A 54,978-nucleotide genomic window follows, 5' to 3' on the forward strand; every position below is an offset into this window, starting at 1 on the left:
CGGTAATGACCGACATTTCCGCCGTCGTCGCCGGTCCCGACGCCGAGAACCTGGCCGAGGAACTCGAATCCCACGACGTTGCCGTCTCGCGCATCGACGGCGCCGTCACCGGCGGCACCCTCGAGGACGCCGGCATCGACGACGCGGCGCTGTTCGTCCTCACCGACCTCTCGGAGGCGACGGGCATCGCCGTCGCGAAGGAGCGCAACCCCGACGTGCGCGCGGTCGTCTACGCGACCGACTCGCTGCCGGAGTTCGTGCGGGGGCAAACCGATCTGGCGGTCGACCCGGACCTGCTCTCGGCGTCGGTCGTCGCCGACGAACTCGTCGCCGGCGCGTGAGCCGCGCCCCCGGTCGCGCGTGTCCCAGCCGCGGTCGATCCGCGCGTGAGCCGTCGCACCCCAAAGCGTTCGCTCCGTCCCGCGCCGCCGCGGCCGGCCGTCGGTGGTCCGACGGTTAATCGGGCTTAATTCGGGTTCACAGCGCTTCAAAACCCGGAACTCGAGTTCGTCGTTTACCCCCTTCTTTAGGTCGGGACGACAGGCGACGGTCGTGATGAACGCGACGAAGCTGCTCGCGGTCGCCCTGGCGACGCTCCTCGTGAGCGCCGGCGTGGGCGCGGCCGCGACGAGTACCGGAACAGGGGCGACGACCGCCGCGACCGACGCGTCCGTCGACGAGTACGAGGCCGACGCCTCCTACGAGAACGGGACGGCCACGCTCACCGTGAGCGCCAACGGAAGCGGCGTCGAGGGGCTGTCCGTCGTCCGTGACGACGAGTCGCTCGGCACCACCGACGACGACGGCTCGGTCGCGTTCGACGTGAACGCCTCCGAGACCGAGGAGGTCGAGCTCGACGTGACCGGCGAGAACGTCTCCGGCGAGGTCGAGCTCACCTTCGAGAACGGCTCGGTGACCGTCGAGGAGGCCGAGTTCGAGTCCGAGATCGACGAGGAGGAGGCGAACGAAACCGACGAGAACGTGACCGACCGTCGCGGTCCCGCGATCGGCCTGCCCGAGGACGCCTCGGACAACGCGAAGGCCGTGCTCTCGGCCATCAACGCGTACCTGAACGGCGAGTCGAACGCCAGCACGCTCGGCGAGGCCGTCAGCTCGGTCGCCGGGAACGGCCCCGACGGCGAGCGCGGCCCGCCCGCCGACGTGGGTCCCGACAGTGACGACGGGAACGAGAGCGACGACGGTGACGACCGCCGTGGTCCGCCCGAGGACGTCGGTCCCGACAGCGACGACGAGAACGAGACCGACGACGACGACCGCCGCGGTCCCCCCGAGGACGTCGGTCCCAACGGCGACGACGACGAGGACGACGACGAGGACGACGACGACGCCCGCGGTAACAACGGCACCGGGAACGGCAACGGTCGATAACCGGTAACGACCGGTCACGCCGGACGCACGCACCGACCGCGCGGACACGTTCCTTCGGGGACCAACCGCCGCGCGGTCGCGACCGAACGCCGGCCCATGTGCCGGCACACCACACTGACACACGCGACTGGGGGTCCCCGTACCCCCGGACCAGGGGTGAGAGAGGCACGACGGGACGGCCGACGACCGGGTCGACTCCACCGGGTCGACCGCGGTCGGATTGCCGATGGACGGCGGCGCCGCGCCACCACCGAACGGGACGGTTCTCTCGAGCGCGGCGTCGCCTGCGGAAGCGATCTCCCGGCAGCACACGCCGGGTCGCTTTTACTCCTCGACGGCGAGGGCCTCCCATGGCACTCGAACTCCTCGCGGACGCGCTGGAGGACCTCGATCCCGACGAGGGCGAGGTCGACACCGCCGAACTCGTCGTCACCGACGACGTGCTCGTGAAGCTGTTCGCGCTCGGGCCCGACGCCGAACTCGACACCCACGAACACGCCGACAGCACGAACGTCTTCCACGTGCTCGACGGCGAGGTGACCGTCCTCTGCGACGACGAGACGGAGGCGGTGGCGGCGCCTGGCGTGGTTCTCCACGAGCGGGGCGACGTGCACGGCGCGCGAAACGAGACGGACGAGGTGGTCGCCTTCACCGCGAGCCTCTGTCCGCTGCCGGGGAGCGGCTGAGACGACCGCGCCGGGCTGACGGCGCCGTCGCTACGCCGACGGAGCGACCGGCGAGAACGGAGAAGTCGCGAGCGACGTTACTCGATGAGGACGGCGTTGACCTGGCCCGTCTGGCCGGGTCGGGAGGTGACGCGTGCCTCGCCCTCGCTGGTGGCGATGACGGCGCCCTTCGTGATGATGTTCCGGCGGACGTAGTTCACGTTCGAGGGGTTCTCCTCGACGCCCTCGATCTCGGCCTCGACGGTCTCCTCGCCGGTGGCGACCTGCGCGACGTTCGTCGAGAGCGCGCGGGTCTTCTCCTCGGTGCCGCGCGAGTCGATGACGCGGAACCGGGGCTCGCCGACGGTCGTCTCGGCGGGCTCGCGGCCGAGCTCGTGTCGCTTCTTGTTGCTGGAGGGTCGTCGGAGGCCGCCGGTCCGCTTGCGCTTCCTGCGTCCGCTCTGGTCTTTCATAGCGGGTAAAACCCCGTGCGGCTACTTGAATCGCTCGAATCGGATCTCGCCGTCCTACCGCTCGTCGGCGTCCTCGACGCCGGCGTCGGTGATCCGGAACCGGGCGGACTCGCCGGCGGCCTGCGAACGGTGTTTCTCCAGCGTCGCCCGTCGGTTGCCGCCGCGGAACCGCTCCAGCCGGAGGATCACGCCCGTCCAGTGCTCCAGCGTGTTGCCGCCGAGCGGCCGGTCGCGGTCGGCGTCGGGGTCGGTGAACACCTGGTTCGTCACGAGCGCCGCCAGGTCGTGTTTGCGCGACAGCGACAGCAGATGGGTGACGTGACGCGCGACCTCGCGGACGGACTCGCCGCCGCGTGAGTCCTCGGTGCGCTCCAGCCGGTAGAACCCCGTCGCGGAGTCGAGGACGATCAGGTCGACACCGTCGGCCAGCTCCGAGGCGTCTTTCACCGCCTCGCCCTGCTCGGCGAAGCTCATCGCCTCGCTCACGACGAGCCGGCCGGCGACCTGCTCGACCGGCTCGTCGGAGCGCGCCTCCGCGATGTCGCGAAAGCGGGTCATCGAGAGGTCCTCGGTGTCGATATAGAGGACCGAGCCGCCGTCGGCGGCGACCTCGACGGCCGCCGTCAGCGCGAGGTTCGTCTTCCCCGACGCCGGCGGGCCGTACAGTTGGGTGACGACGCCGCGCTCGATGCCGCCCCCGAGGAGGTCGTCGACGGCGTCACTGCCGGTCGTGAGGAACTCGGACACGGGCGGTGGTGGGTCGGCACCACGCAAAAACCTCCCGAGTGCGGGGCGAGCGATGGCGGGCCCCCGCCCGGGCGAAGTGGCCGCGCTCAGTCGTCGCCGCTGGCGGGACCGCCGCGCTCGTCGACGTACTCGAAGCCGTCGCCGTCGGTCATCGCCACGCCGGAGTCGCCGGCGCCGCCCCCGCCGACGGTTCCGTCGTCGGCGACGTTCGCGTCGCTGCCACTGGGATCGGTGCCGACCGCCGCATCGTCGTCGACTCCGACATCGTTGTCAACTCCGGCATCGTCGCCGACCGCGGCATCGTCGCCGTCGACAGCGCCGCCGCCCGCATCGCCGGACACGTCGAACCGGGCGACGAGTTCGCGCAGTTCCTCGACCCGCGCCGAGAGCGTCTCGGCGGACGCGCTCACCTCCGTGACTGCGGCGGTCTGCTCCTGGGCGGACGCGGCGGCGCTGTCGACGTCGGCGCTGGTGCGCTCACCGATCTCGGCCACCTCCTCGGCCATCGTCACGACCTCCTCGGTGGTCGCCGCCTGGTCGTCGGTGGCCGCGTCGATCGACGCGACGCCGTCGTTGGCGTCGTCGATCCGCTCGCCCACCGTCTCCACGGCGTCGAGCGCCTCCTCGACCACCTCGACGCCGTCGTCGACGACCTCCTCGGTCGCGGCCATGTCGTCGGCCGCCGTCGTCGACGCCTCCCGCAGCGCCTCGATCCGGGCGGCGATCTCGTCGGTCGCGTCGCTCGTCTCCTCGGCGAGGTTCTTCACCTCGTCGGCGACGACGGCGAACCCGTCGCCCTCCTCGCCGGCGCGGGCGGCCTCGATCGAGGCGTTGAGCGCGAGCAGGTTCGTCTGCTCGGCGATCCCGTCGATCATGTCGACGACCTCGGTGATCTCGGCCATCTCGTCGGCGACCCGGTCCACCTCGTCGGCGGTCCGGTCCGTTCGGTCCGCGACGGCGGTGAACGCCTCCAGCGCGTCCTCGGCGGCGTCGCCGGCGTCGTCGGCGCTGTCGGCGGCCTCCGCCGAGAGGGTGGACACGTCCGCGGCGGTCGCGGCGATCTCCTCGACGGTGGCCGAGAGGCCGCTCATCTCGCCGCTGACCTCGCTCAGTCGCTCGGCCTGCTCGTCGCTCGCGCCGGCGACGTCGGACATCGCGCGGCTGACCGAGGCGCTGGCGTCCTCGATCTGGTCGGCGCCGGCGGCGACGGCCGCGGCGCGCTCGTCGGCCTCGTCGGCGAACGTGCGGACGGTGCCGACGGTGTCCTCGAGGTCGTCGACCATCCGGTTGAACGAGGCGGCGATCTCCTCGAGCGCCTCGATGTCGGCGTTCTCGTCGAGCCTGACGGTGAGGTCGCCGTCGGCGGCCCGCTCCATCGCGTCGCCGTACTCGGTCGCGCGGCGCTCCAGCGAGTCGGCCAGCGCCTCGGCCTCCGCTTTCGCGTCCGCGGCCCGCTCGCGTTCCGTCTGCGCCTGCTCGATCCGGTCGGACAGATCGTCGCGCATGTTCCCGAAGGAGCCGTACAGCGTGCCGATCTCGTCGATCCGGTCCGTCGACACGGACACGTCGAGGTCGCCCGAGCCGAGCGCCCGGGCGCGGTCGCTGAGGTCGTCGAGCGCGTCGCCGGTCGGCTTGGCGATGACCACACCCGCGAACAGGAACCCCGCGAGGGCGGTGGCGACGAGCAGGAGGATGTTCTGTCGGACGCCGGCGGCGACCGCGTACGCGCCCTCCGCCGGGACGTGCACCGACATCACCCACGTGGTCCCCGGAACGCGGGCGTACGAGACGACGAGATCGCGGTTCAGCGAGTCCTCGATCGCGGCGTCCTCGGTGACCACCTCGTTTCCGTCGAGCGCTCGCTGGAACTCGGTGCCGGTGGCGCCGAGGTACGACCGGCTGATCGCGTCGGGATCGTCGGCCATCACCACGATGCCGTTGTCGTCGACGACGCGAACGAACCCGCCGTCGACGGGCGTGGAGAAGCCCTCACCGACCGCTCGCGTGTCGGCGACCAGCACCACCGCGCGGTCGGGCGCGGAGGGGACCGCGCTGACGAAGCCGATCAACGGTCCGTCGTTCGTCCGGTACACCGACGACGTGGCCGTTCGGTCGGCGGAGGCGGGGACCACCGCCGGCGCCCACGCGAGCGATCCCTCCGCGAGGGACGCGCCCTCGAGGTCCGAGTCGCTGGACGCGAGCACGGTCTCCTCGTCGGTGTCGATGTAGTGGATCGCGTGTACGTCGTTCGGAAGGGCCCGAAGCTCCGTGGTGAACACCGGCCGGAGCTTCGCGGTGTTGCCCTCGCGAACGTCCTGATACTCGGAGATCATCCGCACCGCCGTGCTCCGCTGGCTCATCCACTCGGAGAGCCCGTCGGCCTCGGATGTCGTCACCGTCGTCAGGTCGTTCCTGACGTTCTCCTGGAGGTCCGCGGTCGTCGACGAGACGGCGTACGCGCCGACGCCCCCCGTCGCGAGGATCAACACCAACAGCACCGTCGCGAACTTGCGAACGATCCCGCGACGTATCACGTCCGGGACCAGTCGGGCACCTACCGAACGCTCGGAACGATCCGTCATCTTATTTCGACCTTCTCCATCCCACGCTTAACAGTAGCCCCGCAGGTATCACACCGGAGAATCAGTGGCGGCGGCCGGCGTCACCGTCAAGCCGACGAGCGCCGTACGTGCGGGCGAGTGATCGTAGTCGTCACCGACGATTTCGCCCTGTATCACGCCGCGGTCGCCGAGCTACGCGAGCGCGGCGCGACGTTCACCACCCGCGAGCCCGGCGGGGATCTGCCCGAGCGCGCGGCGGTCGTCATCTCCGCACCCCACGACGACCTCGGCCTCCGCGACGACTCGATCGAGCACGTCACCACGACCCCCGACCGCGTCCGCGACGGCGTCGAGGAGGCGCTCGGCGGGCTCCGCGAGACCGACGGCCGGACCGTCGTCGGCGTCGACCCGGGCGAGCAGCCGGGGATCGCCGTCCTCTCGGGCGACACGGTGGTCGCCGCGTACCACGTCCCGTTGGGCGAGGCCGTCGACACCGTGCTCGCGGCGGTCGACGAGGAGCCGGACGCGCTGGTGCGCGTGGGCGACGGGGACCGCCTCCGGAGCGCACGGGTCGTGAACGGACTGGAGGACGTGTCCGTCGAACTCGTCGACGAGTCGGGGACGACGCCGACGCTCGGCCGCGGCGCCGGCGGGAAGGGGATGGCCGACGTGCTCGCGGCCGTCAACATCGCCCGGATGGAGGGAGACCCGGTCGAGACGCGCGCGGTCGAGCCGACCGCCGGCGAGATCCAACGGATCAAAAACGAGTCGCGCGACCGGTCGAGCGGCGATCTCACCGTGAGCGAGGAGCTGGCCCGCGAGGTCGCCCTCGGCGAGCTGACGCTCGCGGAGGCCATCGCCGAACAGCGCGACGGCTGACCGTCGTCGGACGGCGTGTCGGCCGACCCTCGCCGACGGACGGAGAGCGGACGCGGCTCAGTCCCGACCGACGAACACCGTCTTCACCCGCGCGCCACACGTCGGACAGCACAGCGTCTGCCACGCGTCGGCATCGAGGCCGCCCATCGTCTCGGTTCGGGTCGCCTCGGCCGATGTGAACTCGGCCCCGCAGTTGTCGCAGGTGTAGTCCGCCCCCTCGGTCATCGATCGTCGGCAGTCGGATCCGCCAGTCGCTCGCGGGCGAGCGCCTCCGCGCGGCGGAGCACCTCCCGAACGGGGACGCCCGCCTCGCGCGCGGCCGCCGCGGCGTCGTCGTACTCGGCGCTCACGTCGTACACGTCGCCGTCGGCGTCGCTGGCGACCTTGACCGGGATCTCGTGGGGGGCGCCGTCCTCCGCAAGCGCGAGTTCGACGGTCTCGAAGCGACGCTCGGCGATCCAGCGGTGGCTCGCGCCGCCCTCGCGAACGCCGAGCGTGCCGGTCTCCTCGGCGAGCCGGCGGGCGACGCGGTCGGCGTCCTCGGGCCGGCAGATCACCTTCACGAGATGGCCCGGACGCGACTTCTTCATCGTCGCCGGGAGGATCGACACGTCGCGGGCGCCCGCGTCGGCGAGGGTGTCCTGGAGGCCGCCGAGCACCTCCGGGGCCGCGTCGTCGAGGTTCGTCTCCAGCACGGCCACGTCGTCGCGGACGAGCCCCGAGCGCTCGGCCTCGCCGACGACCGCCCGGAGCACGTTCGGGCGGTCGGGGAACGTCCAGCCGCCGGCGCCGTACCCCGACTCCTCGACCCGAAGCGAGGGGAGCCGCTCGACGCCCTCGGCGTACTGGGCGAGGATCGCCGCGCCCGTCGGCGTGAGCAGCTCGGCGTCGACGGGACCGCCGCGCAGCGACCAGTCGGCGCGCTCGGCGATCTCGACGACCGCGGGCACCGGGACCGGGTAGACGCCGTGGCTGAAGTCGACCTCGCCGTCGCCCGTCGCGAGCGGCGTCGTCACCACGCGGTCGGGGTCGAGGTCGTCGAACAGCAGGCACGCGCCGACCACGTCCGCGATCGCGTCGTCGGCGCCGACCTCGTGGAAGTGCGTTCCCTCCAGATCGGTTCCGTGAACCGACGACTCCGCCTCGCCGAGGATCTCGAACGTCGCGAGCGCGTCCGCCCGGACCGACGCCTGGAGGTCCATCCCCTCGACGACCTCGACGACCTCGGCGTACGTGCGCTGGGGGCCCTGGCCCTCCGCGTTGTGGTCGTGATCATGGTCGTGGCTGTGGTCGTGGCTGTGGTCGTGGTTGTGATCGTGGTCGTGACTGTGATCGTGGCTGTGGTCGGAATCGTCGCCGTGGGTGTGATCGTGAACCGGTTCGTCGCCGTGGGCGGGATCGTCGTCGGCACCGAGGTGTCGCACCCGAGCGCGGGTGCTCGCGATGCCGTTCCGCTCGGTCGGTTCGAACTCGTAGCGCACCGGGAGCGCGTCCCCCACGGGCGCGAGCACGTCGGGCTCGGCGCCGGCGGCGACGAGCGCGCCGAGGATCATGTCGCCGGCGGCGCCCATCCGGCCGTCGAAGGCGATCGTTCGCATGGTCGTCCGATCGCCCCGGGTCGTGAAGTCGCTACCGCCACGGCGCCGCGGTCGTCGGGCCGACCGGATCCCGACGCGGTCGCCGTCGGCGGTGGTGTTTTCAGTCCGGGCCCCGTATCGTGCGAGTGATTAGCACGTCTTGCGTCCCCGCCGCCGACCCGGGATTTCCACGTTCCGGCCCCACGGTGCGCAACGGAGGGCTTAACAGCCGTCCGGACGGACGTATTTCGAACGAACACCAGTCAACCCCATCATGAATGAAGTCCAACTCGAAGTCGCGAAGGCGTACCCGAACGACTCCGGCCGGGGGATCGCCCGCCTCGACCCGGACACCCTGCTGCACCTGAAGCTCTCTCCGGGCGACATCATCGAGATCGAGGGGGCGGAAACCACCGCCGCGAAGGTGTGGCGCGCCGACCGGCAGGACTGGAACACGGACACCGTCCGCATCGACGGGTTCACGCGCCAGAACGCCGACGTCGGCATCGGCGAACGCGTCACGATCCGCAAGGCCGAGGCCAAGAAGGCGGAGAAGCTGACGCTCGCGCCGCCCGAAGAGGCGTCGGTACAGTTCGGCTCCGACGCCGCCGGGATGGTGAAACGGCAGATCCTCAAGCGCCCGGTCGTCGAGCGCGACATCGTCCCCGTGATGTCGAGCACGAACCACCCGTTCATGCGCTCGCCGGGGCAGGCGATCCCGCTCATCGCCGTCGACACCGAGCCCGAGGGCGTCTGTCTCATCACCGAGGACACCGAGGTCGAACTGCGCGAGGAGCCCATCTCCGGGTTCGAGAAGACCGGCGGCGGCATCACCTACGAGGACATCGGGGGCCTCCAACAGGAGATCCAGCGCGTCCGCGAGATGGTCGAGCTGCCGATGAAACACCCCCAGATCTTCAAGAAGCTGGGGATCGAGCCGCCACAGGGCGTCCTCCTGCACGGCCCGCCCGGCACCGGGAAGACGCTGCTGGCGAAGGCCGTCGCCAACGAGACGAGCGCGTCGTTCTTCTCCATCGCCGGTCCCGAGATCATCTCGAAGTACTACGGCGAGTCCGAGCAACAGCTCCGCGAGATCTTCGAGGACGCGAAAGACGAGTCGCCCTCGATCATCTTTATCGACGAACTGGACTCGATCGCGCCCAAGCGCGAGGACGTGACCGGCGAGGTCGAGCGCCGCGTCGTCGCCCAGCTCCTGACGATGATGGACGGGCTGGAGACGCGCGGGCAGGTGATCGTCATCGCGGCGACCAACCGCGTCGACTCCGTCGACCCCGCGCTCCGCCGCCCCGGCCGCTTCGACCGCGAGATCGAGATCGGCGTCCCCGACGAGGTCGGCCGCAAGGAGATCCTCCAGATCCACACCCGCGGCATGCCGCTGTCGGACGACGTCGGCCTCGACCGCCTGGCCGACGAGACCCACGGCTTCGTCGGCGCCGACATCGAGAGCCTCACGAAGGAGGCGGCGATGAAGGCGCTCCGGCGGTACCTCCCGGAGATCGACCTCGACGAGGAGGACATCCCGCCGAGCCTCATCGACCGGATGATCGTCAAGCGTGAGGACTTCCAGGGCGCGCTCGCGGAGGTCGAGCCCTCGGCGATGCGGGAGGTGCTCGTCGAGCTCCCGAAGGTCACCTGGGAGGATGTGGGCGGCCTGGACGACGCCCAACAGCAGGTGAAGGAGGCCGTCGAGTGGCCGCTCCGGACGCCCGAGAAGTTCGAGCGGATGGGCATCCAGGCGCCCAAGGGCGTGCTGCTGTACGGCCCGCCCGGCACCGGCAAGACGCTGATGGCGAAGGCCGTCGCCAACGAGACGAACGCGAACTTCATCTCCGTGCGCGGCCCGCAGCTGCTCTCGAAGTGGGTCGGCGAGTCCGAGAAGGCGATCCGGCAGACGTTCCGGAAGGCCCGGCAGGTGTCGCCGACGGTCATCTTCTTCGACGAGCTCGACAGCCTCGCGCCCAGCCGCGGGCAGGAGATGGGGAACAACGTCTCCGAGCGCGTCGTCAACCAGCTCCTGACCGAGCTCGACGGGCTGGAGGAGATGGAGAACGTGATGGTCATCGGCGCGACGAACCGCCCGGACATGATCGACCCCGCGCTCATCCGCTCGGGTCGGTTCGACCGGCTCGTGATGATCGGCCAGCCCGACGAGGAGGGGCGCGAGCAGATCTTCAAGATCCATACCGGCGACACGCCCCTCGCGACGGACGTGAGCCTCCGGGAGCTCGCCGAGCGCACCGACGGCTACGTCGGTTCGGACCTCGAATCGATCGCCCGCGAGGCCGCCATCCAGGCGCTTCGCGAGGACGACGACGCCGAGGACGTGCACATGCGCCACTTCGAGCAGGCGATGGAGGCGGTCCGGCCGACCATCTCCGAGGAGATCATGAGCTACTACGCGGACATCGAGGAGCAATTCAAGGGCGGCGGCACCGACAGCCTCCGCGCCGACCGCGGCGGGCGGATCGGCTTTCAGTAAACACGACCTCTTTTCGCCTCGGGTTTCCTCGGCCGCCTCCGGCGGCCTGCGGGAACCGCTCGGCGAAAACCCGTCGATGCTGCAGGAACGCGAAGCGTTCCTGCTGCTAACCAGAATCGCTCCGCGATTCTGGTAATGCCAAAAGGCCGGACCCTCCCTTCGGTCGGGTCCGGTGAACCGCTCGCTCCGCTCGCGGATGCTACTCCCGCAGTCCCGACCTACGATTTGTTCTACTTGCGATCGCTCTGGAAGGAGGAGCGGTCAGCGATAAATACAGAGAATGTATTCAGCAATCAGTAACTACAGGGCATTTATCGACTGTCGCGTAGTGAGAGATGTGTTGCCACACACCGAAACATTCCTCTATACCTCTTGACTAGAAGAGTCCATGAGTACTCCCGAACTTGTCTGTTCTTCGTGTGGCCGGACATACACCAATCAGTGGCGGTGTGAGTGTGGCGGCGTCCTTGACTTCACTCACGAACCGCTTCCGGCATCCGACCGGCCAGACCCAAGTCAATTCGATACCCGAGACGGACTCTGGTCGTTCGATATGTTCATTCCAGTTGAGAAAAGGTCATCTCTCGGCGAAGGAATGACACCGCTGGTTTCGTCATCAATATGGGATGCTCAGTTTAAACTCGAATACGTCTCGCCAACGGGGAGCTTCAAGGATAGGGGTGCAACCACAACTATCAGCCATGCCATTGCGTGTGGCGCAGAACGAGTCGTCGAAGATTCATCAGGGAACGGCGGGGCTGCCATCGCAACGTACGCGGCTCGCGCTGGCCTCGACGCGGAGATTTACGTTCCGGCCTCCGTAAGAGACGGGAAGCTCCGCGGGATCGAACGGGTCGGTGCGACACCCGTTCGAATCGAAGGCGGACGCCAAGCCGCGACCGATGCATGCATCGAGGCCGTCGAGTCGGGCGACGGCTGGTACGCGAGTCACTCGTGGAGTCCGGCGTTCTCCGCTGGGACGGCGACGTTCGCGTACGAACTCGCGCTCCAACGCGACTGGAACGTCCCTGACGCGATCGTGATGCCCCTCGGCCACGGAACGCTGTTCCTGGGCGCGTACCGTGGATTCAAGGCGTTGTCCGAAGCAGGGTGGATCGAGACGGTGCCACGTCTGCTCGGCGCGCAAGCCGCAGGATATGCCCCGATTGCGAGCGAACTCAACGCAGTCCCCGAGAGCGAGAACGATGTCGCAGATGGCGTCCATATACGGGAGCCAACACGAAAACAACAACTCTTGAATGCGATTGCTGAGACCGATGGTGACGCGATTGCGATTACGGAAGATGCGGTGCAAACGGAGCTAGACCGGCTCCACTCACACGGGTTCTACGTGGAACCGACCTCAGCGATCGCGCCTGCGGCACTTGCGGCGTATCGAGAACGCGGGACGCTTGGGCCAGATGCAGACGTGGTGATGCCACTTACGGGACATGGATTAAAGACGTAACCAGACGGGACGCTCGCCGATACGTTCGCAGCCCTTATTGAGCAGTTATTTCATCCAGGACTACCCGAAATAGAGTTCTGATAACATTCTCGCGAGACACAATTAGTTGGCCGCCTGCGGTTGCGGTTCGCACTAGCGATTGTTCCGCGAGCGAGGGCTGTCAGGCCCGAGCGAGCGGCTTTTTGGCATGAACGGGTTTTGCGGGGGGTCTGGCCGCAGTCGTTCGAGAGGCGCGAAGCGCCTCTCGTGATGACGAGAGACGGCGGAGCCGTCTCTCGAACCACGGGCGGCGAAGCCGCCCGCGAGGACATGCCCCCCGCAAAAGAGGTTCAGTAGATAAGCTCGTCGTCGTTCTCGACCATGTACAGCGTCCGGGCGGCGATGTTGACCGCGTGGTCGCCGACGCGTTCGAGGTCGCGGACCGTGAGCAGGAGCCGCGAGACGTCCGTCATCAGCTCGTCGACGTCCTCGGCGTCGACCCCCTCGCGTTCGAGCAGCTCCCGCACGACGGCGCTGGAGGCGTCCTCACACAGCGCGTCGACGGCGTCGTCCGCCTCCGCGACCGCGTAGCAGGCGTCGGCGTCCTCCTCGGCGTAGGCGGTCATGGCGTCGTCGAGCATCTCCAGGGTCGCCTCGCCGATGCGCTGGACGTCCACGTCGGGGAACACGTCGCGCTCGGCCTGCAGGGTGTACCCCCCGAGGTTGGTTGCGAGGTCGCCGATCCGTTCGAGGTCGGTGATGATCTTGAACGACGCCGCGATGAACCGCAGGTCCCCGGCGACCGGCTGCTGGAGCGCGAGCAGGTCGACGCAGTCCTGCTCCAGATCGAGGTACAGCTGGTTCACCTCCGCGTCCTCGTCGATGACGCGCTGGGCGAGCTCCTCGTCTTTGGCCTCCAGGGCGTCCATCCCCATCCGGAGGCGCTCGGCGACGATCTCGCTCATGTAGAGCACGTCCTCGCGGAGTTCCTCGAGGCGTTCCTGATACTGTTTCCGTGGCATACTCACGACTCCCTCGGCGCGCGTCGTAAGGGTTTGTGTTCGCGCGCTCGTTCGTGTATGGAGCCCATCCCAACGCTCCCGAGCGGTCCCGAGCGACCACGAGCGACCACGAGCGCGGCTCGTGCCGTCCCGCCCGTCCCGTTCGGTCGCCGCCGACGTTATGTCGGCGTCGCCCCTACGATCGGCGTGTTTCGTCGGTCGTTCCTGCTCGCGGGGGTCGCGGCGCTGGCCGGCTGTTCGTCCACGGGGAGCGACGCCGGCGGCCGGACGGTCAACCCCGCCCTGCGGGCGACGCCGACGGCCTCGCCTACCCCGACGCCCGAGCCGACCGCCTACGGCGCCGGCGACGCGGACGCGCTCGACCGTCCGCGGTCGGTGATCCTCTCGAACCGGCTCGTCAGGTCCGAGTGGGTCACGCTCCGGATCGAGGCGAACGGGACGGGGGTGCGCTCCCGGACGGTCCGTGTTCCGCGGGCGGGCCGGACCACCCTCGCGGACGTGTTCGGGGCCGCGCGTCCGTACACCGTGTCCGTTCGGACCGCCGACAACCGCCGGCGGACGGTCAAGTGGGCGCCCGGTCCGGGCGGCGACGACCTGGGGATCGACCTCGACGGGGGCGTGAGCGTCCGGGACGTGTACCCGCCGTCGGCCGCCCCGGCGTTCGTCGAGGGCTCGACCGGCGGACTCCTCGCGTCGACGACGGCGGACGGGACGACCCTCGCCGTCGACGCCCCCGGCGCGGGCGGCCGCGTCAGGATCGCCGCCTCGGGCGGCGGGGGATCTGCGGCGGTCGACCTCCGGGTCCCGGCGGGCTCGCGCGTGCCCGTGCCGCTGTCGGTGTCACGGGGACGGATCTCCGTCCGTGTCGAAACCGACGAGGGGGAAGACCGCCACGGGTGGCGGCCGTTCGAGGACGGCACACTGTACTGCTTGTTGGGTCCGACGCCGCGGCTCGTCTGCGACCTCCTCGTTCGGGACCTCCTCGTGGAGAACGCGACCGACGACGAGGGGCCCGTCGACGTGCGCGTCCGGGCCGACGGGGAGCGGGTGCTCGACCGGACCGTCTACCCGGCCGCGGGCGCGACGGTTCGGCTGCCGACGGCCGTTCCCCCCGCGGGTTCGTTCTCCGTCTCGGCGACACGCGACGGCGAGGGGACGCGGCGGTCGTTCACACGGTGTCCGGCCCGCGGGCCGCTCGTGGTTCGGCTGACGGACGGAACGGTCGAGATCGAGTCGAGAGCCGTCGATAGCGGTCGCTGAAGGGGGAAAGGAACCGGGAGGGTGAGGAACCGGACAGCGCGAGGACCGAGACTGACGACGGCGCGCGGCGGGCGGGGCTGCAGAACGCGGGGCGTTACCCGAACTTGCCGGTGATGTAGTCCTCGACGCGCTGGGAGTCGGGGTTCTCGAACACCTTGTCGGTGTCGTCGAACTCGACGAGCTCGCCGCCGGTGAGGAACACCGCCGTCTTGTCGGAGATACGCGCGGCCTGCTGCATGTTGTGGGTGACGATGACGACCGTGTACTCCTCGGCGAGGTCGTCGATGAGGTCCTCGATCTTCGAGGTCGCCACGGGGTCCAGCGCCGAGGCGGGCTCGTCCATCAGGATGACCTCGGGGTCCGGCGCGATGGCCCGCGCGATGCAGAGGCGCTGCTGTTGGCCGCCCGAGAGGTCCAGCCCCGAGGTGTGGAGCTGGTCTTTGACCTCGTCCCACAGCGCCGCGCGCTTGAGCGACTCCTCGACGATCTGATCGTAGTCGCCCTCCTTCCCCTGGATCTCCAGGCCGTAGGCGACGTTGTCGTAGATCGACTTGGGGAACGGGTTCGGCTTCTGGAAGACCATCCCGACGCGCCGTCGAAGCGCGACCGGGTCCACGTCGGCGTCGTACACGTTCTTCCCGCGGAGGAACAGGTCGCCCTCGACGCGGGCGGCGTCGATCATGTCGTTCATCCGGTTGATACACCGGAGGAACGTCGACTTGCCGCAGCCCGAGGGGCCGATCATCGCGGTGACGCGTTTCTCGGGGATCTCCATCGAGATGTCGTTGAGCGCACGGTCGTCGTTGTAGTAGACGCTCACGTCGCGCGCCTCGACGAGCGTCTCCGCCTCGCCGTCGGTGTCGCTGGCGGTCACGCTCTCGCTGACGTCCGTCGTGATCGACATCTCGGTCGCCGGGTCGCTCGTGGTCGTTTCGCCGCCGTCGGGCTCGATTCCGTCGTCCGTCGGTCCGTGTCCGTCAGTCATGGTTGGTGATTACTGGTCGCTTTGATACCTGTTTCGCAGGACGATCGCGATCGAGTTCATCGCCAGCAGGACGCTCACGAGCACCACGACGCCCGCGGGGACTGCCTTCGTGTAGAAGTCCTCGCTGGCGAACAGGCTCGACCACGCGAACACCTGCAGCGGCATCGCGCTCACCTTCGAGGTGAAGCCGGTCGGCAGCGAGAACAGGACGCTCGGCGCCCCGATCATGATGAGCGGGGCGGTCTCGCCGATCGCCCTGCCGAGCGCGAGGATCGTCCCCGTGAGGATCCCCGGGAACGCCCGCGGGAGCACGACCCGCCGGACGGTCTGCCACTTCGTCGCGCCCATCCCGTAGGACGCCTGTCGCATCTCGTTGGGGACGCTTCGGATCGCCTCCCGCGAGGAGATGATCACGATCGGGAGGATGAGCAGCGCCAGCGTCGCGCCGCCGATGAGAACCGTCCCGGTCGGCCGTCCCAGATACGTGACGAACACGCCCAGCCCGAGCAGCCCGTAGACGACGGATGGGACGCCCGCGAGGTTGGAGATGTTCACGTCGATGAAGCGCGTGAAGCGGTTGTCCGGGGCGTACTCCTCGAGGTACACCGCGGCGCCGACGCCGAGCGGGAACGACAGGATCGCGACCGTGACCATCAGTAGGATGGAGCCGCCGATCGCGGGGTACAGCCCGGCGTTGACGGCGGTCCGGCTGTGTGCGTTCGTGAGGAACTGCCAGTCGACCCACGACTGCGGGCCCGCGAAGCCGAGGGCGCCGACGACGACCTCGCCGGCGAGCGCCCCGCCGATGACGACCGCCGGGACCAGCAGGCCGATCCGGCGCTCGGGCAGCGAGACCGCGGTGCCGGCCGCGTACGCCGCCGTCGGAACGACGGCCACCGACGCGAGCACCACCGCGGGCACCGAGGTGACGCCGAACGCGGGGCCGAGCGCGCCGCTCGCCCCGATCGCCGCCAGCGCGCCGGCTCCGGCGATCAGGCCGGCGCGTCGGTCGCGGATGCGGGCGGCGTACACGCCGACGAATGCCGCAACGCCGAGGCCGAGCGTCGCGGTGAGCGACATCCAGGGCAGCGGGATCGTCGGGACCGACTGTATCATCGCGGGGAGCCCCGGGACGATGGCGGGAATGCCGGCGACCGCGCCGACGGGTCCGGGGAGGCCGAACAGCGAGAGGTAAAACCCCAGCGTCGTCGCGCCCGCCCGCGTGAAGAACGGGATCCGTCGCGCCCGGCGTTGGAACGCGAGCACGACCACGAAGGGAACCGCCAGCGCGAGCACGTACGAGAGGAAGACGAACGGCGAGAGGATGTCGACGAAGACCATCCCGACGCCGCCGGAGAACATGAGCGTCACGACGGTCATGCCGACCGTCGTCGCGCCGAATCGGAGGGCGTCCTCGTCACGTCGGTAGAGGAACGCGCCGACGCCGAGCGTCGGGAGCACGAGCGTGAGGAGGAACGTGAGGTGCCAGCCGGGGTCGGCGGTGAGCGGCCGGATGGCGTCGTTGGCGACGTACACCAGCAGCGCGCCGAGCACGACGAGCCCGAACAGCGTCGCCGCCAGCAGGACGTACCGGAAGACGGTGCCGACGGTCTTGTTGACCGTTCCGAAGCTCTCGATGTCGCCGGTGGAGGTGTCGGTCGCCATCTCAGTACTCCTCGCGGTACCGCTGTGCGATCAGGTCGCTGATGACGTTCATGACGAGGGTGATGACGAAGAGGGTCAGCCCGATGGCGAAGAGGCTCCGGTAGGCGAGCCCCCCGCCGGTGATGTCCCCCAACAGGAGTTGGACCATCGCCGCGGTCATCGGAAGCGCGCCCTCCTGGTACGCCGTCGGGTCGATCGGGTTGAGGAACTGCGCCTGCGAGCCCGCGGCGACGGTGACGGCCATCGTCTCGCCGATGGCCCGCGAGAGCGCGAGAATGAACGACGAGAGGATCCCCGACAGCGCCGCCGGGACGACGATGCCGGTCGACACGTCGAACTTGGTCGCGCCCATCCCGTAGCCCGCCTGCCGGAGTTCGTCGGGCACCGCCGACATCGCGTCCTCGCTGATCGACGCGACCATCGGGATGATCATGATGCCGACGACGATGCTCGCCGACAGGAGGTTGAACGTCCCCGTCTCCGGGAGGACCGTCTGGATGGCCGGCGTGATGTAGATGAGCGCGAAGAAGCCGTAGACGACCGTCGGGATACCCGCGAGCACCTCGAGCGCCGGCTTCAGGAACGCGCGGTGGCGCGGGGCGGCGTACTCGCTGAGGTAGATGGCCGTCGCGACCCCGAGCGGGAGCGCGATGACCGCCGAGCCGATGGTGATCATCAGCGTGGCGGACACGAGCGTGAGCACGCCGAACTCCCCGTTGTTGATCTCCCAGGTGGTCCCGGTGAGGAAATCCACGAGGGAGGCGGTCGGTCCCTCCACGCCCATCAGGGGCGCCGTGAGCGTGAAGAACTTCGCCGCCTCGGTCACGAGGAGGACGACGATACTGATCGTCGTGACGATCGAGAGCACCGCGCACAGGAAGAAGAACGACCGCGTGAGCAGCTCCGCGGGCGAGTTCTGTGTGTCCCGGGTAAGGTCCTCCGTGATGTCGTCGGTGCTCATTCAGTTGGTGGTTGTGTGGGGTAGTGAAAAATTTCTCCGTTCGCCCGTTCGTGGCCTCGGTGACAGGTCTAGGCGTTCGCTTCCTCGATCGCGGCCTCCAGCGTCTCCACCTGCTCGGCCCGCTGCTCGTCGGTCAGCGGAACGTAGCCGACGTCCTCTGCGACGAGCTCCTCGTTGGTCGTGTTCTCGACGAAGTACCGGGCGAACTCGGCGATGTGGTCCTCCGCCAGCGCCGACCGCTTCGGGTAGGTGAACAGCGGACGCGACAGCGGGGTGTACTCGCCCGTCCGCGCGGTTTCGAGCGACGGCTCGACCGGGCCGTCGCCGTCGTCGATGGCGACCGCCTTCACCGCGTCGGTGTTCGCGCTGTAGTAGGCGAACCCGAGGTAGCCGACGGCGTACTGCGAGCCCTGCACGCCCTGAATGATCGTTCGGTCCTGCTCGGTCGCGGAGTAGTCCTGACGGTGGCCCGGCCCCTCTTCGCCGAGGACCGCCTCGATGAAGTAATCGTACGTCCCCGAGGCGTCGGAGGGGCCGAACAGCTCGATCTCCTCGTCGGGCCAGTCGGAGTTGACCTCGCTCCACGTCTCTGGCTGTGCCTCGGCGGACCACAGCGTCCGGAGCTCCTCGACGGTCATCGAGTCGATGAAGTCGGCCTCGTTGTTCACGATGACCGTCAGCGCGTCCGTCGCGACTGTCAGCTCGACGGGGACGATGTCGTTGTCGGCACACGCCTCCTCCTCCGCGGGCTGGATCGGCCGGGAGGCGTTGTTGAAGTCCGTCTCGCCGGCACAGAAGAAGTTCGCGAACCCGCCGCCCGAACCCGTCGACTGGACGTTGATGTCGACCTCGGAGTGGTCCTCCTGGAACGTCTCGGCGATCGCCGTCGCCAGGGGGAACACCGTCGAGGACCCCGCGATGTCGATGTCGCCCGAGAGCTGCCCGGACCCGCCGTCCGAACCGCCGGAGCCGCCGCCCGAACCGCCCGAGTTGGGGTTGCTCGTACAGCCAGCCAGCCCGAGGACGCCCGCCGTTCCCGCAGCAGTCATGAAGGCACGCCGCGTCGCGGAGTCGGGTTGATCCGTCATCACCCGATCGGAACCGAGTGAGACGTAAGTACCCTACTATGAGAAATATATAGATATACTGTGAGAACGTGTGATCCGGAGCGACTGTTCGGAAGTAGCTCGATACACGCCACGAAACCGACCGTATCACCGTACCCGAGGAGATAGACGAGAGAACTGGTCTATCGAGATCGGCGAAGTAGTATCAGTTGAGGAAGATAACTGTGGCATATCCGACGGACACAAAGTGGAATATATAGAACACCGGTGGATTTAATTCGCGGACGGCCGCACCCTACCACGATGGTCGAGACACGGAAGGTGCAGGTGACGGGCGGGTCGACGTACACCGTCTCCATTCCGAAGGAGTGGGCGACGGACAACGGCGTCAGCGCGGGCACCGAAGTCGAGTTCTACCCCGAGGGGGACTCCCTGTTTCTCACGCCGGTGAGCGACGAGGAGCGCACCGAGGGGACGCTCGACATCGGCGATCTGGCGGGCGACCAGCTCACACGCGCGGTAATGACGATGTACGTCTCCGGGTTCGACATCATCGCGCTGGAGGCCGCCCGGATCACCAACGACCAGCGGCGCACCATCCGCGACTCGGTGCAGAGCCTCGTCGGCCTGGAGGTGCTCGAGGAGACGCGCGACCGCGTCGTGATCCGCGATCTGCTCGACTCCTCGGAGCTGTCGATCCACAACGCCGTCACCCGGATGCGCCTCATCGCCGTCTCGATGCTGGAGGACGCGGTGGACGCGCTCACCACCGGCGACGAGGACATGGCGCTGGACGTGATCCAGCGCGACGACGACGTTGACCGGCTGTACATGGTCGTCTCGCGCATCTTCCGGGCGACGCTGCGCACGCCGAAGGCCGCCGAGGACATCGGCCTCTCGCGGGAGGTGTGCTTCGACTACCACTCCAGCGCGCGCCAGCTGGAGCGGGTCGCCGACCACGCGACGAAGATCGCCCATCTCACCCTGGAGCTACTGGGAAGCGAGGCGGCCGACGCCGTCGGCGGCGAGGTCCCGAGCCCGGAGGACGGCGTCGGCGAGGTGCTCCCGGCGGAGTTCAACGAGGCGCTCCAGGCGCTCGACGAGGACGCGCGCGAGGTCGTCGACCGCGCGATGGAGGCGCTGTTCGCCGACGACAGCACCGAGGCGACCGAGCTGGCGAACGAGGCCCGCGGCGCCGTGCTCGGCGTCGACCAGCGCGCCCGCGAGATCGACGAGCTCCTGCGCGAGTTGGACCCTGCACGCGCACAGCTGCTCGGGCTCATCGTCGACTCGGTTTCGCGGTCGGCCGACTACGGCGGCAACATCGCCGAGACCGCCCTCCAGAAGGCCGCGCCGACGCCGTAACGGGTCAACGGTCCCCGGTTCCCTCCGTCGACCGTGTCGGTTCTACCGCCGACGCGAGAGCGACACGCCGACGACGTGTTCGACCAGGAGCGACGCCCCGAGGACCGCGATCCCGACGATCGCCGGGTCGACGCCGCCGGCGCCGAGGTCCCGCAGGAGCGGGGCGGCCTCGTCGCCGTGGAGGACGAACGCGAGCCAGACGGTCGCGCCCGCCGACTCGATGACGCTGAACCCGATCGTCCGGGGGTCGAGCACCGAGGAGAACAGCCCCCGCCCTCGGAGCACGTTGTCCTCGACGGTGTGTTGCGGAACGAGCAGGACGGCGAGCACGACCGCGGCGACGAGGAGCCCTCGCGCCCCGGCGACGCGCTCGGCGATCCCGAGCCACAGGGCCCACAGGACGGCCTCGGAGGCGCTGAACAGCGCCGCCCGACCGAGCGGGAACGACGCACCCGCCCCGTTGACGGCCCGGTTGGTGAGGTAGTGTTCGAGGAGGAGGCCGACGCCGAGCACGCCGAGCCCGGCGGCCGCGGTCGTCGACATCGCGGGGACGTCCCGGACGAGCGCGAGCCAGACCACGAGCGCGACCGTCTCCACGCCGGTGAACGAGACGACGAGCGCCGACAGCCGGACCGCTCCCGACAGGCGCGAGATCGAACCCCCGACGCCGGACGTACGTGTTGCCACGGTCGCGATCCGGCCCGTCGAGGCATTGTTAGTCACCCCCCAACGGCGGCGTGGCGACCGACCGGTCGATGACCGGCGGTACCGCTGGATGACCGGTAGTCCGCTGGATGACCGGCAGTCCGCTGGACGACCGGCAGTCAGTGATCGTACCCCGCCAGCGACTCGAACACGTCGTCGCCGTCGGCGACCGCCTCGCGTAACTGCCGCACGCCCGCCTTGTCGACGCGGGCGGGGTTCGCGTGGACGCGAACCGGCTCGGTTCCAAGCGGAACGAACCCGGTGTCGAGCCGCTCGGCCGTCGCCCGTAGCCCGAGTCCCGCGTCCGCGTCGCCCGCGAGCACGCGCCGCGCGGGCGACTCGTGGGCCCTGACGGCGCGGTCGAAGCCGTCGACCGCCTCGGTCGCCTCCCGGCGGGTCGTTCCCCGGTCCGCCGCCAGGTCCGCGAGCGCGTTCGCCAGGGTGATCCGCAGCCCCGAGTTCGAGTCGCGGTTGACGAACCGGAGGTCGCGGTCGACCAGGTCCGCCAGTCCGGTCACGTCGTCGGGGTTGCCGGCGGGGACGATCAGCCCCCACTCGCGGGTCCACTCCCCGACGACCTCCGTCGGGACCGGCTCGTCGTCGGCGGTCGGATCCGGCGCGGCGACCGGATCGCGTCCGGGCTCGCCGGCGACGACGGCGGCGTCGGGGACGCCGTCGCGGAGGCGGCGCAGTCCCTCACGGGAACCGACCGCGAGGTGCCGCGGGCGGTCGACCCGGTCGAGCAGCCGGGAGAGGGCGGGGTCGTCCTCGCCGACGACGAACAGTGTCGGCGCGCGCACGTCCGGCGAGAACAGCTGCACCTCGACGTCCTCGCCCGCGGCGAGGTACTCGGTGTCCGGGTCGACGACGACCACGCCGTCGGCCTCGACCAGGCTCGTCGTCGCGCCCGACCCTTTGTCGACGGGGTAGACGAGGGTGTCGCCGGCGGCGTCGTGGACGAGCCCCGCGGGCATGAGCCGCATCCGGCCCTCCGAGTAGCGCTCCTGCCGGGCCATCCGACCGGTCACGGTGGCGGTCCGCGGCTCCGGTTTCCCGGCGGCCTCGCGCACCGCCCGCGCGACGAACGTGCGGAAGATCGTCAGCGCCGAGACGGGGTAGCCCGGGAGGCCGACATACGCGGAGTCGCCGACGCGCCCGATCAGCATCGGCTTGCCCGGCTTGACCGCGACGCCGTGCAGGAGGAGGTCGCCGCGATCCTCGATGACGCGGTAGATCACGTCGACGGCCGACGCCGAGGTGGACCCCGACGAGAGCACCAGGTCGCACTCCTCGCTGGCCTCCACGAGCAGGCGCTCCATCTCGTCGTAGTCGTCGCCGGCGTGGGGGTAGAGGACGGCCTCGCCGCCGGCCTCCTCGACGCCCGCGGCGATGGTGTAGCTGTTCACGTCGTAGATCTGCCCGCGCTCGCTGTGGAGTTCTTCCCCGGGTCGGACGAGTTCGTCGCCGGTGGAGACGATCCCGACCGTCGGACGGCCGCGAACGGGTACCTCGTCGAGGCCCAGCGCCGACAGCAACCCGATCTCGCGGGGGGTGATCTCGGTTCCGGGACCGAGCGCGCGGCCGCCGGCGGCGATGTCGGCGCCCGCGAACATCACGTGGTCGCCGGGGGCGACGGAGGTCCGGATCTCGACGGACACCACGTCCGCGTCGGCGCCGCTCTCGTCCTCGCCCGTGACCTCGGTGGTCCGCTCGACCATCACCACCGCGTCGGCGCCGTCGGGCAGCACCGCGCCCGTGGAGATCTCCGCGCAGGTTCCCGGCTCGACGGTCACGTCGGGTTCGGCGCCGGCGTGGACCGCGCCGACCAGGTCGAGCGTGGCCGGGTCCATCTCGTCGGCGCCGAACGTGTCGCGCGCGCGGACCGCGTAGCCGTCCATCGAGGCGCGGTCGAAGCCGGGCACGTCCAGCTCGGCGTCGATCCGCTCGGCGAGCACCCGCCCCCGCGCCTCGTCCAGCGGCACCGTCTCCGGTTCGGGCGCCAGATCGAGCGACGCGATCGCCTCGTGGGCCTTCTCCGGGTTCGCCAGGTCGCGGAACTCCCGGCGGTCGCTCATTCGCTCACCTCCCACAGCTCCACGTCGACGGCCTCGCCGGCGTCGAGTCCCTCCCGGGACTCGGGGACGACGACCCAGCCGTCCGCCAGCGCGACCGACGAGAGCATCCCCGACCCGGATGCGCGCGTCGGCGTCGCCTCGAACGCGGGGCCGTCGCCGTCGCGGGCGGCGTCGCCCGCCCCGTCGGTGTCGGCGCCGCGCCCGTCGATCGGGTCCAGCGTCACCCGCGCGAACGTGCGCACCCCGGGCTCGGAGGACACCTTCCGGGAGAGGGTCGCCCGCTGCGTCGGGTGCGAGTCGTGGGGGAGCGAGCCGATCTCGCGGATCACGGGGCGGAGGAACTGCACGGCGTTGACGATGCACGCGACCGGGTAGCCGGGCAGCATGATCACCGGCGTCCCCTCGACCACGCCCAGCGCGACGGGGTGGCCCGGCTTGAGCGCGACGCCGTGGACCAGCACCTCGCCGATCTCGTCGACCACCTCGGGGATCAGGTCGCGCTCGCCCACGGAGGATCCGCCGGTTGTGACGACCACGTCGTGGTCGAGGTCGCGCTCGACCGCCCCGCGAAGGGCGTCCTCGTCGTCGGTGACGATGTCGCGGTAGGTGGCGTCGCCGCCCCAGCGCTCGGCGAGTCGCGAGACGGTCAGGCCGTTCGTCTCGATGACCTCGCCGGGGTCCGGATCGGCCTGCACGAGCTCCTCGCCGGTCGGGATCACCGACACCCGAGGACGTTCAGCGACCTCGACCTCGTCGATCCCGACGGACTTCAGGAGCCCCAGATCGGACGGTCGCAGCCGGTGGGGCGGCTCGTACAGCGTCTGTCCCTCGGCAACGTCCTCGCCGGTCGGGCCGACGTTCTCGCCCTCGGCGACGGCGTCGAACACCTCGACCTCCTCGCCGATCTCGTCTCGCGGGTCGGTTCCCTCCCCGCTCGACCCGGCCGTGCCGCTGCGCGGCACGCGCTCGGCCTCCTCGATCTTGACCACCGCGTCCGCGCCGGGCGGCAGCTCGCTCCCGGTGTGGACGCGGACGGCTCCCTCGGGGGCGACCTCGTCGTCCTCTGTGAACAGGACGGCCGGCGATCTGGCGGAGGCGCCGAAGGTGTCCTCGGCGCGGACGGCCCACCCGTCCATCGCGGCGCGGTCGTACCCCGGCACCGGCGTCGGTGCGGTCGTCGCGTCGGCGACGGCGCGGCCGTCGGCCGCCGTCAGCGGGACCGTCTCGGTGCGGCCGTGCGGGGCGGCGGCCGCGAGGAGGCGCTCGCGCGCGTCTGCGACCCGGGTTCGGTCTTTGAACCCGGAGTGTGTGCGGTCGTGACTCATACCGTGTCGTTACGGTCCCGGAGTAAAAAGGCCGCCAGTCGGCGAGGGCGACGCGTGGCCGGCCGACGAGCCGCGGCGACGCCCCGCGTCCGCGACGACCGGGCGATCGCCGGCGTCAGCGGTCGCCCGACGAGCGCGCCCCTCCCCGTCCGGTCACCAGCCGCCGGATCCGACCGCCGACGGCCCGCGCCGTCGCCACCGGTCGGAACGCGACGGGCGTCTCGTCGGACGCCGGCGGCACCTGCGCGTGCATCGACACCACCGCTGCGTCCGGTTCGACGCGCACCTGCACGTCCCTGTCCCCCTCACGATCGGTCGGTCGTCCCTGACCGGATTTGTCCGCTCCCTCGACCATACGCGACCGGATCGTCCTCGTGGGTAAAAATCCACGGGAGTCACTCACACGCACGACGCGCCGCCGCCGCCACCGCGGCATTTTTCGACGCGCCGCCCCTTAGCCCGTCCATGTCGAAGCTACGCGAGGCGCTCCGGGACCTTCCCGAGCCGGTGTTCGCCGATCTGTTGGAGAGCGACGACGCGTACCTCCTCGTGATCGACCTGCCCGGCGCCAGCGCCGAGACGACCGACGTGACCCTCGAACGCGGTCGCCTCCACGTCGAGGCCCGCCGCGAGAAGTCGCCCGACCGCGAGTTCAGCTACGTCGAGGAGGACCGCCCGCTGTTCCTCGACGCCGAGATCCCGCTGCCGCCGGACGCGACCCACGAGGGGAGCGAGGCGGAGATGGAGCGGGGCGTGCTGTCGGTTCGGCTCCCCAAGCGGGCCGCCGCCCCCGAACACGATATCGCCGTCACGGACGCGTAATCCGGGTGGTGACGCTGGTCTCACTGCGCGCGTACCGACGGTTCCCCATCGTCGTCTATCGGTTCCTGCCGCTCATCTGGGCGTACCTCCGCGACCGGAAGCGGTTCGTCGTCGTCGGCGGGTCCCGGGAGGTGACCCGCGAGATGCGGCTCCGGCGCGCGGAGGTGCTGCTCGACACGCTGCTCACCCTCGGGCCGACGTTCATCAAGCTCGGACAGATCCTCTCGACGCGGCCGGACGTCCTCCCGGCGTCGTACATCGAGGTGCTGTCGTCGCTACAGGACGACGTACCGCCGGCGCCGTGGTCCGAGTCGAAGAACGTGATCGAGGACGAGCTCGGCCCCGTCGAGGAGGTGTTCGACGAGTTCGACACCGATCCCATCTCGGGCGCCAGCCTCGGGCAGGTGTACGTCGCCACCTACGAGGGACAGGAGGTCGCGGTGAAGATCCGCCGCCCCGGGATCGAGGAGCTCGTCGAGGCCGACCTCCGGATCATCAAGTGGTCGGTGCCGTTCCTCTCGCGGTTCGTCGGGCAGGGGCAGGCGTTCTCGCTGGACAACCTCGCCGAGGAGTTCGACAAGACGATCCACCAGGAGATGGACTACTCCCGCGAGCAGCGCGTGCTTCGCGAGATCCGCGCGAACTTCGAGGAGAACGACCGGGTCGTGATCCCCGAGCCCGTCGCGGCCGCCTCCGGCCCGCGCGTGCTCACGATGGAATACATCCCGGGCACCAAGATCTCCGACACCGCCGCGCTCGACGCGAGGGGGATCGACCGCACCGAGCTGGCGACGACGCTCCAGCGCGCGTACCTCCAGATGATCGCCGAGGACGGCGTCTTCCACGCCGACCCGCACCCGGGCAACCTCTCGGTGACGGAGGACGGGCGGATCATCTTCTACGACTTCGGGATGTCCGGCCGCGTCGACCCGTTCATCCAGGAGAAGATCATCGACTTCTACATCGCCGTCGCGAACCAGGACATCGACGCGATCCTCGATTCGCTCGTCGAGATGGGGACGCTGTCGCCGGAGGCCGACCGGAAGGTGATGTCCGACGTGATGGAACTGGCCATCGCCGACGTGCGCGGCGAGGACATCGAACAGTACCGCGTCCAGCAGGTGATCGAGCAGGTCGAGTCGACGATCTACGACTTCCCGCTTCGGCTCCCGCAGAACATGGCGCTCGTGCTCCGGGTGGCGACGGTCGTCGAGGGCGTGTGCGTCACGCTCGACCCGAACTTCGACTTCATCGAGGTCGCCACCGAGTACCTCTCGGAGGAGGGGTATCTGGAGGACACGGCCCGCCGGCTCGCGAGCGAGGCTGCCGACCAGACCCGCGACACCGCGCAGGCGCTGTTCACGGTGCCGCCGAAGTTCGACGACGTGCTCGACACCGTCCAGCGCGAGGACCTCGCGGTCAACGTCACCCTGGAGGACGACAACCACGTCCTCGACCGGCTCGCCCGGCGGATCGCCTACTCCGTGCTCACCGCGGTCGGCGGGCTCTCGGCGGCGATCATTTACTCGTTCGGGTCGAACACGCTCGACGTGTACCTCTCGATCGGGATCGTCGTGGCGACGCTTCCGATGGTGTTCTTCCTGTACCGCTCGTTCACGAAGGACAAGCGCGGCATCCGCGCGCAGCCGCAGTTCACCCGCCAGAGCATGCGGGAGCGGCAGTCGACGGAGGCGGGCGAGGACGGATCCGGCGCCGCCGGCTCGATGATGCCCGGCGCGGTGAACCAGGCCGGCGGCGACGACGGCGGCGCGGACGCCGCCTCCGGCGCGGGCGACGCGGGCGGCGGCGGTCGGCGACGCGACCGCGACCGCCGCGATTGGGACGACGACGGCGGGGTCGCGATCGGCGTCGACGACGAAGGGAAGCAGTAGCCGCCCCGTCGAACCGGTCGACGGCTTGTCGAACGCCTGTCGACCGCCGGACGATCACCGGACGATCGCTGGACGACAGCCAGAAGACCGCCGGACGACAGCCTGACGACCGCCGGACGACAGCCAGACAACCGCCAGGCTACCACCGGGCACCCCGCTTAGGAGAGCTCCTCGCGGATCGCGTCGGCGACCTTCACCGGCTGTTCGTGTTGGACCCAGTGGGTCGCCTCGTGGACGGTCGTGATCCGGCCGTCGGCGCAGTAGTCGAGGGAGTCGTACGCCATGCGATGCTTGAGGAACTGATCGTGGACGCCCCAGATCAGCCGCGTCGGCACCGCGACCTCGTCGGTCTCGGGCGTCGGCCGTCGCCGGGCGGCCGCGCGATACCAGTTCAACATCGCGGTGAACGCGCCCTCGCGGCCCCACGCCGCGCGGTAGCGGTCGAAGTCCGCCGTCGAGAACGTGCCCGGCATCGACGACGCGCGCATCATCCGCACCGGGAGGCGCCAGTTCGCCGCCCGCGTCAGCGCCTCGGGCACCTTCGGCAGCTGGAAGAACAGCGCGTAGCTCGACCGGAGGAGCTGGGCGGGGTCTCCCGAGAGCGTCCGCCGGATCACGGTCGGGTGGGGCGCGTTGACGGCGACGAACGACGACAGCCGGTCGGGGGAGTGAAGCGCGGTCCACCAGCCGACGATGCCGCCCCAGTCGTGGCCGACGACGGCGGCCGTCTCGCGGTCGTACGCGTCGATCAGGCCCGTCACGTCCGCCGACAGGGCCTCGATCCGGTAGTCGCGGACGCGGCCGGGCCGCTCGCTGCGGTTGTACCCGCGCTGGTCCGGGACGACGACGCGATACCCCTCGTTGACGAGCGGGCGGATCTGGTCGCGCCAGCCGTACCAGAACTCCGGGAACCCGTGGAGCAGGAGGACCAACTCGCCGCCCTCGGGGCCGGCTTCGACGACGTGGAACGTCCGCCCGTTCGCCTCGACGAACGTCGACTCGCCCGGAACGTCCGACGGGAGCGACTCCGGATCGGCGGCCGCGCTGAGCGAGGATGGCATCTCGCACGGCCGTACGCGCTCGGCGGGCCAAAACGTACCGGCCACGTCGCCGAGGCGGACCGGCCGGATCAGCGGCGTCCCACCGGGCGCCGTCGACGGCTACCCGTCGCCGGCGACGAGGCTCCAAACCGCCGTCACGCCGAGCAACAGCGCCGGGAGGAACGGCAGGACGAGCATCGCCGCGTAGAAGCGGAGCCCGAGCTCGCCCGGCGCCGTCGGGCGGAGGTAGATGATCCCGGGGACGACCAGGAACGCGATCACGACGACGGCCACGAGCACCCAGCCGGCACGCCCGAAGTCGTCCTCTGCGTCCCCGGAGGGGTCGGGGTCCGAGTCGGCGTCGGCCACCTCCGCGGCGGCGGCGGCCGCATCCGAGCCGGCGTCCGCGTCGTCGACGCGCTCGAACCCGTCGCCGGTGTTGACGACGCGGCCGGAGCGGGCGGTGGAGTCCTCAGAGCTCACTGTCGGGCCTTACCACCACCTTGCCAAAGCCCTCTCGGTCCTCGATCAACTCGTGCGCCCGGGCGGCCTCGCTCATCGGCAGCGTCTCGCGGATCCGCGGCTCGAAGGTGCCGTCCCACACGAGTTCGAGCACGTCGTCGACCTCGCCCGGCGTCGCCATCGTCGAGCCGATCACCTTCAGCTGGTTCCAGAAGATCCGGTTGATGTCGGTCTCGGGGCGCCCGCCGGTGGTCGCCCCGCAGGTGACGACGCGCCCGCCCTTCGCGAGGCTCTTCAGGGAGTCGTGCCACGTCGCCGCGCCGATGTGGTCGACGACCATGTCGACGCCGCGGCGACCCGTCAGCTCGCGGATCTCGGCCGCGAAGTCGTCCTCCTCGTAGTTGATGACGTGCTCCGCGCCCAGCTCCTCGGCGTATCCGAGCTTCTCCTCGGTCGAGGCGGTCGCGTACACCTCCGCGCCGACGTAGTCGGCGATCTGCACCGCCGCGTGGCCGACGCCGCCGGAGGCGCCGAGCACGAGGATCTTCTCGCCGGGCGCGAGCTCGCCCTGCGTCAGCAGCATCCGCCAGGCCGTCTGGAACACGAGCGAGGCGGAGCCCGCGACCTCCCAGTCGACGTGGTCCGGGACGTGGACGAGGTTGTCCTGCGGGACGGCCGCCAGCTCCGAGTGAACGCCGCGCTGGTGCTCGCCGATGATCGAGAAGCGGACGCACTGGGACTCCTCGCCGTCGCGGCAGAACTCACACTCCCCGCAGGAGACGCCCGCGGAGACGGCCACGTGGTCGCCCTCCTCGAAGCGGGTGACGCCCTCGCCGACCTCCGTCACGACGCCCGCCGCGTCGGAGCCGGGGATGTGCGGCATCTCCAGGTCGATCCCCGGGAGCCCCTTTCGGGTCCAGATGTCGAGGTGGTTGAGCGCGCCGGCCTTCACGTCGACGAGCACCTCCCCCCGGCCCGGCTCGGGGTCCGGGAAGTCGCCGTACTCGATCACGTCGCGGTCGCCGTGCTCCGAGAACTGGACTGCCTTCATGCGTGTCTACCTCTGTCACGTCGGGGGACTAAACCCTACTCCCCGCGGCGAACCGGAACCGATCGATGCGGCGACAGCTATAAGTCGGTGTGTAAAGTGTCCTTTACTGTAAAGCGAGCTTTACAGCTCGCGTCCCCATCCATGACGACGACACACGCCATCCACGACGGACCGACACGGAACCGCCTCGCGTACGTCGCCGTGTGGGCGACCGCGACGCTCGCGTACGTTGCACTGCTCACCCTCGGCCGCGAGATCGCCGCGGCCGGCGCGTTCGTCCTCCTCGCGGCCGTCGCCGTCGGCTACCGACGATTCGCCGGCGTGCGGTTCGACGAGCGCGACACGGACGTGCTCGAAACCGCCTCGGGGTACACGATACGGGTGCTCGGGCTGACATCGGCGGTCGTGTTCCCGGCGCTCGTGCTCGCCTCGGGGCTGGGATACTTCACGTGGACCGCCTTCGCCGCCGGCGTCGCGACCACCGTCGCGGCGGTGTTCCTGCTGTGGGTCGCGGCGGTCGCGGTCGTGAGGGCCGGACGATGACCGGGACCGAGGTCGGCTCCCAGAGCGGCTCGGGAGGGACCCCGACCGTCTCCACCCGGCGGCGCTACCGTCGGCTGCTGTTCGGTTCGGTCGGCGTCGGGGTGATCGCGAACGTCGCGCTCAGGCTCCTCTCGTACCCCGTCGCGGCCGAGGCGGCCTACTGGGTCGGGATCCTCGGCTTCCTCGCGGTGTGGCAGTTCAGCCCCGTGACGCTGTTCGACGAACGCGACGCCGAACTGGAGCGCCGAGCGAGCACGGTCACGCTGGTCGTGGCCGCGGTCGTCCTCGTCCTCGGCGCCTCCGGCGCGCGAACGTTGAGCGCGCTGAACCTCTACGACGCGCCGCCGTTCCTCAGCGGCGTGCTGTACGGCTACGTCGGGTTGTTCGTCGTGTTCGCGGTCGCCTACGGGTGGATGAGCAGGACACGATGAACAACGACGTACGCGCCCGGCGCGAGGAGCACGGGCTGAGCCAGGCGGGCCTGGCCGAGGCGGTCGGCGTCACCCGCCAGACGATCAACAGCATCGAACGCGGGCGCTACGACCCGTCGCTGGAGCTCGCGTTCGCGCTCGCGGACTTCTTCGAGTGCCGGATCGAGGACCTGTTCCACCCGGACGGCGCCGACGCGACGTGAGGCGGTCGCCACAAAGCCCATCGTCGACCGCCGACGACCGCCACCCGTGAATCGGTCCACCGCCCTCGCCGCCCTCCGCCTCGGAACCGTCGCCGTCGGTCTCGCCGGCTTCGTGGCCGTCGCGGTGTTCGTCTTCGACCTCCCGCCGCCGCCCGAGACCGGCGACGGGCTCCCCGCGGCGTTCGGCTTCGCGATCGCGTTGCTCGGGACCGCCGTCGCCGGCGTCGTCACCGTCGTCGGCTACGGGCTCCCCGCCGGCGAGGGGCGCCTCCGTGTCGGCCCCCTCGCCGACCGCCCGAGCACAGACCGGCTCGTCGCCGGCGGCGCCGCCGCCTCGGTGCTTGGTGTCGCACTCACGGTCGGCCTCGCGTTTCTCGCCTCGGGGATGGTCGCCGTCGCGGTGTGGGTCGTCGGCGCCGGGCTCCTCGTCGGCGGGCTCGTCTCGCTCGCGCTCGGCGGCCTCGCCGTCGGGGGTCGGCTCGTCGCCGACGCCGTCACGGGCGAGTGACCCAGCAGCCCGGGCCCGGGGTTGAAGCGATCGCGGGCGGTAGTCGGGGCCATGAGCGACGGTCACGATCACGGAGACGACGACCACGGACACGAGGACGGTCACCATCACGACCACGGCGGCCACGATCACGACGACGGTCACGACCACGACGCCCACAGCCACGATCACGACCACGACCATCACGCCCACGACGTCGAACAGCTCGGATACGCGGTCGTCACGGTCTCCTCGTCGCGGGGACACGAGGACGACGCCGCGGGCGACGCCATCGAGTCGGCCGTCGAGGGCGCCGGCGACGAGGTCGTCGTCCGCGAGGTCATCGCCGACGACTTCGACGGTGTGCAGGGGACCGTCGACCGCCTCGTCGACCGCGACGACGTGGACTGCGTGGTGACGACAGGCGGGACGGGCGTCACCCCGGACGACGTGACCGTCGAGGCGGTGGTTCCGCTGTTCGACAAGGAGCTTCCGGGCTTCGGCGAACTGTTCCGCGCGATGAGCCGCGAGGAGATCGGCACGATGGTCGTGGGCACGCGCGCGACCGCCGGCGTCGCCGGCGGCGTCCCCGTGTTCTGTCTCCCCGGGAGCGAGAACGCCGCGCGGCTCGGGAGCGAGGAGATCATCGTCGAGGAGGCGGGGCATCTCGCGGGGTTAGCGAGACGCGAGTGAGGGCGAAGCCCGAACGACCGTCTCGGCCACCGGCGGAGCGGTCTCGTGCCGCTCCGCCCAGAACATAGCGAGACGGGAGTAGCGAGGTCGAGCGAAGCGAGACCTCGTTGCGAACGGCGAACGGAGTGAGCCGTGAGCGGAGCAACGCAAGACCTCGTTGCGAACAGCGAGAAGACGAACCGGCGAAAGCGTCGGTGGCAGCGGATCGGGCGGTGGCAGCGGATCGGGCGGTGGCACGGCGTTCCGTTGGTTCGGCATGGAGGGCCGATCAGTCGGGAACCGATTTGTTCGGGGGCATTCAACCCTACTGGGGAGGCACGTATTACTTCACCGTCCGGTGATCTTCCCACTGTTCGGTCGGCAGTCCGGTAAGCGGAACAAACATGGGTCGGCCGTTCGTTCTTCCGGTGAATGACGACCGGCGACGCGACGGAGATCGCGGGGGTGCTCGCGAAGCGGCGCGAGGTCCTCGCGGCGCTGTGCGACGGGCCCGTGCGAAAGCGGACCCTCGTCGAACGGCTCGACGTGCCGCGGACGACGCTCGATCGCGGCGTCCGGGAGCTGGTCGACGCCGGGCTCGCCGAGGACGCCGACGGCGGCGTCCGCGCGACCGCCGTGGGGACGAACGCGCTCGACGCCCACGACCGGTACCGCGCGCGCCTCGACGGGCTCGCGCGCGGCGAACCGCTGTTCGATTCGCTGCCCGATGACACGCCGCTGGACGGGCGCTTCCTCGCCGGTGCTGCGGTCAGCCAGCCGGACCCGTGCGTCCCCGACGGCGTCGTCGAACGGCTCTTCGAGTCGGTCCGGGGCGCGGACGCGGTGTACGGCGTCGCCCCCGCGGCGCTGACGGGGCACCTCGACACCTTCGACGACGAGGCGACCGCCGGCGGCGCGGTGCCGCGGATGGTCGTCACGCCCGCCGTGTTGGATCACCTGATCGAGATCCGCGGGGAGCGGTTCGCGGCGAACCTGCGCGACGGCACGTTCGAGTTCTTCTGCGATTCGGTGGAGATCACCTTCGGGCTCTGGATCGCCGCGCACGACGACGGCGACGACGAGGCCGGCGTCGTCGTCTACACCGATACCGGCGTCGGCGGCGTCGCGGTCAACGACGATCCGGCGGCCGTTGACTGGGCCCGCGAGCGATTCGAGCGCGCTCGGGACGGCGCCGAGCGGGTGACGCCCGAGACGGTTCGAAACGGCCGAGACGGCGTGGCGGCCAACGTCGAAGGCGCCGAGTGAGTCGCGGACCGCGAGCGGCGACGGCGACCCACGCGAGCGCGCCACACACCGCGGGAGACATGGACGCCTTTTTGACCGCGACGGGCCGAGTGTCGTTATGTTGCTAACGGTCTCCGGCCCGCCGGGAAGCGGGAAGAGCACCACCGCCGCCGCGCTCGCGGAGGCGTTCGACCTCGAACACGTCTCCGGGGGCGACATCTTCCGCGAACTCGCCGCCGAGCGCGACATGACGCCCGTCGAGTTCAACGAGCTCGCCGAGGACGACGACCAGATCGACCGCGACCTCGACCGCCGACTGCGCACCATCGCCGTCGAGCGCGAGGACGTGCTGTTGGAGTCGCGCCTCGCCGGCTGGCTCGCCGGCGATCACGCGGATCTGCGCATCTGGCTCGACGCGCCGTTGGACGTCCGCTGTGAGCGGATCGTCGACCGCGAGGACAAGCCGCTGGAACAGGTGATCGAGGAGACGCGCCGCCGCGAGAGCAGCGAGGCGAAACGCTACCGCGAGTACTACAACATCGACATCGACGACCTGAGCATCTACGACCTCGTGTACAACACGGCCCGCTGGTCGCCCGAGGGCATGCTCGGGATGCTCACCACGGCGATCGACTCCTACGACCCCGACACCGACGAGGGGAAGATCTCCGTCGAGGGCGTCGACTACGACTTCTGAGTATGCGCCCGGCGCCCGAGACGCGAACGGTCGACGATCTCGCCGACTTCGGCGTCGTCAACCTCGACAAGCCCGCGGGCCCGTCGGCCCACCAGGTCGCCGGCTGGGTCCGCGACGTGCTCGGCGTCGACCGCGCGGCCCACTCGGGCACGCTCGACCCGAAGGTGACGGGCTGCCTGCCGACGCTGACCGGTGACGCGACGCGGATGGCGCAGGTGTTCCTCGAGGGGGCCAAGGAGTACGTCGCCGTGTTGGAACTCCACGGCACGGCCCCGACCGACCTCGACCGCGTCGTCGACGAGTTCGAGGGCGAGGTGTATCAGAAACCGCCGCGTAAGTCCGCCGTCAAGCGAAAACTCCGGACCCGCGAGGTGTACGATCTCGACGTGCTCGACCGGACGGAACGGCAGGTGCTCCTCCGAGTTCGCTGTGAGTCGGGGACCTACATCCGGAAGCTGTGTCACGACATCGGCCTCGCGCTCGGCACCGGCGGCCACATGGGCCACCTCCGACGCACCGCGACCGACCCCTTCGACGACCGCGACCTCCACACCCTGCACGACCTCGTCGACGGCGTCGCGTTCGCGGACGGCCGGGACACCCCGGACGGGGAGCCGGACGAATCGCTGCTTCGGGACGTGCTCCGACCTGGCGAGGAGGCGCTGACGGGGCTTCCGTCGCTGACGATCGCCGATTCCGCGGCCCGCGAGGTCGCCAACGGCGCCCCAGTCTACGCACCGGGGGTCCTCGCGAGCGGCGAGGTCGGCGACGGCGCACCCGCGGCGGGCGACCTGCTCGCGTGCTACACGCCGAACGGCTCTGCCGTCTGTCTCGGGACGCTCGTCGGCGACCCGGACGCCGACGCCGGCGAGGTCGTCGAGTTGGAGCGCGTGCTGGTCTGAGTACGATCGCCGGCGGGTCACGGTCACCTGCCGGCGGCCGGACGGCGGGCGATCGCACCGACTGCCGATGCTCGGGCCTTTTTCGACCCCCGAGCCCAGCGTCCGTCATGGACGAGCCACTCACCGTCGGCACTGCGACGGCGGCACCCGGCGAGCGCGCGGACGGCTGGATCCACGCGACCGGACTCCCGACCGGCGGGAGCGAACGACTTCCAGTCACCGTGATCAACGGCGCCGACGCGGGACCGGTGCTGTGGGTCACGGGCGGCGTCCACGGCGACGAGGCCACCGGCGTCGCCGTCGCACAGGACGTCGCCGCGGCGTTCTCTGAGACGGTCGGAGACGGAACCGGGGACGGAAACGGAGTCGGGCCCCGGGACGAGGACGCGACTCTCGCAGGCGCCGTCGTTGTCGTCCCCGTCGTCAACCCCGCGGGCCTCCGACGCAACGAGCGCACCTCCTACTACGGCGGCGACGACCCGAACCGCTACTTCCCCGACACCGAGCGCGAGGACTCGCGCCCGCCCGAGACACAGGAGCGCATCGACAGCCGGCTGTTCGACGCCCTCGCCGAGTCGGCGGACCTGCTCGTCGATTGCCACACCGCACAGGTCGGGTCGATGCCGTTCACGATCAGGGACCGGGTGCTGTACGGCGAGGAGCGCACCGAGGCGGAGGCCGAGGACCTCGCCGAGGACCTGGATCGCCTCGCGACGGCGCTCGGGCTCCCGATCCTCACCGAGTACCCCGCCGAGGAGTACGTCGAGCAGTCGCTCCAGCGCTCGACGGCCGGCGCGGCGCTCAACACGGCCGGAGTTCCGGCCGTGACGGCGGAACTGGGCGGCCACAGCGTCGTCGAGGAGGACGCCAGGCGGGCCGGTGTCGCCGGAATCGTCGCCGCGGCGGTCGAGTTCGGACTGCTCGACTCCGTACCCGCGGGCGTTGCCGAGGCGGGTGCGGGCGTGCCGAACTCGCCGATCGAGTACCCGGTGCGGCGGTTCGTCGGCCCGCGCGTCGAGGAGGCGGGACTGGTCCGACACCGCGTCGCCGTCGGCGAGGCGGTCGAAGCGGGCGACGCCGTCGCCGAGGTGGTGACCCCCCACGGCGAGGTGGTCGAGAGCGTCGAGAGCGAGCACGACGGCTACGTGATCGGTCGTGCCGAGGGGGTCGCGGTCTACGAGGGGAACCCGGTCGCGAGCATGGCCGTCCGCGACGACGGGGACCTGGTGGTTCCGAGGGATCGGGACGATGCGGAGGAGTGAGCATCACCGAATCCGTGCCGTGGGATCGCACGACGACGCGGCTTCGATGAAACGAAGCGCTTAACCCCGGCGCTCGTTTCTACCCGAGTGCGGGACCGTAGGGTAGTGGTATCCTCTGCGGATGGGGTCCGTAGGACCTGAGTTCGAATCTCGGCGGTCCCATCACCTTTCTGACAACAACCATCCGGCACAGTGTAACTGCCACCAGACGGCGTCGGGGTGGGGGCTGTGACGGCCCGACTCGACTCCGACCTGGCCGATACCGGACCGACGAGTCCACGGCCGAACGATGACGGGGTTCACCGCCATCGGGGAAAACACCATACCGTCCGCGGACGACCGATCCACCGTGAATTCCACCGACAGGGTCACCGTCACGGACGTGATGTCGACACCGCTGGAGACCGTCTCGAAGGACGCGACCGTCCGGGAGGCGGCCCGGCGGATGCGCGAGGACGGGATCAACGCGCTCGTCGTGTTTACCACGCCCCGCGCGATCGTCTCCAGCACGGACGTGCTCGACGCCGTCGCCGAGGGTCGGGACGTCTCCGAACTCACGGTCGCCGACGTGATGACGACCGACGTCGAGACGGTCACCCCGGACCTCTACATGGAGGAGGTCGCACAGATGATGACCACCTACGGGATCAAACACCTCCCCGTCGTCGACGACGACTACGTCGGGATGATCTCCTCCACTGACGTGACCGCGTACCTCTCGTGACCGGGGCGGGTGCGCACCCGGCGCGTCGTGCCGGCGCGCGGTTTTAACCGGATCCGCGCCGACGTGTCACCATGGCGATCGCTCGCCACGGCGCCGGTCCCGCGGCCGCCGCCCGCGCGTACGCCTCGCAGGTCCACCCGGTGTTCATGCTCCCGCCGGTGGCGACGGCGCTGTTCGGGGCGGCCCTCGCGGGCGAGTTCGACCCCGGCGTCGCGCTCGTGTACGCCGGCGCCGCGTTCTTCGCCGTCTACACCGCCCACGTGAAGGACGGCTACGTCGACTTCCACCGCCGCGGCGAGGACGACGACCACCCGATGACCGAGCGTGGCTGTCGTCTCGGCCTCGCGGGCGCGACCGTCGGCTTTCTCGCGTGTCTCGCCGCCCTGGCGGCGGCGGCGACGCCCCTTGCGGTCGCGATCGCGGCGCCGATGTGGCTCATCGGCTACCTCCACGCCCCGCAACTCGACACCAACCCCGCGACGACGACCCTCGGCTATCCGGTCGGCATCGGCCTGTGTCTCCTCGGCGGCTACGCCGCACAGACGGGGACGCTCGCGGTCGCGCCGCTGGCGCTGTCGGCCGTGTTCGTCGTCATCCTCGCGGGCGTGAAGGTGATCGACGACGCCCAGGACTACGACTACGATCGGTCGATCGACAAGCGGACCGTCGCCGTCGCGCTCGGCCCCGACCGCGCCCGCCGGGTCGCAACCGCGGCCCTCGGGGTCGGGCTGTTCGCGGTCGTCCCGCTGACCGTCGTCGAGGTGTTGCCCCCAAGCGCGCCCGCCGCCAGCCTCGCGTTCGGCGCCGTGGCGGCCGTCGCGGTGCGGAAGGACGCGACGACGGCGACGATGCTGCTCGTTCGCGGGGCGTACCTCTTTCTCGCGGGCCTGCTCGTCGCGACCTTCTTCCGGCCGCTCGCGGCCGCGGGCGTCGCGCTCCCGGACGTGACCCTCCTCGGACCGTACACCTACCTCGCGACCGAGGCGCTGTTCGGCACGGCGGCGGCCGTGCTGCTCGTTCGTGCCGGGAGGGCGGCGCTGTGGCGGGCCACCCGCACCGTCGCCGCCGTCTACCCCGTGGCGTACGTCTGGGACTGGTACACCCTGGAGGTGGGCGTGTTCTCGATCCCGATGCGAACGAGGATCGAGCTGCTCGGGATCCCGCTGGAGGAACACCTGTTCATGCTCGTCGTGCCGGCGCTCGTGCTCGGGGTCCACGAGACGGTGAACCCGCGTCCGCGTCGGCGCTCGGCGGAGGCGACCGCCGACCGCGACGGGGACAGGGACGGGGACGCGGCCGTCGGCGACGAGGACGCGGGCCCGGACCCCGACACGGGCGGGCAGTAAGCGACCCGTCGAGGGCGCCACTCCCCGATAGCGGGCGGCGTCGGCCGCTCACTCGCCGGTACCCGGTTCCCGCCGCGTCCCCTTCACGGTCACGAGCAGCGGGAGGTCGTGACCCCGGAAGCGCCAGCGGCCCTCGTCGTCCTGGACCATCGCCTCGGAACGCTGCACCGGCGAGAACGGGTGCTCGTGGACGAACCGAACGTCGATCCCGGCGTCGACGAGCGCCGTCAGGATCTCCCCGAGCCCGTGGGTCCACTTGTGGGTGTCGCCGTCGGCCACCGGCTCGTCGGTCGAGAAGTACGGATGTTCGATCGAGATGCCGCCACGGTCGGCGGCGTCTCCGGAGCCGCCGCGGTCGTCATCGGTGTTTCCGGTGCCGTCGTCGGCGTCGTCGCCGGAATCGACGCCGGCACCGCCGCTCAGGTCGTCCGAGAGGGCGGTCGCGATCGGGTGGTGTTCCGCGAGGTGGAGGGTTCCGCCCGGCGCCAGCGACTCGGCGACGACCTCTGCCCAGCGATCCAGATCCGGCAGCCAACACAACACGCCGAAGTTGCTGACGACGGTGTCGTACCCGCCCTCCGGCGGGTCGGGGAGCGCCTCGGGAAGGTCGTACACGTTCGCGCGGACGAACGTCGCGTCGTCCGCGAGGCCCGCCGCCGCCGCGAGGTCGCGGGCCACCCGGACGCTCTCGCCGGAGATGTCCACGCCGGTGACCGTCGCTCCGGCCCGCGCCCACGACAGCGTCCGGGTGCCGATCGAACACTGCAAGTCCAGCAGCCGGTCCCCGGCCACGTCGCCCACCTCCTTGCGCTGGACCGGGAGCAGCGCCGACTCGCCGTCGAGGAACGCCTCGATCTCGGCGGTGCCGTCGGCGACCGACACCGGCTCGACCATGCGCTCCCAGTGCTCGCGGTTCGCCTCGAAGCGCGCAGACAAGTCGCGGTCGGAAGCGCCGTCGGACTCGTCGTCGCCACCGTTCATACGCCGTGGCGTCGCCGGCGCCGTACTTGGACGTTCCGCGAACGTCGTTTCTGTCCGAAGGTCGATACGACGGCCGGAACCGGGCGACGCGTCGGGACGGAGCGCCGGGTCAGTCCCGCTTCGCCTTGGGGTTCGTGACGGCACCGTTGGCCGCGCTGCCGAAGTCGCGGGCGAACTTCGCGAACACGCCGCCCGCGTACTGCGGCTCCGGCGCCTCGTACGCGTCGGCGCGGCGGTCCAGCTCCTCGTCGCTCACGTCGACCGAGAGGTTACGGTTCGGGATGTCCACCGTCACGGTGTCGCCGTCCTCGACGAGGCCGATCGGCCCGCCCTCGACGGCCTCGGGGGCGACGTGGCCGACCATCGGTCCGCGTGTCGCGCCCGAGAAGCGGCCGTCGGTGAGGAGGGCCACGTCGTCCTCGTGGCCCGCGCCGACGACGGCGGCGGTGACGCCGAGCATCTCGCGCATCCCGGGGCCGCCGCGGGGGCCCTCGTTGCGGATGACGATCACGTCGCCGGACTCGATCTCGCCCGACTGCACGTACTCCATGGCGTCCTCCTCGGCCTCGAACACGCGGGCCGGTCCCTCGTGGTGGAACGCGTCGTCGCCGGTGACCTTCAGCACCGCGCCGTCGGGCGCGAGGTTGCCCGTCAGGATCTTGATCGCCCCCTCCTCGCTGTAGGGCTCGTCGACGGTGTAGAGGAAGTCCGCCTCGATGTCGTCGTCCGCGGGGAGCTGCCCCGTCTCCTCCAGGTGTGCGATCTCCTCGGCCATCGTCCGTCCGGTCACCGTCATCGCGTCGCCGTGCATGTAGCCGCCCTCGATGAGCCGGCGGATCACGACCGGCACGCCGCCGACGGCGTCGAGGTCCTGCATGACGCGCGTGCCGCCGGGCTGGAGGTTCGCGATCTTCGGCGTGCGCCGGGAGATCTCGTCGAACTCGGTGATGTCCAGCTCGAGGTCGGCCTCGGCCGCCAGCGCGAGCAGGTGGAGCACGGCGTTGGTCGACCCGCCCATCGCCACCTGCACCGCGATGGCGTTCTCGAACGACTCCGTGCTGATGATGTCCGAGGGTCGCCGGTCCTGCTCGACGCACTCCAAGGCGAGTTCGCCCGCGTGCCGGGCCACGTCGTAGCGGCCCTCCGACTCGGCCATCGGCGACGCCGAACCCAGCGGCGCCATCCCCAGCGCCTCCGAGATGCTCGCCATCGTGTTCGCGGTGAACATCCCGCCACACGAGCCCGCGCCGGGGCAGGCGTGGCGCTCCATCTCGTCGAGCTCCTCCGCGCTCATGTCGCCCTCGGCGTAGGTGCCGACGCCCTCGAAGACGTTCTGGACGGTGATGTCGCGGCCGGCGTGCTCGCCCGGCTTGATCGACCCGCCGTACAGGAACACCGACGGGAGGTCGGTCCTGATGGAGGCCATTAGCATCCCGGGGAGATTCTTGTCGCAGCCGGCGACCGTGACGAGCGCGTCCATGCGCTCGCCGAAGGAGACGAGTTCGACGGAGTCGGCGATCACCTCGCGGCTGATGAGGCTCGCTTTCATCCCTTCGGTCCCCATCGAGATGGCGTCGGAGATGGTGACGGTGCCGAACTCGATGGGCATCCCCTCGGCGGACTCGATCCCCTCGCGGGCGGCGTCCGCCACGTCGTCGAGGTGGACGTTGCACGGCGTGATGTCGGCCGCCGGGTTCGGGATGCCGACCATCGGGGAGGAGAGGTCTTGGTCGTCGTATCCCATCGCGCGGAACATCGCGCGGTGGGGCGCGCGCTCGGCGCCCGCCGTGACCTCGCGGCTGCGGAGGGACTCGTCCTTCTCGCCGGCGAACGCGTCGGCGTCCGCGGCGTCGTCTGCCGCGTCGCCGGCGCGGTCGCGCTCGGGCGGCTCCTGCTTGCTCATACTTCGGGGTCGGCGTCCGCCCCCATAAACTGCCGTACACGAACAGATGTTGCTGTCGGGGGTGTCGTCGCTGTCGACGGTACCCCGTCCGTCGCGGGCGGCGGGGGAGACGGACGGCCGCGACTCAGCCGTCCGTTTCCGCCGGCGGCGCGGGCGCCGGTCCCGGCCCCGCCTCGTGGCGCGGCGAGTGGTGGGGCCACACGCGTCGGAGGTGCCCGCGGATCGCGCCGTCGACGAACGCCTCGTTGTCGAGGTTCGACGCGTGACCCGCGTTCGGGACGACGAGCAGGCGCGCGTGTCCCACCAGCGACGCGAGACTGCGCATCTGTCGCCGGATGAACCCGGCGTCGTGCTCGCCGTACAGCGCCAGCGTCGGCACGTCGATGGCGTCCAGGTCCACCGTCGTCCGGTGGAACGACGCCAAGGCTCGGATCACCTTCGCGAACTCCGCGGTCGACATCGTCGGCCGGCGCTCGCGGATCGCCTCGATCCGGTCGTAGTCGCCGACGACGCCCTCGCCGGAGACGCGCCGCTGGAGCCACACCATCGCCCGCTCGACGCGTTCGTAGCCGACCAGCCGCGCGGGCGGGATCGTCGCTCGGAGTAACTGCCGCTGGAGGCGCTCGCCGAGGGTGAGCGGCACCGGGCCGAACGTGTCCGCGAGGACGAGTCCCGCCAGCCCGTCGGGGTGGCGCGCGGCGTACGTCATCGCGATGCAGCCGCCCATCGACAGGCCGCAGACCACCGGCCGGTCGAGATCGAGCGCGTCGATGAGCGCCGCGAGGTCGTCGGCGAAGCGATCGATACTGTAGGTCCCGCGGTCGGAGCCGCCCGTTCGGCCGTGCCCGCGAACGTCGTACGCGACGACGGTGTACTCGTCGGCGAGCGCGTCGACCTGCGGGGCCCACTGGGTGTGATCGACGGCCGCACCGTGGACGAACACGACCGGCGGGCCGTCGCCGCGGCGCTCGTAGTACGTCTCGATGTCGTTCGTCTCCACGGTGGGCATACCCCGTCGGTACGCGCCGGGCGAGGATAGCGGTTGTTCGGCTTCCGGGAGCGCGCGAAAACGGAAGATCGCGGACGAATAGTCGGCGACTGCGCCGTCAGTCCCGGCTCAGCACTCGCTCCAGCCGCAACTCTCGCAGGTTTTGCAGCCCTCCGAGTAGTACAGCGTCATGCTGCCGCAGTCGGGACACTCGGGCGACTCGCCGTTGGCGATGAGTTCGTCGACCGCGTCCGACTGTCGCTCGGCCGCGCCGGCGTCCTCCGGTCCGGGCGCGCCCGCGTCGGCGGGTCCGGCGTCGGAGACCCCGCTCTCGGTGTCAGAGACCCCGCCCTCGACGGCGGTGCCGCCGTCGGACTCGGGGGCGGGCGCGTCGGCGTCGGCGCCGGCGCCGACCTCGTCGAGGCTCGTCTGCTCGGGGTAGCCCTTCTCCACCTCGTCGTCGAGGTAGCGGCGCATCGCCGTGCCGATCGCGTCCGGGATGGACTGGATCTGCTCGCCCTTGTCCCAGGCGATCTTCGGGCTGCGGGTACCCTGGAGCTCGTCGACGATCTCGCGCGGGTCGACGCCCGACCGCAGCGCCGTCGAGATGACCTTCGCCAGCGACTCCGTGAAGGAGTTCGTGAAGCCGCCGGAGTGGCCGATGTTGGCGAACAGCTCGAACGGCTCGCCGGTCTCGGGGTCCTCGTTGATGGTGATGTACATCTTCCCGTAGCCGGTCTCGATGAGCTGGGTGACCCCGCGCAGCGAGTCCGGCCGGGCGCGCTTCTCGGTGTAGTCGATGTGGACCGTCTTCTCGTCGGCGGCCTCCAGCAGGTCCGACACCTCCTCGTCGAGCGCGGCCTGCACGTCCTCGTTCTCGAGGAAGCCCTCGATGCCGCCGAAGACCTCGGAGATCTGCTCGACGAGCGCCTCGGCGGCCTCGCTCTCGTCGGCGAAGTCGGCGTTGTCGGCGCGCGTGGTGAGCACCTGCTTCGAGCGGGTGCCGTCGCGGTAGTAGGTGACGCCCTTGCCGCCGTGCTCGTAGATGTACTCGAAGACCTCCTGAGCGTCCTCCAGCGTGGAGTCGTTGGGCGCGTTCACCGTCTTCGAGATGGCCGAGTCGACGCCCGTCTGGCAGGCGACCTGCACGCCGGCGTGGTCCTTCGCGGTGAGGTCGCCGGTGACGACGAACAGCTCGCCGATGGCGTCCGGCACCGTCTCCAGGCCGTCGACGCCGTCGAACTCGTTGTTCGCCATCTGCTCCTGTGCCTCCTCCTTCACGGCGTCGACGTCGATGTCGTTCGCCTCCAGCGTGCGCAGGAAGTAGTCGTCGAACTCGACGAGCATCTCGTCGCCCTGCACGTCGTCGGAGACGTTCTTGTAGTAGGCGACGTTGTAGATGGGCTCGCAGCCGCCGGTGGTGTTGCCCACCATCGACGTGGTGCCCGTCGGCGCGATGGTCGTCGTGTTGTGGTTGCGGATCGGGTAGCCGTCCGCCCAGTCGTGAGGGTCCTCGCCGACGTACTGCTCGAACCAGTCGGCGTAGCGGACGGGGTCGGCGTACTTCGAGTCCGCCCAGTCGTTGAACACGCCCCGCTCCTCGGCGAGATCGTGGCTGGCGGCCTTCGACCCGTGGTTGATGTGGGTCATCAGCTCCTCGGCGATCAGGTTGCCCGTCTCGGAGCCGTAGCGGACGCCGAGCTGGATGTACAGCTGCGCGAGGCCCATGACGCCGAGGCCGATCTTGCGCATGTCGCGGACCTTCTCCTCGATCTTCGGCACCGGGAAGTCCGACATGGTGACGACGTTCTCGAGGAAGCGCGTCCCCATCTCGACGCGGTAGTCGAACTCCTCCCAGTCGATGGCGTCCTCGAGGAACGCCTCGACGGCGGCCTCCTCGCTCTCGTACTCGTCGCCGTGCTCCTCGACCCAGACGCGCCAGTCGGGCGCGTCCAGATCCGCGAGCGTCGAGAGGTTGATGTGGCCGAGGTTGCACGCCTCGTACTCCTCGAGGGGCTGCTCGCCGCAGGGGTTCGTCGCGAGGATGCGGTGGTCGGGGTGCTCCTCCACGTCGAAGCTGTGGAGCTTGTTCACCCGTTCGAGGTAGATGACGCCGGGCTCGCCGTTCTCGTGGGCGCCCTCGACGATGTGATCCCACAGGTCCGCGGCCGGCACCGACAGCTCCTCGCCGACCTCGACGTGCTCGCCGAGGCCGAACATCTCGTACAGCTCCTTCGTCTCGGGCGTCGCGACGTGGGGCTCCTCCGTGCGCGGGTTGGTGAACGTGAACTCCTCGCCGTTCTCCAGCGCCTCCATGAAGTCGTCGGTGACGCCGACGGAGATGTTGAAGTTCGAGAGGTGGCCCTCGACGGCGTTTCGGAGGTGCTTGGGCACCTTCCCGTCGTCGTCGATCAGCTCGCGCGCCTCGTCGAGCGCGTCCGCGAACGACGTGTGCGTGAAGTCGTCGGGGTCGTTCAGGCGGAGCGTGTTCGCGAGGCTGACGTCCTTGTTCTTCGCGTGGATGAACTGGATCACGTCCGGGTGCGAGACGCGCATGACGCCCATCTGGGCGCCGCGGCGGGCGCCGCCCTGCGCGATGGTCTCGCACATCTGGTCGAACGTGCGCATGAACGTGATCGGCCCGGAGGCGATGCCGCCGGTGGAGCCGACCGCGTCGCCGTACGGGCGAAGCTTCCAGAACGCGTACCCCATCCCGCCGCCGGACTGGAACACCTGCGCGGCCTCCTTGGCCGTCTGGTGGATGTCGTCGATGTCGTCGGCGGGGGAGTCGACGAAGCAGGCGGAGAGCTGCTGGAGCTCGTCGCCGGCGTTCATCAGCGTCGGCGAGTTCGGCATGAACGAGAGCCGCTCCATCAGCTCCTGGAACTCGTCGGCCGTCTCCTCGACGTGCGTGCGTACGTCGTCGGGAAGCTCGGGGACGACCGTCTCGTAGGCGAACTTGTTGACGTTGTAGACGGTCAGCTCGGTCTCGGCGTCCTCGTCGTCGGCGGTGACGCCCTTGCCGAAGACCTCCTCGGCGAGTTCGTCGCGTCGGGGGTGGCCGGGCTTGAGCTGATCGGGCGTGACGGTGACGGGCTCGTCGGCCTCGTACACGGCCTCCGCGAGCGCGACGTTGCGGCCGACGCGCTCGAACAGTTCCTCCTGCGTCTCGGTGGGCTCGCCGTCCGCGTTCTTGCGGAGGTAGCGGGCCGGGAGGATGTTGTCGTAGGCGTTGGACGTGAGCCGCTCCTCAAGCGTCTCTCCTTCCGTTCGTTTGATCGGCAGTTCGAGCTCGTCGGCGTCGAGGTCGGCGCGACTCATGCGTCGCGTCCCTCCCCGTCGGCGCCGGCGGATCGACAGACTTCGGTGTGAATATCGTGGCGTTCCATTGTGTTCTCGGACGGACGTTCGGTACCGGACCCACGCTGATAAACGGCGTGGGTTCCGGTAGGCTTGTGTTAATTCAATCCTACTTGACGTAGGCGTGCCTTACCGGTGTGAGCCTGAACGCGTCTGATCGGGTCCGTATCAGCGTTGTACGAGCAGCAGTATAAGGATGTTCAGAGCGGAGTGAAAGTGGTCAACGATCGGAGCGGACCGCGGAATCAACGGACGGAACCGGGTCGCACGATCGTGTCGGTGCACGGACGTGCGCATCGAGGGGGACTCGTGACGCGTCGGCGCTGCCGGCACGGTTCGTTCCGCTCCGCCGACATGCGGGGGAAAGGGATACCACGGTCGGGTGAGAAGGGCGGGCCATGCTCGCCGCCGAGACCCTCGCGCTCGCCGCCGCGACCGCGCTCTTTCAGCTCCCCGGACCGCTCGACTCGACGCTCGGAACCGCCTTCCTCGCGCTGGTCGGCTTCCTCGTCGTGCTGTTCGTCGGCCGGATCGTTCTCAGCATCGCCTGGCGGCTGGCGCTGATCGCGGCCTTCGCCGTCGGCGTGTTCCTCGTCGTGACGACGTACCTGGTGTGAGCGGTCGGTCGCCCCCGACCCGCCGTCGCCGACGGCGTTCGCGTCGGTCGCCTCGACCACCCCGGCCACGACCGCTGCCGACGACACGCAAGCGGTAAGCCCCCGGCGCGACCAGTCACGACCGACAGATGCTCCTCACGCTCGAAGGCCTCGACGGGAGCGGGAAGACCACCGCCTGGGAGGCCCTCCGGCCGGCGTACCCCGACGCGACGTTCACCCGCGAGCCGACCGACTCGTGGTACGGCGACGCCGTCCGGCGGTCGCTCGGCGACGACGACACCGACCCCCTGGCGGACCTGTTCTGCTTCGTCGCCGACCACGCCGACCACCTCTCGCGGGTCGTTCGGCCGGCGCTCGCCGACGGCGACCTGGTGATCTCCGACCGCTACACCGACTCGCGGTACGCCTACCAGGCCGCCACCCTGGCCGACACCGACCTCGAGCGGCCGCTCGAATACATCCGCGGCGTCCACGGCGCGTTCACCCGCGAGCCGGACGCCACCATCTACCTCGACGTGGACCCGGAGACCGCGGCCGCGCGCGCCGGCGCGACCGACAAGTACGAGCGCGTCTCGTTCCTCACGGAGGTACAGTCGAACTACGAGCGCCTGATCGACGCCGAGCCCGAGCGGTTCGTTCGCGTCGACGCCGGCCGCTCCCCGGAGGAGGTACTCGACGCCGTCGAGGACAGCGTCGAACGGCTCGTCGAGGCGCACCGCGACCGCTGATCGGACGCCACCCTCCCGGCCGTCGCCGACGCGGCCGTTGACGGCGTCGCAGCCGACCGATCCGATCGCCGGCACCGTCCGCACTTATTCGCCGCGAGCCCATTGAGAGCGTATGCGCCGCGTCGTCCTCGCGTTCGTCGTCGCCGTCGCGGTCCTCCTCGCCGGCTGCGGCGCCGGACCCGGCGACGGCGGCGCCAGAACGGTGAACCCCGCGCTCGCGAACACGCCGACCGCGTCGCCGACGCCGACGCCCGCGCCGGAGTACCCGCCCGGCGTCAACGACGACGGCGTCGACGCCCGGGTCCTCGCGGGCAACCACGACAGCGCGCTCGACCGGGTGAACTCGACGGTTCTGATCGACCGAACCGTCGTCGGGGCGAACGGGACGACGGTCTCGGCGACGGATATCCGCATCGAGTCGGCCGGTTCCCGGGTCCACTACCGCGTGAATCAAACGGGCGGCCTGCCCGCGCAGTTCGTCTCGCCGTTCCCCACCTTCGAGTTCTGGACCGACGGGAACGTGACGGTGACCCGGGCGGTCGACGCGTCCGGGAACGTCACGCTGCGGCGGATCAGCGGGCAGCCGCCGACGATCGCCGACGCGGACGACACCGGCGAGGACTCCGTGTTCGGCCGGTTCGTCGGGACGAACGCGCGCCTCGTCGGCACGACGACCGTCGACGGCGAGGAGGCGTACGTCGTCCGGGCCGACCACGACGCCCTCGACCGCCGCGGCGGGCCGCCGATGCGGGACTACCGGCTGAACGCGACCGTCACCGAGGCGGGGGTGGTGTTGGCGTACGACCTCACGTTCACCGCGACCTACGAGACCGAGGACGGCGGAACGCTCGTCGCGACGACGACCGAACGGTTCCGGACGACGGTCGGCGGGTCGGCGGCGTCGCCGCCGCCGTGGGTCCGCGACTCGAACGCGTCGACGGCCGGCGGGGCCGACACCGCCGACGGGGAGAGCGAGCCGACGGACGCCGCGTGGACGGCGTCGGGCGGCTGAGCCCTACTCCGTCGCCGGGAGGTCGTACTCGTCGGGCGGGGGAACGTACAGCAGGTCGATCGTGAACCCGAGCGTCAGCGGGACGCCCACGAACACCGCGAGGAACAGCCCCGCGGCGCCCTCGAACAGCGGCGCGGCGATGACCGTTCCCTGGATCAACCCGAGGACCAACAGCACCACCGGGGAGACGAGCATCGTGTACGTCACCCAGCCCCACTGCGTCTTCAGCCGGATGCGGAAGAAGCGCGAGAGCACCGCGACGACGAGCGTGTTCACCGCGAGCGCGACGACGGTGAGCACGAGCGCGAGCGCAGAGACCATACCCCGCCTTGGAGTCGGGCGGTCTTTGGCCTGTCGGGCGCTCCTGTCCGCTCAGGTCCGAACCCAGATCAGGGGAGACCGACGGACGTGTACCGCTTGTAGAGATAGTAGCCGAGGTACGGCACCGACAGGATCGGGAGGAGCAGCGAGACGAACGCGACCGTGAACTGCATCGCGGGGTTCGGGTTCCAACCGGCGTCGCCGCCGCGGACGTACACCGCGTCCTTGTAGACGCCGACCGGAAGCAGGAACGCCAGCGCGAGTCCCGCGAAGACCGACGACGGGACGAGCCCTCCGAACGAGAGCGCCGACAGTATCGCCGGCAGGACCACGGCGCCGACGGCCACAAGCCACCAACGGTCGCTTCCACCGCCGGTCGAACGGACCTCCTCGTGGCGGCGGTACAGGTAGTGGATCAGAACGAGCCCGGAGAACAGGAACCCGAGCACCGCGTACAGCACGGGGCTCGGCGACCAGTCGAGGTCATGGTCGCCGAGTTCGGTCGCGTCGAGATACAGGAGGACGGGGATCGCCAGCGCGACGAGCAGGCCGAAGACCCACATCGCGCCCATTCCGGCGACGAGTCCCGTCGCGGACCCGACGCCGGCCGCCTGCGCGACGAGCATCGCCAGCCCCGCGACGGCGCCCAGCACCGGGAACCCGAGGAGGATCCCCTCGAGTCCGGTATACGAACGGGAGGAAACGTCGCTCGTGCTCACAGCCATGCGTGGATACCTCCGGTCGAAGTCGAATGAACCGACATCGGGTTTCGGTCACCGACTTCATTGAAAAATACACTCCACGAGATATCGGATTAGATATTCGGTGTCGGCAACGATCCATGCGACGCGGTCACGTCTCCGACCCGTCGTCAGCCGCCGATCCGAGGTGACCGACGCCGCCGTCCCGCCGCAATTTATGCCGGATGCCGCGGCAGGTGCGGCCATGAGCGACGACGTGACGCGGATCGTCGGCGAGCGCGACCTCGACGACACCCGCTTCGACGCCGAGGACGCCCGCGCGGCCCTGCGCGACATCGTCCGGACCCGCCGGTTCGACGAGCGCGCGCTCGCCCTCCAGCGGCGCGGGTGGATGAGCGGCTACCCCCCGTTCGAGGGGCAGGAGGCCGCGCAGGTCGGCGCCGCCCACGCGATGGCGGCCGAGGACCACCTGTTCCCCACCTACCGCTCGAACGCCCTCCAGATCGCCCGCGGCGTCCCCATGAGCGACATCCTCCTGTTCAGGCGGGGCTTCCCGGAGTACCACTCCGACCACGAGATTCCAGTCTTCCCGCAGGCGGTCCCCATCGCCAGCCAGATCCCGCACGCCGCCGGCGCGGGGATGGCCGCGAGCTACGCCGACGAGGACTGGGCCGCGCTCGTGTGCTTCGGCGACGGCGCCACCAGCGAGGGCGACTTCCACGAGGGGCTGAACTTCGCGGGCGTGTTCGACGCCCCGACGGTCTTCTTCTGTGAGAACAACGGCTGGGCAATCTCGCTGCCGGAGGCGCGCCAGACCGCCAGCGAGTCGATCGCGATCAAGGCCGATGCCTACGGCATCGAGGGGGTACGGGTCGACGGCAACGACCCCCTCGCCACGCGCGCGGTCGTCGAGGACGCGCTGGCGAGCGCCCGCGACGGCGACCCGGTGCTCGTGGAGGCGCTGACGTACCGCCGGGGCGCCCACACCACCGCCGACGACCCGAGCCAGTACCGCGACGGCGACCCGGACCTGCCGGCGTGGCGCCTGCGCGACCCGCTCGACCGGTTCGCCGAGTGGTGCCGCGAGCAGGGGATCGTCGACGACGGCTTCGTCGACGAGGCCACCGAGGAGGCGAACGAGGAACTCGCCGAGGCCGTCGAGACCGCCGAATCCGTGCCCCGACCGGAGCCGGAGGAGCTGTTCGACTCGCTGTACGAGGAGTTGCCCGCGGACGTGCGACGACAGCGCGAGGCCGCACGCGCCGTCGCCGACGAACACCCTGAGACGTACGAGTTGGACCGGTAGCTCCGCGCGGTTCGGCCGCTTCGTCCGCCGGAGTTCGTCGCTACTCCGTCATCGACACGTACGTCCGCGTGTCGGTGACGCCGTCGACGCCGCGGACCGCGTCGGCGACGGTGTCGAGCACGGTGTACATGTCGGGCGCGTCGACCTCCGCGACCACGTCGAAGTCGCCGGCGACGACGTGCGCCTCCGTCACGGTCTCGATCCCCGAGACCGTGTCGGCGACGCCCCCGGTGTCCGCGTCCCCGCTCACCTTCACCATCACGAACGCGTGAACCATAGTGTGTCAACATCTACCACAGTCAAAAACCTTCCTGCACGCCGGAGGTAGCGTTATAGTCTCCCATGACAATCAGTGGCACATGCGTTTCATCGTCATCGGATCGGGTCGCGTCGGACTGCGCACCGCGCGGGTGCTCCGCGAGGAGGGCCACGACGTGACCATCGTCGAGCGCGACGCGGATCGGGCGGACCGAGCCCGGGCCGACGGCTTCAGCGTCGTCGAGGGCGACGGCGCCCGCGAGGAGGTGTTGGCGAAGGCGGCCGTCGAGCGCGCGGACGCCGTCGGCGCGCTGACCGGCGATCTGAACGTCAACTTCGCGGCGTGCATGATCGCCAAGCACCACGGCTGCCGGACCGTGATGCGCATCGACGAGGACTACCGCGAGGAGATCTACCAGAAGTACGCCGACGAGGTCGACGAGATCATCTACCCCGAGCGGCTGGGCGCCATCGGGGCGAAGAACGCGCTGCTGGGCGGGAACATCCGCGCGATCGCCGACATCGCCGAGCACCTCCAGGTGCTGTTGGTCACGATCACCGAGGAGTCGCCGATGCGCGGGTACACGCTCTCGGAGGTCGAGCTCCCCGCCAACGCGCGGCTGTTGGCGTTCGGCAAGCGCGGCGAGCCGATGGGGATCCCGCTGCCCGACGACTCGCTGGAGGAGGGCGACCGGGTCGCCGTCCTCGCGGACTTCGGCGTGCTCGACGACGTGCGCCAGCTGCTCGTCGGCGACGACGCAGGAGAGACGCTCGCGTCGGCCGCGAGAACGGGGGGAGGTGCCTGAATGGTCGTCGCGTACGTGATGGTGAAGGCCGCCTCCGGCGACGCCGACCGCATCCGCGAGTCGATCCGCGAGCTCGACGGCGTCACCGAGGCGCACATCGTCGCCGGCGACATGGACTTCGTCGTCAAGGTCGACGTGGCGGACCCGACCGAGGTGAAGCGCGTCGCCGCCGACGGGATCCAGGGGATCTCGGGCGTCGAGGACACGCGGACGTACATCGCGATGAGCTGAACGCCGAACCGGGACCCGAACCGAGACTGAGACCCGGACACGGGGCGACCTCGGTTCGCCGCCCTCCTCGGTTCCGTCTCAGAACGCGCCGCTTCCCTCGTCGCCGCCGGCTGCGCGCGCGCGTCCGATGAGCCCCGTCACCGGTTCGCCGTACTCGTAGCCCGGGATCACGCCCTGGACGTACGTCCCCTCGACGAAGTCGACGATCGCGACCGCGTCGTTCAGTCCGCGGCGCTCGTTCACGTCCCGGATCGACTCGGCGACGGCCACCTCGTCGCCGCGGCGCTCGACCGTCGGGTCCAGATCGTGGCCGGCGGCGGTCACGTCGCCGACGGCCGCGATCCGGCGCTCGAAGGTGTCGAGCCAGCCGTCCTCGACGACGGCCGCCACGTCGTCCTCGGCGACGGCCGAGAGGGTCGGCACGGACACCGTCACGTCGAACTCGACGCGGCCGTCCTCGGCCTCCGCGACGGCGAGCGCGGCGTCGAACGGCGTTGACGTGATCGCGAGCGTTCCGTCGGGGGCGTCCGCGTCGACGGCGTCGTGGTCTCGGGCGGCGCGGCGGACGCGTCCGGGGAGGGCGTTGTCGTCGACGCCGTCGGCGTCGGTGTCGGCGTCCGCGCTGTCGGCGTCGGCGCGGGCGGTATCGTCGGTATCGCTCATGCCCGTCGAGAGGGTCGGCGGTCGGATAAACGGCGCGCTCGCGGGACGCAGACGCGCTCCCGCGAGCGCGTCGACGCCGGCCGATCATCGCCTCGGCCGTAGCGCGCGCCGGCTGCACCACGGCCGTCGCCATCGGCGGCAGTCGACGCCGGCGAACCGGGGGCTTTAGCCCGCCGAACCGAACGCCGATGCATGGCCGACACCTTCCACGACACCGACGGGCTCGTCGCGGCGCTGTCGGACGCCGACTTCGACCGCCCGCCCGCGCTCGTCGCCAACGCGCACATCACCGGCGTGAGCGTCGCCCGCGCGCTCTCGGCCCACGGCGTGCCCGTGATCGCGCTGGATCGCACCGACTCGGGGCTCGCGCCGCCCTCCGACGCCGTCGACTACGCCGGGCAGGTCACCTACCCGCTGGACGACGCCGACGGCTTCCGAGCGGACGTGGAGCGCGTCGCCGACGCCCTCGAGTTCGAGCCGGTCGCGTTCGCCTGTATGGACGAGTGGGTCCGCGGGTTCGCCGAGACCGAGCCCGCGGGCGTCCGCCTGCCGTTCTCGGATCTCGCCGGCGTCGAGCGCGTGCTCGACAAGGCGAACCTCTACGCGCTGTGTGAGGACCTCGGGGTCCCGTACCCCGAGACGTACGAGGTCGGCGAACACGGGATCGACGAGATCGTCGAGACGCTGGCGTTCCCGTTCGTCGTCAAGCCCGCGCACAAGCGGAAGTTCGAGGAGGCGTTCGGGACGAACGTCATCGAGGTCGCCGACCGCGGGGAGTTCGAGGAGGTCGTCGCGGGGGCCCGCGAGCACGACGCGACCGTGCTCGCCCAGGAGAAGGTGAACACCGAGGCGGGCCGGGACACCTCGCTCGCGAGCTACATGCCGCCCGAGTCGGCCGACCGCGACCCCCTCGCGGTCGTCGGCAACGCCGCGGTGCGGTACCCCGAGTTCGGCACCTCCTGTCTAGTCGAGCGCGTGGAGGAGCCGTCCGTCCGCGAGCACGCCCTCGCGGTGCTGGAGGAGACCGGGTATCACGGCATCAGCGAATCGGAGTTCGTCTACGACGCCGACCGCGCACAGTACGTCCTGCTCGACGTGAACACGCGGCCGTGGAAGTGGATCTCGATGCCCGTCGCCGCCGGCGCGAACCTCCCGATGGCCGCCTACGCCGACGCCGTCGACGGCGTCGAGTACGAGGCCGACGCGGCCGGCGGCGGGCCCCGCGACGCGCGGTGGGTGTACCTCCCGGACTACGTCCAGCGGTGTCTCACCGACGCGGCGTTCTGGGACGTGCTCTCCGAGGACGACTGGGCGAGCCTCGTCTCCGGCGACTTCGAGCGCGAGGGCGACCTGACGACCGGGATCTACCGCCCGAGCGACCCCGCCCCCGCGGTGAAGTACCTGACCGGGGAGTTCACCGACCGGGAGTACTACTGCTCCTGTTGAGGCCGCGAAGACGGTGACTCCGCGGTGGCGCGTGCCGGCGGACCTCAGTGTCCGCCGGATGCGCGCGAGGGATAAGCGACCCGGGCGCGGCGTCGCCGCGCCCGGGTGAGCGAATCGGCTGGGGAGGTCGTGGCTGCGGTGCGGTTACGGCGGGCGAGATCCGAAACGGGACCGCGGATCGATTCCGCCGATCGGTCGGTGACGCGGGTCAGTCCGTCTTCAGGAACGTCGCCTCGCCGTCCTGATGGACGGTGATCCGGTACGACTCGTAGGTGAACTCGACCTGCATCTGTGCTCGCGGCGACGGCGGCGTGGAGAAGACGTGATCGAGCACGCCGTCGACGCACTCGTAGATGGTCGACAGGTCGGTCGCCTCCTTCCCCTCGATCTCCTGGACGATCCCGGCGATCTCCGCCCCCGGGTTCTCCACGTCCGTGTCGAGTTCGCGATGGATGATCTGAGACTCGGAGTCGTCGGTCATGCGAGGGAGTTCAGTACCCGGAGTAATAGGCATGGCTGCGGTAGAGTCGACCGATCGCCGGACTGCATCGGATCGATCGCCACATTCAGCCACGCGACGGCCAGTTCCCCCCGAAGCGATAGGCAATCGACGTTTCCTGAACACCGGGCGATCCGACGGATCCGGTCGACGGTCGGAACCGTGGACGACGCGCGTCAGATCAGCCGCAGCCGCGCCGTCCAGAACTCCGAGAACGCCTCCTCCAACGCCGCCTCCGGCTTCCCGGTCGCGTCGCTACCCGCGGTGTGATCCGCGTGCTCCGCCAGCCGCTTCACGATCCCCGACTCGCCGACCAGCACCACGCGGTCCAGATCCGCCGGCAACGCCGACAGCGCCGCCTCACACTCCTCCAGATGCTCGTCGATCTGCTCCTCGCGGAGGCGCTCGTAGCGCGCCTGCGAGAAGCCGCCCTTGTCGTGCTCGTCCATCACGTCCGTCCGGACCGTCTCCAGGTCGACGCGCTCGTCGCCCTCGTACACGCCGACCGCGAAGGTGTCCGAACGCGCCAGCCCGAACGCGAACCGCCCCGTCGGCCGGAACCACTCCTCCTCGACCCGAAAGCCCGCCGACCACTCGCAGAAGGGCTCCGGGTCCAGCGCCGGCGCGAGCGCGCACGACACCAGCCCGGCGTCGTCGGCGTACACGAGCGTCGGGGCCGCCCGGTGCGCCAGCGACGCGCGTTCGCCGAGC

54 protein-coding genes, 1 tRNA gene and 1 pseudogene (1 of these 56 running past the window's edge) are annotated in these 54,978 nt (G+C 70.3%); 29 read left to right on the forward strand and 27 right to left on the reverse strand.

The features are described 5' to 3' along the window. The first annotated feature begins 5 nt into the window (after nt 1–5). The 3 genes from K6T50_RS06495 (at nt 6) to K6T50_RS06505 (ending at nt 2,075) form a co-directional block, all read left to right on the forward strand. Nucleotides 6–341: a DUF7126 family protein gene (locus tag K6T50_RS06495; protein ID WP_222608580.1), complete on the forward strand. Its 336-nt coding sequence runs from the start codon at nt 6–8 to the stop codon at nt 339–341. Nucleotides 342–555: 214 nt separating this feature from the next. Continuing rightward, nucleotides 556–1,389 carry a hypothetical protein gene (locus K6T50_RS06500; RefSeq protein ID WP_222608581.1) on the forward strand — a complete coding sequence of 278 codons (834 nt, stop codon included), beginning with the start codon at nt 556–558 and terminating at the stop codon, nt 1,387–1,389. Nucleotides 1,390–1,739: 350 nt separating this feature from the next. Beyond that, nucleotides 1,740–2,075, forward strand: coding sequence for a cupin domain-containing protein (locus tag K6T50_RS06505; RefSeq protein ID WP_222608582.1), 336 nt, complete (start codon nt 1,740–1,742; stop codon nt 2,073–2,075). A 77-nt stretch (nt 2,076–2,152) separates the two neighbouring features. Here the strand turns inward: K6T50_RS06505 and K6T50_RS06510 are convergent, their stop codons facing one another. The 3 genes from K6T50_RS06510 to K6T50_RS19065 form a co-directional block, all read right to left on the reverse strand. Continuing rightward, nucleotides 2,153–2,527: a 30S ribosomal protein S8e gene (locus K6T50_RS06510; protein ID WP_222608583.1), complete on the reverse strand. Its 375-nt coding sequence runs from the start codon at nt 2,525–2,527 to the stop codon at nt 2,153–2,155. 54 nt (nt 2,528–2,581) lie between these two features. Next, nucleotides 2,582–3,274, reverse strand: a complete 693-nt coding sequence (radB, locus tag K6T50_RS06515) for a DNA repair and recombination protein RadB (RefSeq protein ID WP_222608584.1) — start codon at nt 3,272–3,274, stop codon at nt 2,582–2,584. Between the two features lie 86 nt (nt 3,275–3,360). Continuing rightward, nucleotides 3,361–5,856, reverse strand: coding sequence for a methyl-accepting chemotaxis protein (locus K6T50_RS19065; protein WP_222608585.1), 2,496 nt, complete (start codon nt 5,854–5,856; stop codon nt 3,361–3,363). Nucleotides 5,857–5,973: 117 nt separating this feature from the next. On the opposite strand from K6T50_RS19065, the gene K6T50_RS06525 reads away from it, so the two are divergent. Continuing rightward, on the forward strand, nt 5,974–6,714 hold the full coding sequence (locus K6T50_RS06525; RefSeq protein WP_222608586.1) for a RuvC family protein: 741 nt from the start codon (nt 5,974–5,976) through the stop codon (nt 6,712–6,714). A 57-nt stretch (nt 6,715–6,771) separates the two neighbouring features. Here K6T50_RS06525 and K6T50_RS06530 read toward each other — a convergent pair whose 3' ends face one another. Together K6T50_RS06530 and larC are read right to left on the reverse strand one after the other, a co-directional pair. Next, nucleotides 6,772–6,939, reverse strand: coding sequence for an FmdB family zinc ribbon protein (locus K6T50_RS06530; RefSeq protein WP_222608587.1), 168 nt, complete (start codon nt 6,937–6,939; stop codon nt 6,772–6,774). After that, nucleotides 6,936–8,312 (reverse strand): nickel pincer cofactor biosynthesis protein LarC, encoded by a 1,377-nt coding sequence (larC, locus tag K6T50_RS06535; RefSeq protein WP_222608588.1) that lies wholly within the window; start codon nt 8,310–8,312, stop codon nt 6,936–6,938. Before larC ends, K6T50_RS06530 begins: the two co-directional genes overlap by 4 nt. Before the next feature lie 253 nt (nt 8,313–8,565). Here larC and K6T50_RS06540 point away from each other — a divergent pair, with 253 nt between their 5' ends. Then, nucleotides 8,566–10,791, forward strand: a complete 2,226-nt coding sequence (locus tag K6T50_RS06540) for a CDC48 family AAA ATPase (RefSeq protein ID WP_222608589.1) — start codon at nt 8,566–8,568, stop codon at nt 10,789–10,791. Between the two features lie 388 nt (nt 10,792–11,179). Continuing rightward, nucleotides 11,180–12,259, forward strand: a complete 1,080-nt coding sequence (locus tag K6T50_RS06545; protein ID WP_222608590.1) for a pyridoxal-phosphate dependent enzyme — start codon at nt 11,180–11,182, stop codon at nt 12,257–12,259. Between the two features lie 329 nt (nt 12,260–12,588). Here K6T50_RS06545 and phoU read toward each other — a convergent pair whose 3' ends face one another. Further along, on the reverse strand, nt 12,589–13,260 hold the full coding sequence (phoU, locus tag K6T50_RS06550; RefSeq protein ID WP_222608591.1) for a phosphate signaling complex protein PhoU: 672 nt from the start codon (nt 13,258–13,260) through the stop codon (nt 12,589–12,591). Nucleotides 13,261–13,446: 186 nt separating this feature from the next. Here phoU and K6T50_RS06555 point away from each other — a divergent pair, with 186 nt between their 5' ends. Then, nucleotides 13,447–14,520: an Ig-like domain-containing protein gene (locus K6T50_RS06555; RefSeq protein ID WP_222608592.1), complete on the forward strand. Its 1,074-nt coding sequence runs from the start codon at nt 13,447–13,449 to the stop codon at nt 14,518–14,520. Between the two features lie 94 nt (nt 14,521–14,614). Here K6T50_RS06555 and pstB read toward each other — a convergent pair whose 3' ends face one another. The 4 genes from pstB to K6T50_RS06575 form a co-directional block, all read right to left on the reverse strand. Continuing rightward, on the reverse strand, nt 14,615–15,505 hold the full coding sequence (pstB, locus tag K6T50_RS06560) for a phosphate ABC transporter ATP-binding protein PstB (protein WP_222608593.1): 891 nt from the start codon (nt 15,503–15,505) through the stop codon (nt 14,615–14,617). Between the two features lie 9 nt (nt 15,506–15,514). Continuing rightward, nucleotides 15,515–17,170: a phosphate ABC transporter permease PstA gene (gene pstA / locus K6T50_RS06565; RefSeq protein WP_222608594.1), complete on the reverse strand. Its 1,656-nt coding sequence runs from the start codon at nt 17,168–17,170 to the stop codon at nt 15,515–15,517. 1 nt (nt 17,171) lies between these two features. Further along, the gene (gene pstC / locus K6T50_RS06570; RefSeq protein WP_222608595.1) at nt 17,172–18,131 is read right to left on the reverse strand and encodes a phosphate ABC transporter permease subunit PstC; all 960 of its coding nucleotides are present in this window, start codon (nt 18,129–18,131) and stop codon (nt 17,172–17,174) included. Nucleotides 18,132–18,199: 68 nt separating this feature from the next. Then, nucleotides 18,200–19,219, reverse strand: coding sequence for a PstS family phosphate ABC transporter substrate-binding protein (locus K6T50_RS06575; protein ID WP_222608596.1), 1,020 nt, complete (start codon nt 19,217–19,219; stop codon nt 18,200–18,202). Nucleotides 19,220–19,501: 282 nt separating this feature from the next. Between K6T50_RS06575 and K6T50_RS06580 the strand changes: the two genes are divergently transcribed. Continuing rightward, on the forward strand, nt 19,502–20,563 hold the full coding sequence (locus K6T50_RS06580; protein ID WP_222608597.1) for a phosphate uptake regulator PhoU: 1,062 nt from the start codon (nt 19,502–19,504) through the stop codon (nt 20,561–20,563). A 42-nt stretch (nt 20,564–20,605) separates the two neighbouring features. Here K6T50_RS06580 and K6T50_RS06585 read toward each other — a convergent pair whose 3' ends face one another. From K6T50_RS06585 to K6T50_RS06600, 4 genes are all read right to left on the reverse strand, one after another. Next, nucleotides 20,606–21,250, reverse strand: coding sequence for a hypothetical protein (locus K6T50_RS06585; protein WP_222608598.1), 645 nt, complete (start codon nt 21,248–21,250; stop codon nt 20,606–20,608). A 137-nt stretch (nt 21,251–21,387) separates the two neighbouring features. Continuing rightward, a complete protein-coding gene (locus K6T50_RS06590) occupies nt 21,388–23,343 on the reverse strand; it encodes a molybdopterin biosynthesis protein (protein ID WP_222608599.1) in 1,956 nt (651 codons plus the stop codon). After that, nucleotides 23,340–24,668, reverse strand: coding sequence for a molybdopterin molybdotransferase MoeA (locus K6T50_RS06595; protein WP_222608600.1), 1,329 nt, complete (start codon nt 24,666–24,668; stop codon nt 23,340–23,342). The genes K6T50_RS06590 and K6T50_RS06595 overlap by 4 nt, the downstream gene beginning before the upstream one ends. A 115-nt stretch (nt 24,669–24,783) precedes the next feature. After that, nucleotides 24,784–25,023, reverse strand: a complete 240-nt coding sequence (locus tag K6T50_RS06600; protein WP_222608601.1) for a hypothetical protein — start codon at nt 25,021–25,023, stop codon at nt 24,784–24,786. 110 nt (nt 25,024–25,133) lie between these two features. Between K6T50_RS06600 and K6T50_RS06605 the strand changes: the two genes are divergently transcribed. Beyond that, nucleotides 25,134–25,490 (forward strand): Hsp20/alpha crystallin family protein, encoded by a 357-nt coding sequence (locus K6T50_RS06605; RefSeq protein WP_222608602.1) that lies wholly within the window; start codon nt 25,134–25,136, stop codon nt 25,488–25,490. Between the two features lie 5 nt (nt 25,491–25,495). Next, nucleotides 25,496–27,172: pseudogene (locus K6T50_RS06610) on the forward strand (ABC1 kinase family protein); the annotation flags it as partial. A 368-nt stretch (nt 27,173–27,540) separates the two neighbouring features. Here the strand turns inward: K6T50_RS06610 and K6T50_RS06615 are convergent. The 3 genes from K6T50_RS06615 to K6T50_RS06625 all read right to left on the reverse strand — a co-directional run bounded on the left by K6T50_RS06615 (nt 27,541) and on the right by K6T50_RS06625 (nt 29,935). Beyond that, nucleotides 27,541–28,443, reverse strand: coding sequence for an alpha/beta fold hydrolase (locus K6T50_RS06615; protein ID WP_222608604.1), 903 nt, complete (start codon nt 28,441–28,443; stop codon nt 27,541–27,543). A gap of 99 nt (nt 28,444–28,542) precedes the next feature. Further along, nucleotides 28,543–28,905 (reverse strand): DUF7977 family protein, encoded by a 363-nt coding sequence (locus K6T50_RS06620; RefSeq protein WP_222608605.1) that lies wholly within the window; start codon nt 28,903–28,905, stop codon nt 28,543–28,545. Next, a complete protein-coding gene (locus K6T50_RS06625) occupies nt 28,895–29,935 on the reverse strand; it encodes a zinc-binding dehydrogenase (protein WP_222608606.1) in 1,041 nt (346 codons plus the stop codon). Before K6T50_RS06625 ends, K6T50_RS06620 begins: the two co-directional genes overlap by 11 nt. A 141-nt stretch (nt 29,936–30,076) precedes the next feature. On the opposite strand from K6T50_RS06625, the gene K6T50_RS06630 reads away from it, so the two are divergent. The 12 genes from K6T50_RS06630 (at nt 30,077) to K6T50_RS06685 (ending at nt 38,447) form a co-directional block, all read left to right on the forward strand. Beyond that, the gene (locus K6T50_RS06630) at nt 30,077–30,478 is read left to right on the forward strand and encodes a hypothetical protein (protein ID WP_222608607.1); all 402 of its coding nucleotides are present in this window, start codon (nt 30,077–30,079) and stop codon (nt 30,476–30,478) included. Then, nucleotides 30,475–30,909, forward strand: coding sequence for a DUF2178 domain-containing protein (locus tag K6T50_RS06635; protein ID WP_222608608.1), 435 nt, complete (start codon nt 30,475–30,477; stop codon nt 30,907–30,909). The genes K6T50_RS06630 and K6T50_RS06635 overlap by 4 nt, the downstream gene beginning before the upstream one ends. After that, nucleotides 30,906–31,112: a helix-turn-helix transcriptional regulator gene (locus tag K6T50_RS06640; RefSeq protein WP_222608609.1), complete on the forward strand. Its 207-nt coding sequence runs from the start codon at nt 30,906–30,908 to the stop codon at nt 31,110–31,112. Before K6T50_RS06635 ends, K6T50_RS06640 begins: the two co-directional genes overlap by 4 nt. 46 nt (nt 31,113–31,158) lie before the next feature. Further along, nucleotides 31,159–31,620, forward strand: a complete 462-nt coding sequence (locus K6T50_RS06645) for a hypothetical protein (protein WP_222608610.1) — start codon at nt 31,159–31,161, stop codon at nt 31,618–31,620. A gap of 51 nt (nt 31,621–31,671) precedes the next feature. After that, nucleotides 31,672–32,292 carry a MogA/MoaB family molybdenum cofactor biosynthesis protein gene (locus K6T50_RS06650; protein ID WP_222608611.1) on the forward strand — a complete coding sequence of 207 codons (621 nt, stop codon included), beginning with the start codon at nt 31,672–31,674 and terminating at the stop codon, nt 32,290–32,292. A gap of 411 nt (nt 32,293–32,703) precedes the next feature. Next, nucleotides 32,704–33,537, forward strand: coding sequence for a helix-turn-helix transcriptional regulator (locus K6T50_RS06655; protein ID WP_222608612.1), 834 nt, complete (start codon nt 32,704–32,706; stop codon nt 33,535–33,537). Between the two features lie 97 nt (nt 33,538–33,634). Then, nucleotides 33,635–34,213 (forward strand): (d)CMP kinase, encoded by a 579-nt coding sequence (gene cmk / locus K6T50_RS06660; protein WP_222608613.1) that lies wholly within the window; start codon nt 33,635–33,637, stop codon nt 34,211–34,213. A 2-nt stretch (nt 34,214–34,215) separates the two neighbouring features. Further along, nucleotides 34,216–35,115, forward strand: a complete 900-nt coding sequence (locus K6T50_RS06665) for an RNA-guided pseudouridylation complex pseudouridine synthase subunit Cbf5 (RefSeq protein WP_222608614.1) — start codon at nt 34,216–34,218, stop codon at nt 35,113–35,115. A 107-nt stretch (nt 35,116–35,222) separates the two neighbouring features. Continuing rightward, on the forward strand, nt 35,223–36,377 hold the full coding sequence (locus K6T50_RS06670; RefSeq protein WP_222608615.1) for a succinylglutamate desuccinylase/aspartoacylase family protein: 1,155 nt from the start codon (nt 35,223–35,225) through the stop codon (nt 36,375–36,377). A 91-nt stretch (nt 36,378–36,468) separates the two neighbouring features. Continuing rightward, nucleotides 36,469–36,539: transfer RNA gene (locus K6T50_RS06675), tRNA-Pro, on the forward strand. Between the two features lie 223 nt (nt 36,540–36,762). Next, entirely contained in the window at nt 36,763–37,101 is a 339-nt protein-coding gene (locus K6T50_RS06680) for a CBS domain-containing protein (protein ID WP_425601404.1), read from the forward strand. 71 nt (nt 37,102–37,172) lie between these two features. After that, entirely contained in the window at nt 37,173–38,447 is a 1,275-nt protein-coding gene (locus tag K6T50_RS06685) for a lycopene cyclase domain-containing protein (protein WP_222608617.1), read from the forward strand. A gap of 48 nt (nt 38,448–38,495) precedes the next feature. Here the strand turns inward: K6T50_RS06685 and K6T50_RS06690 are convergent, their stop codons facing one another. The 4 genes from K6T50_RS06690 to K6T50_RS06705 all read right to left on the reverse strand — a co-directional run bounded on the left by K6T50_RS06690 (nt 38,496) and on the right by K6T50_RS06705 (nt 45,640). Continuing rightward, nucleotides 38,496–39,428: a class I SAM-dependent methyltransferase gene (locus tag K6T50_RS06690; protein ID WP_222608618.1), complete on the reverse strand. Its 933-nt coding sequence runs from the start codon at nt 39,426–39,428 to the stop codon at nt 38,496–38,498. Between the two features lie 109 nt (nt 39,429–39,537). Beyond that, nucleotides 39,538–41,331, reverse strand: coding sequence for a dihydroxy-acid dehydratase (ilvD, locus tag K6T50_RS06695; protein WP_222608619.1), 1,794 nt, complete (start codon nt 41,329–41,331; stop codon nt 39,538–39,540). 124 nt (nt 41,332–41,455) lie between these two features. Further along, on the reverse strand, nt 41,456–42,340 hold the full coding sequence (locus tag K6T50_RS06700) for an alpha/beta fold hydrolase (protein WP_222608620.1): 885 nt from the start codon (nt 42,338–42,340) through the stop codon (nt 41,456–41,458). Between the two features lie 108 nt (nt 42,341–42,448). Beyond that, complete coding sequence (locus K6T50_RS06705) at nt 42,449–45,640, reverse strand: adenosylcobalamin-dependent ribonucleoside-diphosphate reductase (RefSeq protein ID WP_222608621.1); 3,192 nt, start codon at nt 45,638–45,640, stop codon at nt 42,449–42,451. A 437-nt stretch (nt 45,641–46,077) separates the two neighbouring features. Here K6T50_RS06705 and K6T50_RS06710 point away from each other — a divergent pair, with 437 nt between their 5' ends. From K6T50_RS06710 to K6T50_RS06720, 3 genes are all read left to right on the forward strand, one after another. Further along, nucleotides 46,078–46,296 carry a DUF8029 family protein gene (locus K6T50_RS06710; RefSeq protein WP_222608622.1) on the forward strand — a complete coding sequence of 73 codons (219 nt, stop codon included), beginning with the start codon at nt 46,078–46,080 and terminating at the stop codon, nt 46,294–46,296. 128 nt (nt 46,297–46,424) lie between these two features. Beyond that, a complete protein-coding gene (gene tmk / locus K6T50_RS06715) occupies nt 46,425–47,024 on the forward strand; it encodes a dTMP kinase (RefSeq protein WP_222608623.1) in 600 nt (199 codons plus the stop codon). A gap of 112 nt (nt 47,025–47,136) precedes the next feature. After that, nucleotides 47,137–48,036 carry a hypothetical protein gene (locus K6T50_RS06720; protein ID WP_222608624.1) on the forward strand — a complete coding sequence of 300 codons (900 nt, stop codon included), beginning with the start codon at nt 47,137–47,139 and terminating at the stop codon, nt 48,034–48,036. A gap of 3 nt (nt 48,037–48,039) precedes the next feature. Here K6T50_RS06720 and K6T50_RS06725 read toward each other — a convergent pair whose 3' ends face one another. Both K6T50_RS06725 and K6T50_RS06730 read right to left on the reverse strand, forming a co-directional pair. Then, entirely contained in the window at nt 48,040–48,357 is a 318-nt protein-coding gene (locus K6T50_RS06725) for a DUF7991 family protein (RefSeq protein WP_222608625.1), read from the reverse strand. Nucleotides 48,358–48,425: 68 nt separating this feature from the next. After that, on the reverse strand, nt 48,426–49,082 hold the full coding sequence (locus tag K6T50_RS06730; protein ID WP_222608626.1) for a hypothetical protein: 657 nt from the start codon (nt 49,080–49,082) through the stop codon (nt 48,426–48,428). 220 nt (nt 49,083–49,302) lie between these two features. Here K6T50_RS06730 and K6T50_RS06735 point away from each other — a divergent pair, with 220 nt between their 5' ends. Beyond that, nucleotides 49,303–50,364: a thiamine pyrophosphate-dependent enzyme gene (locus tag K6T50_RS06735; RefSeq protein ID WP_425601400.1), complete on the forward strand. Its 1,062-nt coding sequence runs from the start codon at nt 49,303–49,305 to the stop codon at nt 50,362–50,364. Between the two features lie 40 nt (nt 50,365–50,404). Here the strand turns inward: K6T50_RS06735 and K6T50_RS06740 are convergent, their stop codons facing one another. Continuing rightward, complete coding sequence (locus K6T50_RS06740) at nt 50,405–50,641, reverse strand: Lrp/AsnC family transcriptional regulator (RefSeq protein ID WP_222608627.1); 237 nt, start codon at nt 50,639–50,641, stop codon at nt 50,405–50,407. 82 nt (nt 50,642–50,723) lie between these two features. Here K6T50_RS06740 and K6T50_RS06745 point away from each other — a divergent pair, with 82 nt between their 5' ends. Both K6T50_RS06745 and K6T50_RS06750 read left to right on the forward strand, forming a co-directional pair. Beyond that, on the forward strand, nt 50,724–51,428 hold the full coding sequence (locus tag K6T50_RS06745) for a potassium channel family protein (protein WP_222608628.1): 705 nt from the start codon (nt 50,724–50,726) through the stop codon (nt 51,426–51,428). Continuing rightward, nucleotides 51,429–51,659 (forward strand): Lrp/AsnC family transcriptional regulator, encoded by a 231-nt coding sequence (locus K6T50_RS06750; RefSeq protein ID WP_222608629.1) that lies wholly within the window; start codon nt 51,429–51,431, stop codon nt 51,657–51,659. A gap of 78 nt (nt 51,660–51,737) precedes the next feature. On the opposite strand, the gene K6T50_RS06755 is transcribed toward K6T50_RS06750, so the two are convergent. After that, nucleotides 51,738–52,322: a DUF5813 family protein gene (locus K6T50_RS06755; protein WP_222608630.1), complete on the reverse strand. Its 585-nt coding sequence runs from the start codon at nt 52,320–52,322 to the stop codon at nt 51,738–51,740. A gap of 192 nt (nt 52,323–52,514) precedes the next feature. Between K6T50_RS06755 and K6T50_RS06760 the strand changes: the two genes are divergently transcribed. Next, nucleotides 52,515–53,768: a carboxylate--amine ligase gene (locus tag K6T50_RS06760; RefSeq protein ID WP_222608631.1), complete on the forward strand. Its 1,254-nt coding sequence runs from the start codon at nt 52,515–52,517 to the stop codon at nt 53,766–53,768. A 208-nt stretch (nt 53,769–53,976) separates the two neighbouring features. On the opposite strand, the gene K6T50_RS06765 is transcribed toward K6T50_RS06760, so the two are convergent. After that, nucleotides 53,977–54,249 carry a HalOD1 output domain-containing protein gene (locus tag K6T50_RS06765; protein ID WP_222608632.1) on the reverse strand — a complete coding sequence of 91 codons (273 nt, stop codon included), beginning with the start codon at nt 54,247–54,249 and terminating at the stop codon, nt 53,977–53,979. Between the two features lie 194 nt (nt 54,250–54,443). Next, nucleotides 54,444–54,978: the 3' portion of a Vms1/Ankzf1 family peptidyl-tRNA hydrolase gene (locus K6T50_RS06770; RefSeq protein ID WP_222608633.1), read on the reverse strand. 377 nt of this gene lie beyond the right edge of the window; only the last 535 of its 912 coding nucleotides appear in the window; its start codon lies beyond the right edge, outside the window — the gene reads right to left on this strand; it ends in the stop codon at nt 54,444–54,446.

Origin of the sequence: Halobaculum magnesiiphilum (assembly GCF_019823105.1) — an archaeon.
Lineage (GTDB): Archaea > Halobacteriota > Halobacteria > Halobacteriales > Haloferacaceae > Halobaculum > Halobaculum magnesiiphilum.

Bases quoted from the DNA above. Each gene is read 5' to 3' on its own strand.
- K6T50_RS06495 (WP_222608580.1), top strand. From the start codon at position 6: ATGACCGACATTTCCGCCGTCGTCGCCGGTCCCGACGCCGAGAACCTG.
- K6T50_RS06500 (WP_222608581.1), top strand. From the start codon at position 556: ATGAACGCGACGAAGCTGCTCGCGGTCGCCCTGGCGACGCTCCTCGTG.
- K6T50_RS06505 (WP_222608582.1), top strand. From the start codon at position 1,740: ATGGCACTCGAACTCCTCGCGGACGCGCTGGAGGACCTCGATCCCGAC.
- K6T50_RS06510 (WP_222608583.1), bottom strand. From the start codon at position 2,527: ATGAAAGACCAGAGCGGACGCAGGAAGCGCAAGCGGACCGGCGGCCTC.
- K6T50_RS19065 (WP_222608585.1), bottom strand. From the start codon at position 5,856: ATGACGGATCGTTCCGAGCGTTCGGTAGGTGCCCGACTGGTCCCGGAC.
- K6T50_RS06530 (WP_222608587.1), bottom strand. From the start codon at position 6,939: ATGACCGAGGGGGCGGACTACACCTGCGACAACTGCGGGGCCGAGTTC.
- larC (WP_222608588.1), bottom strand. From the start codon at position 8,312: ATGCGAACGATCGCCTTCGACGGCCGGATGGGCGCCGCCGGCGACATG.
- K6T50_RS06540 (WP_222608589.1), top strand. From the start codon at position 8,566: ATGAATGAAGTCCAACTCGAAGTCGCGAAGGCGTACCCGAACGACTCC.
- K6T50_RS06545 (WP_222608590.1), top strand. From the start codon at position 11,180: ATGAGTACTCCCGAACTTGTCTGTTCTTCGTGTGGCCGGACATACACC.
- phoU (WP_222608591.1), bottom strand. From the start codon at position 13,260: ATGCCACGGAAACAGTATCAGGAACGCCTCGAGGAACTCCGCGAGGAC.
- pstB (WP_222608593.1), bottom strand. From the start codon at position 15,505: ATGACTGACGGACACGGACCGACGGACGACGGAATCGAGCCCGACGGC.
- pstA (WP_222608594.1), bottom strand. From the start codon at position 17,170: ATGGCGACCGACACCTCCACCGGCGACATCGAGAGCTTCGGAACGGTC.
- pstC (WP_222608595.1), bottom strand. From the start codon at position 18,131: ATGAGCACCGACGACATCACGGAGGACCTTACCCGGGACACACAGAAC.
- K6T50_RS06575 (WP_222608596.1), bottom strand. From the start codon at position 19,219: ATGACGGATCAACCCGACTCCGCGACGCGGCGTGCCTTCATGACTGCT.
- K6T50_RS06580 (WP_222608597.1), top strand. From the start codon at position 19,502: ATGGTCGAGACACGGAAGGTGCAGGTGACGGGCGGGTCGACGTACACC.
- K6T50_RS06590 (WP_222608599.1), bottom strand. From the start codon at position 23,343: ATGAGCGACCGCCGGGAGTTCCGCGACCTGGCGAACCCGGAGAAGGCC.
- K6T50_RS06595 (WP_222608600.1), bottom strand. From the start codon at position 24,668: ATGAGTCACGACCGCACACACTCCGGGTTCAAAGACCGAACCCGGGTC.
- K6T50_RS06600 (WP_222608601.1), bottom strand. From the start codon at position 25,023: ATGGTCGAGGGAGCGGACAAATCCGGTCAGGGACGACCGACCGATCGT.
- K6T50_RS06605 (WP_222608602.1), top strand. From the start codon at position 25,134: ATGTCGAAGCTACGCGAGGCGCTCCGGGACCTTCCCGAGCCGGTGTTC.
- K6T50_RS06615 (WP_222608604.1), bottom strand. From the start codon at position 28,443: ATGCCATCCTCGCTCAGCGCGGCCGCCGATCCGGAGTCGCTCCCGTCG.
- K6T50_RS06625 (WP_222608606.1), bottom strand. From the start codon at position 29,935: ATGAAGGCAGTCCAGTTCTCGGAGCACGGCGACCGCGACGTGATCGAG.
- K6T50_RS06630 (WP_222608607.1), top strand. From the start codon at position 30,077: ATGACGACGACACACGCCATCCACGACGGACCGACACGGAACCGCCTC.
- K6T50_RS06635 (WP_222608608.1), top strand. From the start codon at position 30,475: ATGACCGGGACCGAGGTCGGCTCCCAGAGCGGCTCGGGAGGGACCCCG.
- K6T50_RS06640 (WP_222608609.1), top strand. From the start codon at position 30,906: ATGAACAACGACGTACGCGCCCGGCGCGAGGAGCACGGGCTGAGCCAG.
- K6T50_RS06650 (WP_222608611.1), top strand. From the start codon at position 31,672: ATGAGCGACGGTCACGATCACGGAGACGACGACCACGGACACGAGGAC.
- K6T50_RS06655 (WP_222608612.1), top strand. From the start codon at position 32,704: ATGACGACCGGCGACGCGACGGAGATCGCGGGGGTGCTCGCGAAGCGG.
- cmk (WP_222608613.1), top strand. From the start codon at position 33,635: ATGTTGCTAACGGTCTCCGGCCCGCCGGGAAGCGGGAAGAGCACCACC.
- K6T50_RS06665 (WP_222608614.1), top strand. From the start codon at position 34,216: ATGCGCCCGGCGCCCGAGACGCGAACGGTCGACGATCTCGCCGACTTC.
- K6T50_RS06670 (WP_222608615.1), top strand. From the start codon at position 35,223: ATGGACGAGCCACTCACCGTCGGCACTGCGACGGCGGCACCCGGCGAG.
- K6T50_RS06680 (WP_425601404.1), top strand. From the start codon at position 36,763: ATGTCGACACCGCTGGAGACCGTCTCGAAGGACGCGACCGTCCGGGAG.
- K6T50_RS06685 (WP_222608617.1), top strand. From the start codon at position 37,173: ATGGCGATCGCTCGCCACGGCGCCGGTCCCGCGGCCGCCGCCCGCGCG.
- K6T50_RS06690 (WP_222608618.1), bottom strand. From the start codon at position 39,428: ATGAACGGTGGCGACGACGAGTCCGACGGCGCTTCCGACCGCGACTTG.
- ilvD (WP_222608619.1), bottom strand. From the start codon at position 41,331: ATGAGCAAGCAGGAGCCGCCCGAGCGCGACCGCGCCGGCGACGCGGCA.
- K6T50_RS06700 (WP_222608620.1), bottom strand. From the start codon at position 42,340: ATGCCCACCGTGGAGACGAACGACATCGAGACGTACTACGAGCGCCGC.
- K6T50_RS06705 (WP_222608621.1), bottom strand. From the start codon at position 45,640: ATGAGTCGCGCCGACCTCGACGCCGACGAGCTCGAACTGCCGATCAAA.
- K6T50_RS06710 (WP_222608622.1), top strand. From the start codon at position 46,078: ATGCTCGCCGCCGAGACCCTCGCGCTCGCCGCCGCGACCGCGCTCTTT.
- tmk (WP_222608623.1), top strand. From the start codon at position 46,425: ATGCTCCTCACGCTCGAAGGCCTCGACGGGAGCGGGAAGACCACCGCC.
- K6T50_RS06720 (WP_222608624.1), top strand. From the start codon at position 47,137: ATGCGCCGCGTCGTCCTCGCGTTCGTCGTCGCCGTCGCGGTCCTCCTC.
- K6T50_RS06725 (WP_222608625.1), bottom strand. From the start codon at position 48,357: ATGGTCTCTGCGCTCGCGCTCGTGCTCACCGTCGTCGCGCTCGCGGTG.
- K6T50_RS06730 (WP_222608626.1), bottom strand. From the start codon at position 49,082: ATGGCTGTGAGCACGAGCGACGTTTCCTCCCGTTCGTATACCGGACTC.
- K6T50_RS06735 (WP_425601400.1), top strand. From the start codon at position 49,303: ATGAGCGACGACGTGACGCGGATCGTCGGCGAGCGCGACCTCGACGAC.
- K6T50_RS06740 (WP_222608627.1), bottom strand. From the start codon at position 50,641: ATGGTTCACGCGTTCGTGATGGTGAAGGTGAGCGGGGACGCGGACACC.
- K6T50_RS06745 (WP_222608628.1), top strand. From the start codon at position 50,724: ATGCGTTTCATCGTCATCGGATCGGGTCGCGTCGGACTGCGCACCGCG.
- K6T50_RS06750 (WP_222608629.1), top strand. From the start codon at position 51,429: ATGGTCGTCGCGTACGTGATGGTGAAGGCCGCCTCCGGCGACGCCGAC.
- K6T50_RS06755 (WP_222608630.1), bottom strand. From the start codon at position 52,322: ATGAGCGATACCGACGATACCGCCCGCGCCGACGCCGACAGCGCGGAC.
- K6T50_RS06760 (WP_222608631.1), top strand. From the start codon at position 52,515: ATGGCCGACACCTTCCACGACACCGACGGGCTCGTCGCGGCGCTGTCG.
- K6T50_RS06765 (WP_222608632.1), bottom strand. From the start codon at position 54,249: ATGACCGACGACTCCGAGTCTCAGATCATCCATCGCGAACTCGACACG.